This is a genomic window from Streptococcus sp. Marseille-Q0941 (assembly GCF_943736975.1).
Lineage (GTDB): Bacteria > Bacillota > Bacilli > Lactobacillales > Streptococcaceae > Streptococcus.
This window is the reverse complement of sequence record NZ_CALSFO010000004.1, coordinates 1-57,671: the sequence shown is the minus strand read 5'-3', so window position 1 is coordinate 57,671 and position 57,671 is coordinate 1. Positions and strand designations below refer to the sequence as shown.

General features: G+C 39.5%; 51 protein-coding genes and 1 pseudogene (1 of these 52 running past the window's edge). 29 read left to right on the top strand and 23 right to left on the bottom strand.

Going from position 1 to position 57,671, the window contains the following annotated elements; all coding sequences use genetic code 11:
- From rseP to gmuD, 3 genes are all read left to right on the top strand, one after another.
- Window positions 1-176, top strand: the 3' portion of a protein-coding gene (rseP, locus tag NGI26_RS05710; RefSeq protein WP_251937413.1) for an RIP metalloprotease RseP. The gene continues 1,081 nt to the left of window position 1, outside the view; only the last 176 of its 1,257 coding nucleotides appear in the window; its start codon lies beyond the left edge, outside the window; it ends in the stop codon at window positions 174-176.
- Between the two features lie 15 nt (window positions 177-191).
- Window positions 192-2,045, top strand: coding sequence for a proline--tRNA ligase (locus tag NGI26_RS05705; protein WP_251937412.1), 1,854 nt, complete (start codon window positions 192-194; stop codon window positions 2,043-2,045).
- Window positions 2,046-2,155: 110 nt separating this feature from the next.
- A complete protein-coding gene (gmuD, locus tag NGI26_RS05700; protein WP_251937411.1) occupies window positions 2,156-3,535 on the top strand; it encodes a 6-phospho-beta-glucosidase GmuD in 1,380 nt (459 codons plus the stop codon).
- 76 nt (window positions 3,536-3,611) lie between these two features.
- Here the strand turns inward: gmuD and NGI26_RS05695 are convergent, their stop codons facing one another.
- From NGI26_RS05695 to NGI26_RS05660, 8 genes are all read right to left on the bottom strand, one after another.
- Entirely contained in the window at window positions 3,612-4,286 is a 675-nt protein-coding gene (locus NGI26_RS05695) for a rhomboid family intramembrane serine protease (RefSeq protein ID WP_251937409.1), read from the bottom strand.
- Complete coding sequence (locus NGI26_RS05690) at window positions 4,270-4,809, bottom strand: 5-formyltetrahydrofolate cyclo-ligase (RefSeq protein WP_251937408.1); 540 nt, start codon at window positions 4,807-4,809, stop codon at window positions 4,270-4,272. The genes NGI26_RS05695 and NGI26_RS05690 overlap by 17 nt, the downstream gene beginning before the upstream one ends.
- 3 nt (window positions 4,810-4,812) lie before the next feature.
- Entirely contained in the window at window positions 4,813-5,943 is a 1,131-nt protein-coding gene (locus tag NGI26_RS05685; RefSeq protein WP_251937406.1) for an N-acetyldiaminopimelate deacetylase, read from the bottom strand.
- 61 nt (window positions 5,944-6,004) lie between these two features.
- Complete coding sequence (dapD, locus tag NGI26_RS05680) at window positions 6,005-6,703, bottom strand: 2,3,4,5-tetrahydropyridine-2,6-dicarboxylate N-acetyltransferase (RefSeq protein ID WP_251937403.1); 699 nt, start codon at window positions 6,701-6,703, stop codon at window positions 6,005-6,007.
- A gap of 63 nt (window positions 6,704-6,766) precedes the next feature.
- Window positions 6,767-7,699, bottom strand: coding sequence for a DMT family transporter (locus tag NGI26_RS05675; RefSeq protein ID WP_251937400.1), 933 nt, complete (start codon window positions 7,697-7,699; stop codon window positions 6,767-6,769).
- A 9-nt stretch (window positions 7,700-7,708) separates the two neighbouring features.
- Entirely contained in the window at window positions 7,709-10,258 is a 2,550-nt protein-coding gene (pbp1b, locus tag NGI26_RS05670; RefSeq protein ID WP_251937397.1) for a penicillin-binding protein PBP1B, read from the bottom strand.
- A gap of 123 nt (window positions 10,259-10,381) precedes the next feature.
- On the bottom strand, window positions 10,382-11,281 hold the full coding sequence (gene galU, locus NGI26_RS05665) for a UTP--glucose-1-phosphate uridylyltransferase GalU (protein ID WP_251937372.1): 900 nt from the start codon (window positions 11,279-11,281) through the stop codon (window positions 10,382-10,384).
- A gap of 21 nt (window positions 11,282-11,302) precedes the next feature.
- Window positions 11,303-12,319 (bottom strand): NAD(P)H-dependent glycerol-3-phosphate dehydrogenase, encoded by a 1,017-nt coding sequence (locus tag NGI26_RS05660; RefSeq protein WP_251937369.1) that lies wholly within the window; start codon window positions 12,317-12,319, stop codon window positions 11,303-11,305.
- A gap of 240 nt (window positions 12,320-12,559) precedes the next feature.
- Between NGI26_RS05660 and leuS the strand changes: the two genes are divergently transcribed.
- The 7 genes from leuS to pepC all read left to right on the top strand — a co-directional run bounded on the left by leuS (window position 12,560) and on the right by pepC (window position 20,645).
- Entirely contained in the window at window positions 12,560-15,061 is a 2,502-nt protein-coding gene (leuS, locus tag NGI26_RS05655; RefSeq protein ID WP_251937366.1) for a leucine--tRNA ligase, read from the top strand.
- Between the two features lie 194 nt (window positions 15,062-15,255).
- The gene (locus NGI26_RS05650; RefSeq protein WP_251937363.1) at window positions 15,256-15,951 is read left to right on the top strand and encodes a GNAT family N-acetyltransferase; all 696 of its coding nucleotides are present in this window, start codon (window positions 15,256-15,258) and stop codon (window positions 15,949-15,951) included.
- An 11-nt stretch (window positions 15,952-15,962) separates the two neighbouring features.
- A complete protein-coding gene (locus NGI26_RS05645) occupies window positions 15,963-16,379 on the top strand; it encodes a GNAT family N-acetyltransferase (RefSeq protein ID WP_251937358.1) in 417 nt (138 codons plus the stop codon).
- Window positions 16,380-16,762: 383 nt separating this feature from the next.
- Entirely contained in the window at window positions 16,763-17,761 is a 999-nt protein-coding gene (ruvB, locus tag NGI26_RS05640; RefSeq protein ID WP_006151318.1) for a Holliday junction branch migration DNA helicase RuvB, read from the top strand.
- Window positions 17,742-18,314 carry a nucleotidyltransferase family protein gene (locus NGI26_RS05635; protein ID WP_251937354.1) on the top strand — a complete coding sequence of 191 codons (573 nt, stop codon included), beginning with the start codon at window positions 17,742-17,744 and terminating at the stop codon, window positions 18,312-18,314. Before ruvB ends, NGI26_RS05635 begins: the two co-directional genes overlap by 20 nt.
- A 165-nt stretch (window positions 18,315-18,479) precedes the next feature.
- Window positions 18,480-19,202 (top strand): pseudouridine synthase, encoded by a 723-nt coding sequence (locus NGI26_RS05630; RefSeq protein ID WP_251937350.1) that lies wholly within the window; start codon window positions 18,480-18,482, stop codon window positions 19,200-19,202.
- Window positions 19,203-19,310: 108 nt separating this feature from the next.
- The gene (pepC, locus tag NGI26_RS05625; RefSeq protein ID WP_251937347.1) at window positions 19,311-20,645 is read left to right on the top strand and encodes an aminopeptidase C; all 1,335 of its coding nucleotides are present in this window, start codon (window positions 19,311-19,313) and stop codon (window positions 20,643-20,645) included.
- A gap of 186 nt (window positions 20,646-20,831) precedes the next feature.
- On the opposite strand, the gene NGI26_RS05620 is transcribed toward pepC, so the two are convergent.
- The 4 genes from NGI26_RS05620 to adhP all read right to left on the bottom strand — a co-directional run bounded on the left by NGI26_RS05620 (window position 20,832) and on the right by adhP (window position 25,045).
- Window positions 20,832-21,743 (bottom strand): PTS system mannose/fructose/sorbose family transporter subunit IID, encoded by a 912-nt coding sequence (locus tag NGI26_RS05620; protein ID WP_006149277.1) that lies wholly within the window; start codon window positions 21,741-21,743, stop codon window positions 20,832-20,834.
- A 14-nt stretch (window positions 21,744-21,757) separates the two neighbouring features.
- On the bottom strand, window positions 21,758-22,570 hold the full coding sequence (locus tag NGI26_RS05615) for a PTS mannose/fructose/sorbose transporter subunit IIC (protein ID WP_251937343.1): 813 nt from the start codon (window positions 22,568-22,570) through the stop codon (window positions 21,758-21,760).
- 29 nt (window positions 22,571-22,599) lie between these two features.
- Window positions 22,600-23,589 (bottom strand): PTS sugar transporter subunit IIB, encoded by a 990-nt coding sequence (locus NGI26_RS05610; protein WP_251937340.1) that lies wholly within the window; start codon window positions 23,587-23,589, stop codon window positions 22,600-22,602.
- Between the two features lie 436 nt (window positions 23,590-24,025).
- The gene (gene adhP / locus NGI26_RS05605) at window positions 24,026-25,045 is read right to left on the bottom strand and encodes an alcohol dehydrogenase AdhP (RefSeq protein WP_251937337.1); all 1,020 of its coding nucleotides are present in this window, start codon (window positions 25,043-25,045) and stop codon (window positions 24,026-24,028) included.
- Window positions 25,046-25,415: 370 nt separating this feature from the next.
- On the opposite strand from adhP, the gene NGI26_RS05600 reads away from it, so the two are divergent.
- The 7 genes from NGI26_RS05600 (at window position 25,416) to NGI26_RS05570 (ending at window position 32,546) form a co-directional block, all read left to right on the top strand.
- The gene (locus NGI26_RS05600) at window positions 25,416-26,693 is read left to right on the top strand and encodes a glutamate-cysteine ligase family protein (RefSeq protein ID WP_251937334.1); all 1,278 of its coding nucleotides are present in this window, start codon (window positions 25,416-25,418) and stop codon (window positions 26,691-26,693) included.
- A gap of 74 nt (window positions 26,694-26,767) precedes the next feature.
- Entirely contained in the window at window positions 26,768-28,252 is a 1,485-nt protein-coding gene (gene thrC, locus NGI26_RS05595) for a threonine synthase (protein ID WP_251937331.1), read from the top strand.
- 60 nt (window positions 28,253-28,312) lie between these two features.
- Window positions 28,313-29,593: an MATE family efflux transporter gene (locus tag NGI26_RS05590; RefSeq protein ID WP_251937328.1), complete on the top strand. Its 1,281-nt coding sequence runs from the start codon at window positions 28,313-28,315 to the stop codon at window positions 29,591-29,593.
- A gap of 3 nt (window positions 29,594-29,596) precedes the next feature.
- Window positions 29,597-30,244, top strand: a complete 648-nt coding sequence (locus NGI26_RS05585; RefSeq protein ID WP_251937325.1) for an HAD family hydrolase — start codon at window positions 29,597-29,599, stop codon at window positions 30,242-30,244.
- A 143-nt stretch (window positions 30,245-30,387) separates the two neighbouring features.
- Entirely contained in the window at window positions 30,388-31,521 is a 1,134-nt protein-coding gene (locus tag NGI26_RS05580) for a LysM peptidoglycan-binding domain-containing protein (protein WP_251937322.1), read from the top strand.
- Between the two features lie 226 nt (window positions 31,522-31,747).
- Window positions 31,748-32,173 (top strand): MarR family winged helix-turn-helix transcriptional regulator, encoded by a 426-nt coding sequence (locus NGI26_RS05575; protein ID WP_251937320.1) that lies wholly within the window; start codon window positions 31,748-31,750, stop codon window positions 32,171-32,173.
- Window positions 32,174-32,183: 10 nt separating this feature from the next.
- A complete protein-coding gene (locus NGI26_RS05570; RefSeq protein ID WP_251937316.1) occupies window positions 32,184-32,546 on the top strand; it encodes a DUF1304 domain-containing protein in 363 nt (120 codons plus the stop codon).
- Between the two features lie 47 nt (window positions 32,547-32,593).
- Here NGI26_RS05570 and NGI26_RS05565 read toward each other — a convergent pair whose 3' ends face one another.
- On the bottom strand, window positions 32,594-33,451 hold the full coding sequence (locus tag NGI26_RS05565; protein WP_251937313.1) for a DUF975 family protein: 858 nt from the start codon (window positions 33,449-33,451) through the stop codon (window positions 32,594-32,596).
- A 116-nt stretch (window positions 33,452-33,567) separates the two neighbouring features.
- On the opposite strand from NGI26_RS05565, the gene tgt reads away from it, so the two are divergent.
- From tgt to NGI26_RS05535, 6 genes are all read left to right on the top strand, one after another.
- A complete protein-coding gene (gene tgt / locus NGI26_RS05560) occupies window positions 33,568-34,710 on the top strand; it encodes a tRNA guanosine(34) transglycosylase Tgt (protein ID WP_251937308.1) in 1,143 nt (380 codons plus the stop codon).
- Between the two features lie 100 nt (window positions 34,711-34,810).
- Window positions 34,811-36,628 carry an acyltransferase family protein gene (locus NGI26_RS05555; RefSeq protein WP_251937305.1) on the top strand — a complete coding sequence of 606 codons (1,818 nt, stop codon included), beginning with the start codon at window positions 34,811-34,813 and terminating at the stop codon, window positions 36,626-36,628.
- Window positions 36,629-36,744: 116 nt separating this feature from the next.
- Window positions 36,745-37,086, top strand: coding sequence for a metal-sulfur cluster assembly factor (locus tag NGI26_RS05550; protein ID WP_251937303.1), 342 nt, complete (start codon window positions 36,745-36,747; stop codon window positions 37,084-37,086).
- Window positions 37,087-37,266: 180 nt separating this feature from the next.
- Complete coding sequence (pgfS, locus tag NGI26_RS05545; RefSeq protein ID WP_251937300.1) at window positions 37,267-38,217, top strand: glycosyltransferase PgfS; 951 nt, start codon at window positions 37,267-37,269, stop codon at window positions 38,215-38,217.
- Entirely contained in the window at window positions 38,207-40,834 is a 2,628-nt protein-coding gene (locus tag NGI26_RS05540; RefSeq protein ID WP_251937297.1) for a YfhO family protein, read from the top strand. Before pgfS ends, NGI26_RS05540 begins: the two co-directional genes overlap by 11 nt.
- 20 nt (window positions 40,835-40,854) lie before the next feature.
- Window positions 40,855-43,452, top strand: coding sequence for a YfhO family protein (locus NGI26_RS05535; RefSeq protein WP_251937293.1), 2,598 nt, complete (start codon window positions 40,855-40,857; stop codon window positions 43,450-43,452).
- Between the two features lie 121 nt (window positions 43,453-43,573).
- Here the strand turns inward: NGI26_RS05535 and ilvD are convergent, their stop codons facing one another.
- Window positions 43,574-45,277, bottom strand: coding sequence for a dihydroxy-acid dehydratase (gene ilvD, locus NGI26_RS05530; RefSeq protein WP_251937288.1), 1,704 nt, complete (start codon window positions 45,275-45,277; stop codon window positions 43,574-43,576).
- A gap of 220 nt (window positions 45,278-45,497) precedes the next feature.
- On the opposite strand from ilvD, the gene rpmF reads away from it, so the two are divergent.
- The 3 genes from rpmF (at window position 45,498) to NGI26_RS05515 (ending at window position 46,775) form a co-directional block, all read left to right on the top strand.
- Entirely contained in the window at window positions 45,498-45,680 is a 183-nt protein-coding gene (gene rpmF, locus NGI26_RS05525; protein WP_000290417.1) for a 50S ribosomal protein L32, read from the top strand.
- Window positions 45,681-45,695: 15 nt separating this feature from the next.
- Complete coding sequence (rpmG, locus tag NGI26_RS05520) at window positions 45,696-45,845, top strand: 50S ribosomal protein L33 (protein WP_001265622.1); 150 nt, start codon at window positions 45,696-45,698, stop codon at window positions 45,843-45,845.
- A gap of 318 nt (window positions 45,846-46,163) precedes the next feature.
- A complete protein-coding gene (locus NGI26_RS05515; RefSeq protein ID WP_251937285.1) occupies window positions 46,164-46,775 on the top strand; it encodes a hypothetical protein in 612 nt (203 codons plus the stop codon).
- A 659-nt stretch (window positions 46,776-47,434) separates the two neighbouring features.
- On the opposite strand, the gene NGI26_RS05510 is transcribed toward NGI26_RS05515, so the two are convergent.
- The 8 genes from NGI26_RS05510 to NGI26_RS05475 form a co-directional block, all read right to left on the bottom strand.
- Entirely contained in the window at window positions 47,435-48,523 is a 1,089-nt protein-coding gene (locus NGI26_RS05510) for a glycerol dehydrogenase (RefSeq protein WP_251937282.1), read from the bottom strand.
- An 18-nt stretch (window positions 48,524-48,541) separates the two neighbouring features.
- Entirely contained in the window at window positions 48,542-49,210 is a 669-nt protein-coding gene (locus NGI26_RS05505) for a fructose-6-phosphate aldolase (protein WP_251937279.1), read from the bottom strand.
- Between the two features lie 18 nt (window positions 49,211-49,228).
- Entirely contained in the window at window positions 49,229-51,667 is a 2,439-nt protein-coding gene (locus NGI26_RS05500) for a glycyl radical protein (RefSeq protein ID WP_251937276.1), read from the bottom strand.
- Window positions 51,668-51,825: 158 nt separating this feature from the next.
- Window positions 51,826-53,115 (bottom strand): PTS sugar transporter subunit IIC, encoded by a 1,290-nt coding sequence (locus tag NGI26_RS05495; RefSeq protein WP_251937272.1) that lies wholly within the window; start codon window positions 53,113-53,115, stop codon window positions 51,826-51,828.
- 16 nt (window positions 53,116-53,131) lie between these two features.
- Window positions 53,132-53,440 (bottom strand): PTS sugar transporter subunit IIB, encoded by a 309-nt coding sequence (locus tag NGI26_RS05490; RefSeq protein ID WP_251937269.1) that lies wholly within the window; start codon window positions 53,438-53,440, stop codon window positions 53,132-53,134.
- Between the two features lie 45 nt (window positions 53,441-53,485).
- A complete protein-coding gene (locus tag NGI26_RS05485; protein ID WP_251937266.1) occupies window positions 53,486-53,806 on the bottom strand; it encodes a PTS lactose/cellobiose transporter subunit IIA in 321 nt (106 codons plus the stop codon).
- A 205-nt stretch (window positions 53,807-54,011) separates the two neighbouring features.
- Entirely contained in the window at window positions 54,012-54,983 is a 972-nt protein-coding gene (locus tag NGI26_RS05480) for a sugar-binding transcriptional regulator (protein WP_251937263.1), read from the bottom strand.
- A 12-nt stretch (window positions 54,984-54,995) separates the two neighbouring features.
- Window positions 54,996-55,742, bottom strand: coding sequence for a DeoR/GlpR family DNA-binding transcription regulator (locus NGI26_RS05475; RefSeq protein WP_251937261.1), 747 nt, complete (start codon window positions 55,740-55,742; stop codon window positions 54,996-54,998).
- Between the two features lie 121 nt (window positions 55,743-55,863).
- Between NGI26_RS05475 and NGI26_RS05470 the strand changes: the two genes are divergently transcribed.
- On the top strand, window positions 55,864-56,640 hold the full coding sequence (locus NGI26_RS05470; RefSeq protein ID WP_251937258.1) for a glycyl-radical enzyme activating protein: 777 nt from the start codon (window positions 55,864-55,866) through the stop codon (window positions 56,638-56,640).
- A 157-nt stretch (window positions 56,641-56,797) separates the two neighbouring features.
- Window positions 56,798-57,037 (top strand): annotated as a pseudogene (locus tag NGI26_RS05465) (tyrosine-type recombinase/integrase); the annotation flags it as partial.
- A gap of 191 nt (window positions 57,038-57,228) precedes the next feature.
- On the opposite strand, the gene NGI26_RS05460 reads toward NGI26_RS05465, so the two are convergent.
- A complete protein-coding gene (locus tag NGI26_RS05460) occupies window positions 57,229-57,414 on the bottom strand; it encodes a FanG protein (RefSeq protein WP_251937255.1) in 186 nt (61 codons plus the stop codon).
- Window positions 57,415-57,442: 28 nt separating this feature from the next.
- Between NGI26_RS05460 and NGI26_RS05455 the strand changes: the two genes are divergently transcribed.
- Window positions 57,443-57,671, top strand: a 229-nt coding sequence (locus tag NGI26_RS05455) for a cadmium resistance transporter (RefSeq protein WP_353505222.1), incomplete at its 3' end; no start/stop codon positions are given.

Here is a 57,671-nt window from a genome sequence, read left to right as displayed (position 1 = left end):
TGATTCCGATTCCGGCGCTAGATGGTGGAAAAATCGTGCTTAACATCATTGAAGCCATTCGCCGTAAACCACTAAAACAAGAAATTGAAACCTATGTTACTCTAGTTGGAGTTGTCATTATGGTCGTTTTGATGCTCGCAGTAACATGGAACGACATCATGCGAACCTTCTTTTAGAATTTGAGGAAAAATATGAAACAAAGTAAAATGCTTATTCCAACGCTTCGCGAAATGCCAAGCGATGCTCAAGTTATCAGTCATGCCCTTATGTTGCGTGCTGGTTATGTTCGTCAAGTATCTGCAGGTGTCTATTCCTACCTGCCACTTGCTAACCGTGTGATTGAAAAAGCCAAGAACATCATGCGCCAGGAATTTGACAAGATTGGTGCGGTTGAGATGCTGGCTCCAGCCCTTCTCAGTGCTGATCTTTGGCGTGAGTCAGGTCGTTATGAAACCTATGGTGAAGACCTTTATAAACTGAAAAACCGTGAAAAGTCAGACTTTATCCTAGGTCCAACCCACGAAGAGACTTTTACAGCCATTGTCCGTGATTCTGTTAAGTCTTACAAGCAATTGCCACTCAACCTTTACCAAATCCAGCCTAAGTACCGTGATGAAAAACGTCCTCGTAATGGACTTCTTCGTACTCGTGAATTCATCATGAAAGACGGCTATAGCTTCCACGCTAACTATGATAGTTTGGATGTTACTTATGATGAGTACAAGGCAGCCTACGAACGTATCTTCACTCGTAGTGGCTTGGACTTTAAAGCCATCATCGGTGACGGTGGAGCCATGGGTGGTAAGGACAGCCAAGAATTTATGGCTATCACACCTGCTCGTACAGACCTTGACCGTTGGGTAGTGTTAGACAAGTCTGTCGCATCATTTGACGAAATCCCTGCAGAAGTGCAAGAAGAAATCAAGGCAGAATTGCTGAAATGGATGGTTTCTGGTGAAGATACAATCGCCTACTCAAGTGAGTCAAGCTATGCAGCTAACTTGGAAATGGCAACTAACGAGTACAAACCAAGCAACCGTGTCGTTGCTGAAGAAGAAGTCGCTCGTGTGGAAACACCAGGTGTCAAATCGATTGATGAAGTAGCTGCCTTCCTAAATGTTTCAGAAGACCAAACAATCAAAACCTTGGTTTATATCGCAGACCAAGAGCCGGTTGTAGCCTTACTGGTTGGCAATGACCAACTCAATGAAGTCAAATTGAAAAACTACCTTGGTGCAGACTTCTTAGAAGCTGCAACTGAGGCGGAAGTGAAAGAATTGTTGGGAGCTGATTTTGGTTCTCTTGGTCCAGTCAATCTTCCAGAAACTGTTAAAATCATCGCTGACCGCAAGGTGCAAGATAGTCGCAATGCTGTTGTTGGTGCTAACGAAGATGGTTACCACTTGACTGGTGTGAATCCAGGTCGTGATTTCACTGCCGAGTATGTCGATATCCGCGAAGTTCGTGAGGGTGAAATCTCTCCAGATGGACAAGGTGTGCTCAATTTTGCGCGTGGTATCGAAATTGGTCACATTTTCAAACTCGGTACTCGTTATTCAGCAAGTATGGGAGCAGATGTCTTGGACGAAAACGGTCGTGCAGTTCCAATTATCATGGGATGTTATGGTATCGGTGTTAGTCGTCTCCTTTCAGCAGTTATGGAGCAACACGCTCGCCTCTTTGTGAACAAAACTCCAAAAGGTGAATACCGTTACGCTTGGGGAATCAACTTCCCTAAAGAATTGGCGCCATTTGATGTACATTTGATTCCAGTTAATGTCAAGGATGAAGCAAGTCTTGCATTGACAAATCGTATCGAAGAAGCTTTGGTCAATAAAGGCTACGAAGTTTTGACAGATGACCGTAACGAACGTGTCGGTGTTAAATTCAGTGACAGCGATTTGATTGGTCTTCCGATCCGTATCACTGTAGGTAAAAAAGCAGCTGATGGTATCGTAGAAGTTAAGATCAAGGCGACAGGAGATACAATCGAAGTTCACGCTGATAACTTGCTTGAAACCCTTGAAATCCTAACAACTAAATAAAATCTATAATCAGAAGAAAAACAAGACAAAAATGTAACTAGTTTTTGCCTTGTTTTTTCTTTATAATGAGATAAAATAAAGATAAAATGAGTAAGTAAAGAGGTAGAGCTATGCTAAAATTTCCAAAGGATTTTGTCTGGGGTTCTTCAACTTCTGGACCACAGACAGAAGGACGAGTACCTAGTGACGGCAAAGGAGATAATCTCTGGGATTATTGGTACCAAGTAGAGCCAAATCGCTTCTATAATGGGATTGGACCAGACAAAACATCGACCTTTTATGAAAATTGGGAAAAAGATATCGAACTATTGTTAGAAACAGGTCACACAGCCTTTCGGACTTCTATACAGTGGTCTCGTATTTTCCCGCAGGGTCGTGGAGAAGTCAATCCTCAAGGTGTGGCTTTCTACCGTCAGGTCTTTGAAGCGATTAAGGCTAAGGGCATCCGTCTCTTAGTCAATCTCTACCATTTTGACCTGCCTTTTGCCCTTCAAGAGGATGGCGATGGTTGGGAAAATAAGGCGACCATCAAGGCCTACGAAGACTATGCCCGTTTCTGTTTTGAGACCTATGGTGATTTGGTAGATCAGTGGATTACCTTCAATGAGCCTATTGTTCCTGTTGAGTTTGGTTATTTCTATGATGCTCATTATCCACATAAGGTGGATGCCAAAGCTGCGGTTCAGGTAGCCTATAACACTCAACTGGCTAGCACTCTTGCAGTCAAAGCTTGTCACGAAATTCTGCCAGATTCTAAGATTGGGATTGTCCTCAATTTGACTCCCGCCTATCCACGTAGCCAACATCCTGCGGATGTCAAAGCTGCTCGTATAGCCGATCTCTTCCAGGCCCAATCTTTCCTAGATCCATCTGTCTTGGGTACTTATCCAGAAGAATTAGTGGAGATTTTAGCTGAGCATGATTTACTGCCAGATTCTACAGCAGAAGAATTGAACCTCATTCGTGAGCATACAGTAGATTTCCTTGGAGTCAACTACTACCAGCCCTTGCGTGTCATGGCGCCACGTTTTGCTAAGCATCCTGACAGTCCGCTCTTGCCAGAGCATTTCTATGAGCCTTACGTCATGCCCGGTCGTAAGATTAATCCCCACCGTGGTTGGGAAATCTATGAGCAAGGGATTTATGACATTGCCCAAAACATCAAGGAAAACTATGGGAATATTGAGTGGATGCTGACCGAGAATGGGATGGGTGTTGAAGGTGAGGATAAATTCCGTGAGAATGGAATGATTCAGGATGATTACCGTATTGACTTTGTTAAAGGTCACCTTCGTGAGCTTCATCGTGCCATCGAAGACGGTGCCAACTGTAAAGGTTACTTGATCTGGACCTTTATCGACTGCTGGTCATGGCTCAATAGCTATAAAAACCGCTATGGTTTAGTCGAGCTTGACTTAGAAACGCAAGAACGTCGCCTGAAAAAATCAGGCTACTGGTTCAAAGAACTCAGTGACAATAATGGCTTTTAAGCAACTTTTCAAATAGATTCAAAAAACCATTGGAAATAAAGCTCTCTGAGAGAGATTCCAATGGTTTTTCTTTGTATTAAAGCAATCCGATAAAAAGTAGTAGGGCTGATAAAGCAATGAAGGCTAGGGTTGCAAGACCACGTTGGACTGGGCTATAAATCTTTCGTTCTCCTCGGACTGGGAAGACGATAGCCAGTAATGCGCCACCAACAGCTCCCCCAACGTGTCCAGCAAGGCTGATTCCAGGGATTAAGACACTACCTATCAGGTTGATGACTAAGAGGGAGAGATAGGATTGACCAAGCTGTTGGAGGTAGGGATTGCGCGAAGCATACCGAAGGACGACAATAGAAGCGAACATGCCGTAAAGGGCAGTTGAGGCCCCAGCTGAGATGGCATTAGGACTAAAGACCAAAACAAAGAGATTCCCCATCATCCCTGATAAAAGATAGATAAAGAAAAATTGTTTGGAACCAAAGATATCCTCCATCTGACGCCCCAAAAAGTAAAGGGATAGCATGTTGACTAAAAAGTGCTGCAAGCCAATGTGGACAAAGATTGCTGAAAACAGGCGCCAGACTTGCTCAGGCATGGCCTTGATGGCAGGAGGATATACAGCTCCGAATTGATACAAGGTTGCTGCACTTGTGTAATTGAAACCACTGGTTAGAAACATGATGACAAAAACCAGGGTTGTCACGAGAAGAAAGAAGCTTGTGACGGGATAACGACGATCAAAAATCTCTTTCATAGATAATTACCTCCTTAACGGGAATATCGTGTGGTTCAGGATGGAAGTCCTGAATCTGACATGGATAAAGTGTGCTGATGGAGTTTCCAGAATAATGGCTCAAATATCTGTCATAGTAGCCGCCACCGTAGCCAACCCGATAGCCAGAAGGATTGAAAGCCAAACCAGGTACATGAATCAGGTCAATCTGAGAGGGTTTAAGGATTGTGAAGTCTCCTTGAGGTTCAAGAAGTCCAAAAGAATTTCTTTCGAGTTTCTCTGGTTCATATAGAACAAAGTCCATTTTCCCATGTGGATAGGTTTTGGGAATGAGGAGTGTCTTCCCATCTTTTTGAGCTTGTTCAATGAGTCTAGCTGTCTGAAATTCATGAGGAAAAGACAGGTAAGTGGCGATGGTTTTTGCTTCCTTGTAGAAGGGATGAAGAAGTAGTTGTTCAGTCAACCAAGCGTCCATGACTTCCTTTTCTTCGGCTGACAGAGATTTGAGTTCTTGCAAGACCTGCTTGCGTAGGACTTTTTTCATAGTTTACTCCGCAGCTTTCTTGGCTAAGAAGCTTGATACCGCATCGACACCGATAGTCAGAGCTTCTTCCTTAGGACTCATCTTTGGATGATGAAGGGCATAGGGACTATCAATACCTAGCCAGAACATGACGCCAGGAATCTTAGAGAGAAGATAACCAAAGTCCTCCCCTGTCATGGCGGGTTCGATATCGATGAGTTCAATTTCCTCTTTTTCATCAAAGAAGGTCATCAATTCACGAGCTAATTTAGGGTTGTTTTCGACTGGCAAATAACCTCCCTGCTTGAGTTCAATCTCCACATCCATATCAAAAGCAACAGCCACGCCCTCAGCGATGGCTTTGACACGTTTCTGAACCAAGAGACTCATACTATGTGTAAGAGCTCGGATGGTTCCATGCAAGAAGGCAGTATCAGCGATGACATTGTTGGTTGTTCCAGCTTGAAAGACACCGAAAGTGACGACAGCTCCCTCGATAGGATCGACATTACGGCTGACGACTGACTGAACTTGTGTCACAAAATAGCTAGCTGCAACCAGGGCATCCTTGGCTTGGTGTGGAAAGGCAGCATGGCCACCTTTCCCCTTAAAGCGAATCTTAACTTCACATGTCCCAGCAAAAAGTGTGTGGGTATTGGTCGCAATCTGTCCAACTTTTAAGTCCGGACGAACATGAAGTCCATAAAATTGGTCAGGCAACCAGTCGCCAAAAGCATCATCTTCATACATGAGCATGCCACCTGCTTCGTTTTCTTCTGCAGGTTGGAAGAGAAAGAGGAGATTGTTTTTGGGTTGTTTTTCTAGAGCACGTTCGAGACTTCCAAGTGCAATGGTCATATGAAAATCGTGCCCACAAGCATGCATGCGGTCTGGGTGTTGAGAGGCAAAGGAAAGGCCTGTTTGTTCAAGGATTGGGAGTCCATCGATATCTGTTCGCCAACCAATGGTACGGTCTGGTTGACTCCCCTGCAAGTAAACTAAAATACCTGTTCGCCAAGTACGAATCTGAACAAAATCCTTGCCAGCTGTTAATTTCTCAATGACATTGAGCAAATAAGCGTGAGTCTTGAATTCTTCTAAACCGATCTCAGGAATTTGGTGAAGATCGCGTCGAGTTTGAATCAAATTTAACATATCTAATTTCCTTCTATTGATACGATAAAGAGGCTGGAAAGGTTTCCGCCTCTGTTACTAATTACAAGGTGCGAAGCGCATCTTCGAGCGCTGTTTTTTGTTGAGTTTGGCTATCGATTTCTTTGATAACACGGGCTGGAACACCAGCTACCACAACATTTTCTGGGACATCTTGAGTGACGATGGCACCTGCCGCAACAACAGAACCGCTACCGATTTGAACACCCTCGATGACCACAGCATTAGCACCGATGAGTACATTGTCACCGACACGGACAGGCTCTGCACTAGCTGGTTCAATCACACCTGCAAGAACAGCACCGGCACCGACGTGACTATTTTTACCGACAATAGCGCGTCCTCCGAGAATAGCTCCCATATCAATCATAGTGCCAGCACCGATTTCAGCACCAATGTTGATAACAGCTCCCATCATGATAACAGCATTGTCACCAATTTCAACCTGATCACGGATGATAGCGCCTGGTTCGATACGAGCATTGATATTGCGCTTATCAAGGAGAGGTACAGCAGAGTTGCGAGCGTCTTGTTCAACAACATAGTCCTTGTTTTCTGTAAGTCCCTCAAGAAGTGGAGCGATATCTTTCCAGTCTCCAAAGAGAACATTTCCTAGCTTGGTAACAGAAGCAGGGATATCTCCAGCAAGTTGTCCTTCAAAGGTCACTTTTACGCTGGTCTTTTTTTCGGCATTTGCGATAAATTGGATAATTTCTTGTGCATTCATTTTTGTAGCAGTCATAGGTGTCTCCTCATTCTTTATAATGCTTACTATTCTACCAAAAAAGGCTCCAATTTTGAAGCCTTAAGTGTTAAAAGAAGTTTCTTTCAGTTTATCCTTTGATTCTTCGATGGATAAGAAGACCATTGGAATAATAATCAAAATCATATCTAATAGCAGATAGCCATCCAAGACTAAACCTAGAAACAGAACGCTTAGAATGGCTGATGATAAAGGTTCGCTTGCACTGACCACTGATACCACCAATGGGGAAACGAGTGAGACAGCCTTCATGGATAGGAAGAAGGCAAAGGCTGTTCCAAAAAAGGCAATGGTCAAACAAATCAAGATGCTTACCCAATCAAGCTGGAAGCTTATTCTATAAACAGGGTAGAGAAAATTACTAAAGAGACCAGCCAGCATCATTCCCCAACCAACAGTGGGAACAAAACCATATTTCCGAGCAAATGGCTGGGGTAAAATGACATTAAACATGACGCCCAGCGCACTGAGAAGCCCTGTCAACAAGGCCAGAGGAGTGATGGATAACTTAGACAAATCGCCTTTGGTCGCCATCAAAAAGACCCCAAGCATAGCCGTCAGAACATAGAAGATCGCTTTTTTAGAAGCCTTTTTCTTGTAGATGATGCGGTTGTAGATAAGAATGAAGACAGGACTGATAAATTGTAGGATGGTTGCCGTTGTCGCATTTGAGTATTCTACACAGAGATAAAAGAAATACTGAACGGAGAAGATTCCTAAGATAGCATATGCCAGAAAAGGCAGATAGTTGTTACGATTTCTCCAAAGGTCGAATAACTGTGAGCGGAACTTAAAGCTAGAAAGGATAAGTACGAAACCACCTGCAATAGTTAATCGCATGGAAGTAATCCAACCAGAGGAGACTTGATAATGGGTAAAGAAGAATTCTCCTAAAATACCACAAATACCCCATATTAATCCAGATAGGAGGGAGTAGATGGTCCCCTTAAAAATATTCTTTTGATAGTGATTCATATAGAAAGGTCAGCGTTGTAGTCTATTTGACGAAGAGTTGTTGCTATCAGTGGTAGTATTATTGTTATTATTACCACTATTATTGCTGTTATTATTGTTATTGTTGCTATTATTATTTCGATTATTGCTGTTATTATTGCTATTGTTGCTTGAATTATTATTGTTGGAATTAGATGATTTTGGTAAACTTCCTAAAATAGTATTCCAAGCATTTTGGTAATCAGCATCACTACCACCGATAGCAAATTTATAAGTAGTCGTTGGAGCGCCAGCTTGATTCGCCCAATAACTGGTTACAGTTTCTCCAGTTACTTCAATCTCTTTACCGTTGATAGTGACCCTACCAGGCTTCTGCCCAGTCGACTTAAGGACTTGAGAAGAAGTGACACTTGAATCAAGGCTAAAGCGTTCAGAACCCCAAGCAGAAGGAGAAGCTTGTTGAATAGCGTTTACGAGGTGAGCCATATACTTAGCATTACGATAGTATGCACCTTTGGCTAACGAACTGTTATCATCGTGACCAATCCAGCCACCAAGGGTCAACCGTGGAGTGGAAAGCATGAGCCACATATCACCTTCCTCGTTGGTTGTACCGGTTTTTCCAATCCAATCAGCACGTGTTAGACTGGGATTTATGCCATAAAGGTCGCTTTGGAAACTTGTAGTTACTCGGGATGAAAGTACATCTCTCAGTAGGCTCTGCATAATGGTTGCAGTCGCTTTAGAGTAGACCTGCACAGGTTCGTCTTTATGCTCATAGATTACTTCACCACTACTTTTTTCAATTTTTGAAATCATATATTTCTTGTTGTAAATACCATTATTGGCTAGTGTTTGGTATCCGTTTGTATGTTGAGCTACAGTAACCTCAATTCCTCCTCCCATAGGAAGACTTTCAATACCGTATTCTGGGATTTCATAACCCATTTTTTCCATGTAGGAGCGGACATCAACTCCTTTTTCACGAAGCATACGATAAGTCCAGTAGGCTGGGATATTCCAGGAGTAATTTAGAGCTTCCTTAAGATTTATCATAGCTGTCCCCGGACTGTTGACGTGCATGATTGGAGTTCCATTGGCAAAGTTGGCTGGATAGTTTGATAGGATGCTAGCACTGCCCATCAAACCTTGGTCAATGGCAATACTGTAGGCTAGGATAGGTTTTGTAGTAGAAGCAGGAGAACGTTTGGTATCAAAAGCGTGGTTATTTTGATTGCTTTGATAATCGCGACCACCTACAAATCCTAAGATAGCTCCCGTTTGGTTATCCATCAAGACATTCCCAACTTCAGGTTGACCACTACTATCATTTAAAAGGTAGCCATAATTTGCTACAGCATCTTGCATAGCAGTATAGATTGCTTTGTCGATTGTAGTTGTGATACGGTAACCACCATTTTGAATTTCTTTTTCAGCTAATTCACGATAAGATTTTTGGATAGATTCATTCTTGAGTTCTTGAGCGGAAACATTATCTTTTTTCACCAAGTAATCATACATGAGATTCGTTGCTTCATCAAGTGCAGTAAAGTAGAGATAACCTTTAGAAGTTACGTTTACACTTTCTGCTGGCAAGAAATCTTGCTTAATGTCGTATGCTTTATAGGTTTCGTAGTCTTCTTGGCTGAGGACTCCTGTTCTGTACATATTGTAAAGAACAGCTTTGGAACGCTTGATACCCAGTTCCATATCCTCTTCGCTCTTCATCTCCCCAGTAGATTCATAAGGTGAGTAGGAGATAGGACTTTGTGGCAATCCTGCTAAGAATGCTGCTTGTGGAATCGTTAGCTGATTGGCATCAACACCGAAAATACCCTTGGCTGCTTGTTGAGCTCCTGAGATATTTTGCCCTTTATTGTTACGGCCAAATGGAGCGACGTTGAGATAGGTGGTCAAGATTTCGTCCTTACTCATTGCTCTCTCTAAGGCTAGGGCGTCCACGATTTCAGTTGCTTTACGAGCTAGTGTAGGAGCATCACCAACCACTTGCTGCTTGATGAGCTGCTGGGTCAGTGTCGATCCACCACTAGAAGAACCAAGTCCGATAAAATTTCCTAGACTGGCACGAATAACTGCTTTAGGAACGACCCCATTATGTTCGGCGAAATGTTCATCCTCGGTCGCAACGATAGCTTGTTTGAGATTTTCTGAGATAGCATCTGATGCGACAGATGTCCGAAGGAGGTCGCTTTCGATAGCACCAATCATGGAACCGTCAGCATAGCGAATTTCAGAGATGGATGAAATATCGTTCACTTGTTTGACTAAATCTTCTGTTTGAGGAACGGTTACCTTGTCAAATAGAGATACAGCATAACCGAAAACGACCCCAGTACCTAAAAGTCCACCAAGGAAGGCGATGATAAATAGGGTATTAAAGGTTGCCTTGATGCCCAATAAGATATTAGCAAAGATAGTCCAAATATTCGTTTTGGTTTGCTTTTTCTTTTTAGTCTTTTTAGGGCCACCTTTACCTAAATGTATATTTTTTAGTTTTGATTTTAGGGACTGAAGGAAAGCCAGTCCTTTTTCTTTCATAGATAATAATGTATTTTTCATTTCTTTCCTCACTCCTTATTATTATACCATAAAAGCAATGATTGCAAGAAATTAGTCTCAGACTAGCTTTAGAGCTATTTAGGCAATAAAAAAACCAGGAATATTCAACCTGGTTTTAAGGGTTTATTTTTCTCCTGAAAGTTCTTTACCGAGATCAATCAAGTAGTCTTTCAAGTGGTCTTTAACTTGAGGATGTTTAAGAGCGTACTCGATGGAAGTCTTCATAAATCCAAACTTGTCTCCGACGTCGTAACGAGAGCCTTTAAACTCACGAGCAAATACTCGTTGAGTTTTGTTGAGTGTGTCGATAGCGTCTGTTAGTTGGATTTCATTTCCGGCACCAGGTTTTTGATTTTCAAGGATACCAAAAATCTCAGGTGTGAGTAAGTAACGACCGATGATGGCAAGATCACTTGGAGCATCCTCAGGCGCTGGTTTTTCAACGAAGGTTTCAACACTGTAAAGTCCGTCTTTTCCTTCTCCTTGAGGCGCGATGACACCATAGGCAGAAACTTCTTCGTGTGGTACAGGCATGACTGCAATGGTAGAAGCGTGAGTCTCTTCATAATCATTCATAAGCTGCTTGGTCAATGGAACAGCATTGTCATCAGTGATATCCATGAGATCATCTCCGAGCATTACCACAAAGGGTTCGTTCCCGACGAATGCTTTGGCTTGTAAAACGGCATCTCCGAGTCCACGTGGATGTGTTTGACGAATAAAGTGAAGGCGCATGCCAGTCGTTTCATCCACTAATCTTAAGAGATCCGTTTTCCCCTTTTCCCTGAGGTTGTATTCTAGTTCAAAGTTTGAGTCAAAGTGGTCTTCGATCGAACGTTTTGACTTCCCTGTTACGACAAGAATATCCTCAATTCCAGACTTAAGAGCTTCTTCAACGATGAATTGAATGGTTGGTTTATCCACAATTGGCAACATTTCTTTGGCCAAGGCTTTGGTTGCTGGAAGGAAACGAGTTCCAAGCCCCGCGGCAGGGATAACAGCTTTTCTAACTTTTTGCTTCATGAGCTTCCTTTCTAACGGTGATTATGACCACTCGTTTTCTGCCTTGAACTCGTTACTCATGAGTTCAGAAACAGCATCTTTAATATTAACATTTTCATAAATAACTTGGTAGATAGCCTGAGTAATAGGCATATAAACTCCAAGCTCTTGCGCCAATTCGTAAGCTGCTTTGGTTGTTGAAATTCCTTCGATGACCATTCCCATATTGGCTTCGATATCAGCTAAGGCTTCGCCACGTCCAAGAGCATCTCCAGCTCGCCAGTTACGTGAGTGGACAGAAGTCCCGGTAACGATTAAATCCCCAACCCCTGAAAGTCCGCTATAAGTCAGTGGATTTGCACCAAGCTTGACACCCAGACGAGTGATTTCTGCAAGCCCGCGCGTGATAATGGCAGCTTTTGCATTGTCTCCAAAGCCAAGTCCATGTAGGGCACCTGCACCAACAGCAATGATATTTTTAAGAGCACCAGCTGTTTCTACTCCAATCACATCTGTATTGGTATAAAGACGGAAGTAGTGGTTGCTAAAGAGTTTTTGGACATATTGAGCGGTTTGTAAATCTTTCGAAGCAGCAGTGATCAAGGTGATGTCGCGGACGATCGTTTCTTCCGCATGACTAGGACCAGATACAACCACAATTTCACTGCGTAACTCTTCAGGAATTTCTTCTTCGAGAATAGTTGAGAGACGTTTGTGACTATTTGGCTCAAGACCTTTTGAAGCATGCATGATGACGACTTTATGGTCAAGAACAGCAGCCACTTGTTGAGCTACCAGTCTGGTCACCTTAGTTGGGACTACGAACAAAACAGCGTCAACACCTTTCAAAACTTCTGCCAAATCATGATAGGCTACAATTTTTTCGTCTAATACAATATCCTTGAAATAGCGTTTATTGGTATGTTGTGTATTGATTTCGTCAATTTGGTCAGGAATATTTCCCCAGATACGAACTTCGTGTCCATTGTCATTTAAAACTTGTGACAGAGCAGTACCCCAAGAACCAGGCCCTAAAACAGCGATGGTTTGTTTGTTCATTTTCCCCTCCTTCTGAGAAAGCACTTTCCTATATTCTACCATAAAAAGACCTTTCTTGCATCTATATTATTTATGAAGGAATAATTGAATGGTAAATGATAGATATTGGAGAATTTTTAGAAATTATTTTGTAGAATAGCCTAGTGCTCAAAGTGCGAAACGATAAAAAACACGAAAAGGAGAACAATATTCCCCCTAAAAATGGTATAATAGGAGCATCACGAAAATTGGAGAGACGCTATGAGTTTTTACAATCATAAAGAAATCGAGCCTAAGTGGCAAAAATACTGGGCTGACCATCATACCTTTAAGACAGGAACAGATGCCTCAAAACCTAAGTTTTATGCACTTGACATGTTCCCTTACCCATCTGGAGCGGGTCTTCACGTAGGACACCCAGAAGGCTATACAGCTACAGATATCCTTAGCCGTTTCAAACGTGCCCAAGGCTACAATGTCCTTCACCCAATGGGTTGGGATGCCTTTGGATTGCCTGCAGAGCAATATGCCATGGATACGGGGAATGACCCAGCAGAATTTACAGCGGAAAATATTGCCAACTTCAAACGCCAAATCAATGCGCTTGGATTCTCTTACGACTGGGATCGTGAAGTCAATACAACAGATCCAAACTACTACAAGTGGACGCAGTGGATCTTCACTAAGCTTTACGAAAAAGGTTTGGCCTATGAAGCGGAAGTGCCCGTAAACTGGGTGGAGGAACTCGGAACAGCTATCGCCAACGAAGAAGTCCTTCCTGACGGAACTTCTGAGCGTGGAGGCTATCCAGTTGTCCGCAAACCAATGCGCCAATGGATGCTTAAAATTACTGCCTATGCAGAGCGCTTGCTCAACGACTTGGATGAGTTGGATTGGCCAGAGTCTATCAAAGATATGCAACGCAACTGGATCGGTAAATCAACTGGTGCCAATGTCACCTTCAAAGTGAGAGGGACTGACAAGGAATTCACTGTCTTTACTACACGTCCAGATACTCTTTTCGGTGCGACTTTCACTGTCTTGGCACCTGAGCATGATTTGGTAGATGCTATCGTCAGCCCAGAACAAGCTGAAGCAGTTGCAGACTACAAACACCAAGCCAGCCTCAAGTCTGACTTGGCTCGTACAGACCTTGCCAAAGAAAAAACAGGGGTTTGGACTGGTGCTTATGCCATCAACCCTGTCAATGGCAAGGAAATCCCAATCTGGATTGCCGACTACGTTTTGTCTAGCTATGGTACAGGTGCTGTTATGGCTGTCCCTGCCCACGACCAACGTGACTGGGAATTTGCCAAACAATTTGGCCTTCCAATCGTAGAAGTACTGGAAGGTGGAAATGTAGCTGAAGCTGCTTATACAGAAGATGGCCTTCACGTTAATTCAGACTTCCTAGATGGATTGAACAAAGAAGATGCTATTGCCAAGATTGTGGCATGGTTGGAAGAAAAAGGCTGTGGTCAAGAAAAAATCACTTACCGTCTCCGCGACTGGCTCTTTAGTCGTCAACGTTACTGGGGTGAACCAATTCCTATCATTCATTGGGAAGATGGGACGTCAACAGCAGTTCCAGAAAATGAGTTGCCACTTGTCTTGCCAGTAACCAAGGACATCCGCCCTTCAGGGACTGGGGAAAGCCCATTGGCTAACTTGACAGACTGGCTTGAAGTGACTCGTGAAGATGGCGTCAAAGGTCGTCGTGAAACCAACACTATGCCACAATGGGCCGGTTCAAGTTGGTACTACCTCCGCTATATCGATCCACACAACACAGAGAAATTGGCTGATGAGGACCTCCTCAAACAATGGTTGCCAGTCGATATCTACGTGGGTGGTGCAGAACACGCCGTTCTTCACTTGCTTTACGCTCGTTTCTGGCATAAATTCCTCTATGACCTCGGTGTCGTTCCAACTAAAGAACCATTCCAAAAACTCTTTAACCAAGGAATGATCTTGGGAACAAGCTACCGTGACCATCGTGGGGCTCTTGTGGCAACTGACAAGGTTGAAAAACGTGACGGTTCCTTCTTCCATGTGGAAACAGGAGAAGAGTTGGAGCAAGCACCAGCTAAGATGTCTAAATCCCTCAAGAACGTGGTTAACCCAGACGATGTGGTGGAACAATACGGTGCTGATACCCTTCGTGTCTATGAAATGTTCATGGGACCACTCGATGCTTCGATTGCTTGGTCAGAAGAAGGTTTGGAAGGAAGCCGGAAATTCCTTGACCGTGTTTACCGTTTAATCACAAGTAAGGAAATCGTTGCGGAAAACAATGGTGCTCTGGACAAGGTTTACAACGAAACCGTTAAGGCTGTCACTGAGCAAATCGAGTCCATGAAATTCAACACAGCCATTGCCCAACTCATGGTCTTTGTCAATGCGGCTAACAAGGAAGACAAGCTCTATGTGAACTACGCCAAAGGCTTTATCCAATTAATCGCCCCATTTGCGCCTCACTTGGCAGAAGAACTCTGGCAAAAAGTGGCAGCAACAGGTGAGTCTATCTCTTATGTAGCTTGGCCAACTTGGGATGAAAGCAAATTGGTTGAAGACGAAATCGAAATCGTTGTCCAAATCAAAGGTAAAGTCCGTGCCAAACTCATGGTCGCTAAAGATCTATCACGCGAAGAATTGCAAGAAATTGCTCTAGATAACGAAAAAGTCAAAGCAGAGATTGACGGCAAAGAAATTGTGAAAGTGATTAGTGTACCTAATAAACTCGTTAATATTGTTGTTAAATAACGAGTTTATTAGCCCTATTTACCACCTTCAATAGTCCACTGGACTATCGAAGCCAACTAAATTGGTTAATATTGTGGTGAAATAAGCTATGAATCCTTCAGAGTAGAACCTGGAGGATTTTTTGATTTTTTTCATGAAAGTATGATATACTATGTGCAATTATAAAGTCTGAAAAGCAAAACAAGGAGAAAGATATGCCAGTAAATGAATATGGTCAGATGATTGGCGAGTCAATGGAAGGTTATACACCAGGTGAAGCACCTGCTATTGATTGCTTAGAAGGGCGTTATGCTCGGATAGAGGCTCTTTCGGTAGAAAAACATGCGGAGGATTTACTAGTTGTTTATGGTCCAGATACGCCTCGAGAGATGTGGACCTATCTCTTTCAGGAGCCAGTGGCAGATATGGAGGAACTTGTCAGCCTTTTAAACCAGATGTTGGCTCGTAAGGACCGTTTTTTCTATGCTATCTTGGATAAGGAGACGGGTAAGGCCTTGGGAACCTTTTCTCTAATGCGAATTGATCAGAATAACCGAGTAATAGAAGTGGGTGCCGTGACCTTTTCACCAGCACTTAAGGGTACGAGGATAGGGACAGAAGCCCAGTATCTCCTAGCGCGCTATGTTTTTGAGGAGCTTAACTATCGTCGCTACGAGTGGAAATGCGATGCTCTAAATCTTCCATCTAGAAAAGCAGCAGAACGCTTGGGCTTTATCTATGAGGGAACCTTTCGCCAAGCTGTTATCTATAAAGGTCGTACTAGAGATACGGATTGGTTGTCTATGATTGATAAGGACTGGCCACAAGTCAAAGCTCGATTGGAAACATGGTTGCGTCCTGATAATTTTGATGAAAATGGGCAACAGTTGAAATCTCTTAGAGAATGTTAGGGATGCTTGCTATGATTAACATTACGAAAGAAACATCTGTTTCAATTGATGACGTTTTGCATCTCTATCAGGCAGTTGGCTGGACAAACTATACCAATCAACCACAGATGTTGGAGCAATCTTTAGATCACTCATTGGCTATTTATGTTGCTCGTGATGGTGAGGAAATCGTTGGTTTAGTGCGTCTGGTTGGAGATGGTTTTTCATCGGTCTTTGTCCAGGATTTGATTGTTTTGCCTAGCTATCAGCGCCAAGGGATTGGTAGCGACTTGATGAAGGAAGCTTTAGGGGATTTCAAAGATGCCTATCAAGTCCAACTAGCGACCGAACAGACAGAAAAAATCTTGGGATTTTACCGTTCCTTGGGTTTTGAAACCTTATCTACTTATGATTGCACAGGAATGATTTGGGTAGATCGAAAAAAATAAAATAATTTTTTTATCTTAAGTTAATTTTAAGTCTTCTCTTGTATTATATAGTTATTAAGTAAAGACCTCCTAACTTTATTTAATGAAATCCTAAACTTTTCTTTTTCATCATAATCTCCTAAAGAAGTCACCCAATCAGGTGGCTTTTTTGTTGCTTGAGAAAGGAAATTCCATTTGGAAAAAATTTTTTAAAAGATAATAAATCAGAGAAAAGTTAAGGTAATTTTAAGTCTCCTCGTGTATCATATAGTCATTAGATAAAGACCTCCTAACTTTATTTAATGAAATCCTAATCCTTTCTTTTTCATAATAATCTCCCTAATGAAGCCACCAAATCAGGTGGCTTTTTTGTTTGTAGGCTGGATTTTTGCTATAATGGAAGCATGAGTAGAATTTTAGATAATGAAATCATGGGTGATGAGGAGTTGGTAGAACGTACCCTCCGTCCCCAATATTTACGTGAATATATCGGTCAGGACAAGGTCAAAGATCAGCTTCAAATTTTTATCGAAGCAGCTAAAATGCGGGATGAGGCGTTGGACCATGTTCTTTTGTTTGGCCCTCCAGGACTCGGAAAAACAACCATGGCTTTTGTCATTGCCAATGAATTGGGAGTCAATCTCAAGCAAACGTCTGGCCCTGTTATTGAAAAAGCGGGTGATCTGGTAGCAATTTTGAATGACTTGGAGCCTGGAGATGTACTCTTTATTGACGAGATTCATCGCTTGCCTATGTCGGTAGAAGAGGTGCTTTACAGTGCCATGGAAGACTTCTACATTGACATCATGATTGGTGCGGGAGAAGCTAGCCGTAGTGTCCATCTTGATTTGCCTCCTTTTACCTTGATTGGGGCGACGACTCGAGCGGGGATGCTTTCGAATCCTCTTCGTGCCCGTTTTGGGATTACAGGCCACATGGAATATTATACCCATGATGACTTGACAGAAATTGTCGAGCGGACGGCAGATATCTTTGAGATGGAAATTACTCACGAGGCAGCTTCCGAGTTAGCTTTACGCAGTCGTGGAACTCCTCGTATTGCTAATCGTCTCCTCAAGCGCGTGCGTGACTTTGCGCAGATTATGGGCGATGGCTTGATTGATGATGTCATTACAGATAAGGCTCTTACCATGCTGGATGTAGACCACGAAGGCTTGGACTATGTGGACCAGAAAATCCTTCGTACCATGATTGAGATGTACGGTGGGGGTCCGGTCGGATTAGGAACTCTTTCTGTTAATATTGCCGAGGAGCGTGAGACGGTCGAAGATATGTACGAACCCTACCTCATCCAGAAAGGCTTTATCATGCGAACTCGTTCAGGACGAGTCGCGACAGCTAAGGCTTATGAGCATTTGGGGTATGAATATATTGAAAAATGAGACTGAAATTTTAGACTCTTTTAGGGAAAATTCTGAAATGATGGCTATTTTGACCATCATCCGTAACTTGGAGTTAAAAGACTCCTGGTTGGCAGCTGGTTCGGTTCGAAATTTTATCTGGAATCTCCTATCAGAAAAACCAGCCTTTGATCGTGAAACAGATGTGGATGTGATTTTCTTTGACCCAGGTGTGAGTTATGAAGAAACGCTGGCCCTAGAGAACCAGTTGAGAGAGGACTTTCCTCAATATCAATGGGAGCTGAAAAATCAAGTCTATATGCATCAGCATAGTCCCCATACGCCTCCCTATGTGAATTCCTGTGATGCTATGAGTAAATATCCTGAACGTTGTACGGCGATAGGACTTCGCTTGCATGCTGATGCAACTTTGGAGCTCTTTGCGCCTTATGACTTGGAGGATATTTTGAACTTTCAAGTTCGTCCAACTCCTCATTTTTTAGAAAATAAAGATCGGATGAAGCTCTACCAACAGCGTCTATCCAAGAAAAACTGGCGAGAAAAATGGAAAAATCTCACATTTAAAAATACTTAAGGAAACTTTAAGATAGGAGCTGTATACTTATCTCATAAGTTAAGAAGAACTTAACTTATACTCCTAAAACTTTTTCATAATAATCTCCCTATAAAAAAATTAAGTCGCCCAATCAGGCGGCTTTTTTTGTTCTAAGTCTATGCTTTTTCATGATATAATAGCCCTATGAGATTAGATAAATTTTTAGTAGCCTGCGCTGTCGGGAGTCGGACTGATGTCAAAAACCTTCTCAAGGCTGGGCGCGTGACGGTCAACGGTAAGAAAGAAAAATCTGCCAAGCTACAAATTAATGAAGAGACAGACGAGGTTTGTTTTGACGGGCAAAAGCTAGACTATGAGGAGTTTGTTTACTACATGATGAACAAGCCCCAAGGAGTTATTTCAGCGACTGAGGATTCTAAACACAGAACGGTGTTGGACTTGTTGGATGATCTTGCTCGGACCAAGGAAGTTTTTCCAGTAGGGCGCTTGGATATTGACACTCATGGTCTCCTGCTCTTGACTAATGATGGTCAGCTGGCCCATGCTCTTCTTTCACCTAAGCGTCATGTGGATAAGACTTATCTGGCACAAGTCAAGGGAATTATGACTCAAGAAGATGTGGAGACATTTGCTAAGGGTATTCCGCTCAAAGATTTTACCTGTCAGCCGGGCAAACTGGAGATTCTGTCAGTGGATTCAAATAAGGATGAAAGCCAGGTTCGGGTGACCATTGCAGAAGGGAAATTCCACCAGGTCAAACGCATGGTGGCCTACTGTGGCAAGGAAGTCGTGGATTTGCAACGTTTGACTATGGGGACTCTAGTTTTGGATGAGAATTTGAAACGGGGAGAATGGCGTCGCGTCAGTCAAGAAGAGCTCGAATTGCTTTTTGCTAGTGTGAAATAGTGCCCATGACATGAAAAAGGTGAGTCTATTTGGCTTGCTTTTTCATTTTTCAGTTGCTTCCTTTGTGAAAAGCGTTATAATAGACTGTATAGTAAAAAGGAGGAATCTATGAACGCGATTCAAGAATCATTTACGGATCAATTATTTGCCAACTATGAAGCAAATGTAAAATACCAAGCTATCGAAAACGCAGTTAGCCATAACGGAATTTTCGCAGCCCTAGAACGTCGCCAAAGTCATGTGGATAACACACCTGTTTTCTCGCTTGATTTGACCAAGGACAAGGTGACCAACCAGAAGGCTTCTGGTCGTTGCTGGATGTTCGCAGCTCTCAACACCTTCCGTCACAAACTCATCTCGCAATACAAATTGGAGAACTTTGAATTGTCTCAGGCCCACACCTTCTTCTGGGATAAGTATGAAAAATCTAACTGGTTCTTGGAGCAAGTGATTGCGACTGCAGACCAAGAATTGACGAGTCGCAAGGTTAGCTTCCTACTCCAAACTCCTCAACAAGATGGTGGTCAGTGGGATATGGTGGTTTCTCTCTTTGAAAAATATGGTGTCGTGCCCAAGTCTGTTTATCCTGAGTCTATCTCATCTAGCAATAGCCGTGAACTCAATGCCATTCTTAACAAATTGCTTCGCCAAGATGCTCAAATCTTGCGTGACTTGCTCGCATCTGGTGCAGACCAAGCGGCTGTTCAAGCTAAGAAAGAAGACCTCTTGCAAGAAATTTTTAACTTCCTTGCCATGTCACTAGGTCTCCCACCTCGTCAGTTTGACTTTGCTTATCGTGATAAAGATAATAACTACCAAAGCGAAAAAGGGATCACTTCACAAGAGTTTTACAAGAAATATGTTGATCTTCCACTAGAAGACTACGTTTCTGTGATCAATGCTCCAACTGCTGATAAACCATATGGTAGATCATATACAGTTGAGATGTTGGGAAATGTTGTCGGTAGTCGTGCAGTTCGTTACATTAACGTACCGATGGAACGCTTGAAAGAATTGGCGATTGCCCAAATGCAAACAGGAGAAACTGTTTGGTTTGGTTCAGATGTCGGCCAACTCAGCAACCGTAAAGCAGGAATCCTTGCGACAGATGTTTATGACTTTGAATCAAGCATGGACATTCAACTCACTCAAGACAAGGCTGGACGTTTAGACTATAGCGAAAGCTTGATGACTCATGCTATGGTCTTGACAGGTGTTGATTTGGATGAAAATGGTAAATCAATCAAGTGGAAAGTCGAAAACTCATGGGGAGACAAGGTCGGTGCAGATGGTTACTTTGTCGCCTCAGATGCTTGGATGGACGAATATACTTACCAAATTGTTGTTCGTAAGGAATTATTAACAGCAGAAGAACGAGCTGCTTACGAAGCAGAACCAATCGTCCTTGCACCATGGGATCCAATGGGTGCCTTAGCAGAATAACTGAGATATAAAAAAGAGGCTGGGACAAAAGTCCTAGCCTCTCAATTGTCTTTTGGATTGTCGAGCAAGACGCAGTAGTAGAGCCCTACTCAACTGTGTGTGCGGAGGTGGGACGACGAAATCGAATTCTAACGAATTACCGATTTCTGTTCCACTCTCTTTTTTGTTTATATATTCTCACCGAGATTACATGATACCGAAGAAACGAGCTGCGATACCAACTGCAAAGAGGGCAAGGATGATTGTGATTGGAGATACTTTTTTCTTAAGCAACCACATGCAAAGGAAAGTAAGGAGAAGTCCCATCAATCCTGGAATCAATGAGTTCAACTGACCTTGAAGGGTTTGTGGTTGAACGCTATCTAGACTCATACCACTAAGCGCTTGTCCAAGAATACCCTTCAATTCTCCACCAGTAACAGCACCTTCTGGGAAGTTGATGTAGGCACCTTCTGACAATTGTTTGCCTGGAAGGTTGATAGTGAAGTTGATTGATACCCAACGTTGTACAAGAACGGCAAGGATGAACATACCAAGGATAGATGCACCCTTAGTGATGTCTTTCAAGATACCACCTGACATGTCTTTAGTGATTTCAGATCCAGCCTTGTAACCAAACTCTTGTGTGTACCATAGGAAAGACATACGGATTGCATTCCATCCAAAGAAGAAGAGAAGTGGGCCAACGATATTACCAGTTGCTGCAAGTGATGCACCAAGGGCACCAAGGATCGGACGAACTGTAAACCAGAAGACTGGGTCACCGATACCAGCAAGAGGTCCCATCATACCGATCTTAACACCTTGGATAGCAGCGTCATCGATTTCAGTACCGTTTGCGCGTTCTTCTTCAAGTGCAAGAGTAACCCCCATGATTGGAGCAGCTACGTATGGGTGAGTGTTGAAGAACTCAAGGTGGCGCTCAAGAGCAGCAGCTTGGTCTTCTTTTTTAGTGTAAAGTTTCTTGATAGCTGGGATTAAAGAGTAAGCCCAACCCAAGTTTTGCATACGTTCGTAGTTCCATGAACCTTGAAGGAATTGTGAACGCCACCAAACTTTTTGGCGATCTGATTTTGATAATTGAATTTTTTCAGCCATGATTGTTCCCCTTTCTAGTAGTCTTCTAAGATATCACCAATTGGGTCGTTAGAAGTTGCAGCTCCTCCGCCACCGTTTCCACCTTGTTTAGAAAGGTTGAGGTAGATGAAGGCAAGGGCAACACCGATTACACCAAGGGCAATCAAAGTCAATTGAGAGATTGCTGCAAGAGCAAAACCGATAGCGAAGAATGGCCATACTTCACGAGTAGCCATCATGTTGATAACCAAGGCGTAACCAACGGCAACGACCATAGCACCACCGACAGCCATACCACCGTTCAACCAGTCTGGCATCAATTTAAGAGCATCTTGAACGGCAGAAGCAGGGATAGCGATAAGGAAGGCTGCAGGAATAGCGATACGAAGACCTTGAAGAATAAGGGCAAAGTAGTGGGCACGTTCAACAGCTGCAATATTACCTTCTTTAGCAGCAGCATCTGCAGTGTGAACCAAACCAACTGAGATTGTACGAACAATCATAGTCAAGAAAAGTCCAGCTACGGCAAGAGGAATAGCACTCGCAGTTGCGACTGCGATACCTTCAGTAGTAAAGTTACCACCTTTGATCAGGATGATTGCTGCAGCAACAGAGGCAAGGGCAGCGTCAGGAGCTACAGCAGCACCGATGTTTGCCCAACCAAGGGCGATCATTTGAAGAGATCCACCAAGCATAACCCCTGCTTCGAGGTTACCAGTTACAAGACCGATAAGGGTACATGCTACGATTGGTTGATGGAATTGGAATTGGTCGAGGATACCTTCAAGACCTGCGAAGAAGGCAACAACTACAACCAAGATAGCAGAAATGATTGAAATATCTGACATGGTTTTATTCCTTTTCTATTTAATGTTAATTATTGAATGTTAGCTTTGCTAATCAAGTCAAACAAATCTTTTTTAGTGTCGTTTGGTACTTTACGTACATCAAATTCAACACCAAGATCACGCATTTTTTCAAATGTAGCAACGTCGTCTTTGTCCATTGATAAAACGTTGTTGACCATTGTTTTACCAGTTGAGTGAGCCATTGATCCAACGTTAAGAGTCTTGATTGGCACACCACCTTCGATAGCACGAAGAGCATCTTGAGGTGTTTCAAACAAGATAAGGGCATGTGTATCACCAAAACGAGGGTCTTTTGCAACCTCAATCAATTTTTGGATTGGCACAACGTTAGCCTTCACTCCGTTTGGAGCCGCTTGTTTGATCAATTCTTTACGAAGGTCGTCCTTCGCTACGTTATCTGAAGCAACAATGATACGGTCTGCTTTTGAGTCTGGTGTCCAAGCAGTTGCGACTTGTCCGTGAAGAAGACGTGTATCAAGACGAGCAAGATTGATTTTCAATTTACCGTCTCCGATAACAGTCCCTTCTGGGATAGCAGCTTGGGCTACAGGAGCAGCTGCAGCAGTTGCAACTTCCTCAGCTGGGTTTAGCTCTTCTGGAAGAGCCTTGATGCCATCTTTGGCTTCTTTAATGATGTTCGCAGCGACTTTATCCACTCCTGCATTAGCGTCCATCAGGCGCTCTGTGTAGGCTTGGATCAACATCGGCAAGTTAAGTCCTGTGATGATGGCAAATTTACGCTCAGGATTTTCTCCCATTACGCGGCTAGCTTGGTTAAATGGAGAACCACTCCAAAGGTCAGCCAAGACTAGAACCTCATCTTCTGCGTCAAATGCAGCCACAGCATTGTTGAACTTGGCGTATAAATCATCTGGACCTTCGTTTGGCATAAAGGTTACAACTTGAACCTTTTCTTGTTCACCAAAGATCATAGATCCTGACTGATGAATACCCGCGGCAAATTCACCGTGGCTCGCAATAATGATTCCGATACTCATTATTGTCATTCCTCCTTATATAATGTTTGACTTTTAGTTTAAGAAAACTTTAAGACTAACTAAGTATAAACCGTTTTCATAAAAAAATCAACAAATTAAATTAAATTATACAAAAATTTTAGGAGTATTGATTTTTAGAAATATTGATATATCAATATTTTTCGGAATTACCTAGAGAATGGTAAAAAAATTTAATATAAAAAGTGGTGGTACAGAACGCAACCAACCAAATCTTGGTATATTAGTTCCAGCCCCTTATACTTCAACCATTGGATGCTTAAAGAATCTGGATAGAAAAATGACATCTTCGTCAGTAGTGTTCTTGAGCGTTTAAAAAAGAACTTTGAGTTCAATAAATTGTTATGTCAAAATTTTATTGCTAAAAAACGAGGTGGGTTCTTTTGTCCCTACCTCGTTTTGCTATTTATGATCTATCTTAATGAGTAAAGTCTAGAACCATGCGACCTTGGATGGTACCAGCAGCCATTTCATCAAAGACAGCAATGGCATCTTCGACAGGCCGTTTTTGAACGACTGGAACAACGAGACCTTCAGCACCAAATTGGAAAGCTTCTTCCAAATCTTTACGTGTACCAACAAGGGAACCGATGACCTGAATACCGTCAAGAACTGTTTTAACGATACTTAGATCCATCATTTCTGAAGGGAGTCCGACAGCTACTACACGACCACCTGCACGAACAGAGTCAACTGCTTGGTTGAAGGCAACTTTTGATACAGCTGTTACGACAGCTGAGTGAGCACCACCGTTTGTTTTTTCTTTGATAAGGCCTGGAACATCTTCGACTTCAAGACCATTAATCACGATATCAGCACCGACTTCTTTAGCTAGAGCAAGTTTATCGTTGTTAATATCTACTGCGATAACGTGAGCGTTGAATACTTTTTTAGCGTATTGAACAGCTAAGTTGCCAAGTCCTCCAGCACCATAGAGTACAACCCATTGGCCTGGCTCAACTTTTGCTTCTTTAATAGCCTTGTAGGTGGTAACACCGGCACAAGTGATTGAAGAGGCTTGGGCTGGATCGAGACCTTCTGGAACTTTAACAGCATAATCTGCAGTTACGATACATTGTTCAGCCATACCACCATCAACTGAGTAGCCAGCATTTTTTACTGTACGGCAAAGGGTTTCGCGTCCGGTTGTACAATATTCACACATGCCACAGCCTTCAAAGAACCAAGCTACGCTGACACGGTCGCCAACTTTTAGGCTCTTAACATCAGGAGCGATTTCTTTTACGATACCAATCCCTTCGTGACCGAGAACACGTCCTGGAACTTTTCCAAAGTCACCATGGGCAACGTGGAGGTCTGTATGGCAAACACCACAATACTCAACTTCAACAAGTGCTTCGCCAGTTTCGAGCGGACGGAGCACTTTTTCTTCAATAGCAACACCAGTGCTTTCTGGATTTACAACAACAGCTTTCATAGCTATCCTCCTTAATTAGTCGTTGAGATGCAGAGGAAAAGGGGCTTGGCTTGAGAAGTTATCAAGTGAAGTCGAATTTGAACTGCCCTCTTTTTTTGTTTACATGTGAATTATATCACAATGTTTAATATAATACAAGGAGATTTATGCAAAAATAGATGAAATCGCTTAACCGGTTGATGAGACTGTGAAATTTTAACAATGATATCTAACGCGTTCATATAAAATTTCATATAAAGAGGAGCTTGTTTGGTCTCAAATCTAGGGGGCGAGGTTGCAAACAGATTTTCTAAGATCCATCTCTAGGAGTTTTTGGTATAATAGAGAGTAATTTATTTTCTAGTATGAGAAGTTAGAGTGAGAGGTATCTATGTCCCCTTCAATTCAGTTATTAAAAGACCGCTATTTAAAAAATATCAAAGAAAACCCAGATCTCTACATCGGTATTGAGTTGGAGTTTCCTATCGTTCATACGAAAGGACAGCCTACAGATATTGAAGTCAGTAAGAATCTGATACGTTTTTTAATTGATGCTCTCAATCTGGAAGTTGAAAAGGAAGACCAGGATGGCAATCCGATTCAGCTTGTAGAACCGAGGAGTCAAGATCGGATTCTGTTTGAGGTTTCCTATACAACCTTGGAGTTTGCCTTTGGCAGAGCCCAGACTATCCAAGAGGTCGAAGACCGTTTTGAGGCCTATATGAAGGTAATCCAAGAAAAATTAGGAGAAAAGGCTCATGCGATCCAAGGTTGGGGGATTCACCCAAACTGGGATCAAAATGGCAATCGACCTGTGGCCTATCCCCGCTACCAGATGCTGATGGATTATCTGCATATGGGAAGTCGTCAAGAAAGAGCTGATTTGCATGATTTTCCGCAATATGGAGCTTTTATCTGTGGGAGTCAAGTTCAGCTGGATGTTTCAACATCTAACTACCTGCGTGTTATCAATGCTTTCACTCAGATTGAGGCAGCCAAGGCCTACTTGTTTGCCAATTCTGAGTTTTCTGGAGCAGACTGGGACACCAAGATTTCACGAGATATTTTTTGGGAAGAATCCATGCACGGGATTTATCCTGAAAATGTAGGCGTTAATGCCAAACTATTTCAAGACGAGGATGATTTCTTTGATTATCTAGACCGCTCTGCGATTTTTACAGCAGAACGTGATGGAGAAACCTACTATTTTTCTCCGATTCGGGCTAGAGATTATTTAGATACTGATGACATTCCTGCCTATACTCTGAATGGCAAAGAAATTCTTCTTGTTCCTCAAGAGAAGGATTTTCAAACGCACCGTAGCTATCAATTTCAGGACTTAACAACACGAGGGACTGTTGAATTTCGTAGTGTTTGTACGCAACCGCTGGACCGCACCTTTGCTTCAGCAGCCTTTCATCTAGGTTTGTTGGTAAATCTAGACAAGCTTGAAAGCTACCTAGGAACAGCTCCTTTCTTTGAAAAATATGGTCGTGACTACAAGTCTTTGAGAAGACAGTTTTCTAAGAAACAACTCACAGATGAGGAGACAGCTGGGATTGTCCAGTTTGCTAAAGACTTACTAGCTATAGCAGAGCAAGGACTTGAGATGAGAGGTCAGAGTGAAATGACTTATTTAGAGCCTTTGAAAGAAAAATTGGACGTATAATTTTCTTATAACGGAAGAATTTTCTGAAAAATCATGTTATAATGGATGAGACTATAGATAAAGGATAGAGGTTTATGACATTAGTTTATCAATCAACGCGTGATGCGAAAAATACAGTAACAGCCAGCCAAGCGATTTTGCAAGGTTTGGCAACTGATGGTGGCTTGTTCACTCCAGTGAGCTATCCAAAGGTAGATTTGGATTTTGACACATTAAAAGATGCTTCTTACCAAGAAGTGGCTAAACTTGTCTTGTCAGCCTTCTTGGATGACTTTACAGCTGAAGAGTTGGACTACTGTATCATCAATGCCTATGACAGCAAGTTTGATACACCAGCGATTGCCCCTCTTGTCAAACTTGATGGCCAATACAATTTGGAACTTTTCCATGGTTCAACGATTGCCTTTAAGGATATGGCCTTGTCTATCTTGCCATACTTTATGACGACGGCGGCTAAAAAGCATGGTTTGGAGAACAAGATTGTCATCTTGACAGCGACATCTGGTGATACTGGAAAAGCAGCTATGGCGGGCTTTGCAGATGTGCCTGGTACTGAGATTATCGTTTTTTATCCAAAAGATGGTGTCAGCAAGGTTCAAGAACTACAAATGACAACTCAAACAGGGGACAATACTCATGTTATCGCTATTGATGGAAACTTTGATGATGCTCAGACAAACGTGAAGCACATGTTTAACGATGTGGCACTTCGTGAAAAATTGGCTGCCAACAAGCTTCAGTTCTCATCTGCTAACTCTATGAATATCGGTCGTTTAGTGCCACAGATTGTCTACTATGTTTATGCCTACGCTCAACTTGTTAAAACTGGCGAAATTAATGCTGGTGATAAGGTTAACTTCACCGTACCGACAGGAAACTTTGGAAATATCTTGGCTGCCTTTTACGCTAAACAAATCGGCCTACCAGTCGGCAAGTTAATCTGTGCTTCAAATGACAACAATGTCTTGACAGACTTCTTTAAAACACGTGTCTATGACAAGAAACGTGAGTTTAAGGTAACAACTAGCCCATCTATGGATATCTTGGTATCTTCAAACTTGGAGCGCTTGATTTTCCATCTTTTAGGTAATAATTCTGAAAAGACAGCTGAACTTATGAATGCCTTGAATACGCAAGGTCAGTATGAGTTGACTGATTTTGATGCAGAGATTTTGGACCTTTTTGTAGCTGAGTACGCTACGGAAGCAGAGACAGCAGCAGAAATCAAGCGTGTCTATGAGTCAGATTCGTATATTGAGGACCCTCATACAGCAGTAGCTTCAGCCGTATATAAAAAATACCAAGCAGCAACAGGCGATGTGACTAAGACCGTGATTGCATCAACTGCTAGTCCATACAAGTTCCCAGTAGTTGCAGTAGAAGCTGTCACTGGAAAATCTGGACTTAGCGACTTTGAAGCCTTGGCTCAGTTGCATGAGATTTCAGGTGTTGCCTTGCCACCAGCAGTGGATGGCCTTGAAACAGCTCCAGTTCGTCACAAGACAACGGTTGCAGCAGCAGATATGCAGACTGCAGTAGAAATTTATCTAGGACTTTAAAAGAGAGGAAGTAAACTCGGTTGGGAAACTAACTGAGTTTCTTTTCATCAGGAGGAAGGATTGTTTAAGAAAAATAAAGACATTCTTAATATTGCATTGCCAGCTATGGGGGAAAACTTTTTGCAGATGCTCATGGGGATGGTAGATAGCTACTTGGTAGCTAATCTGGGGTTGATCGCCATTTCGGGTGTGTCTGTTGCTGGTAACATTATCACCATTTATCAGGCTATTTTTATTGCCTTGGGAGCAGCCATTTCTAGTGTCATTTCCAAAAGTTTGGGGCAGAAGGACCAGTCTAAGCTAGCCTACCACGTAACAGAAGCACTCAAGATCACCCTACTATTGAGTTTAATTTTAGGGGCCTTATCCATCTTTGCAGGCCAAGAGATGATCGGTCTTTTGGGGACAGAAGCGTCTGTAGCTGAGAGTGGTGGACTTTACCTATCATTGGTGGGTGGTTCAATTGTTCTCTTGGGCTTGATGACTAGTTTGGGGGCTTTGATTCGCACTACCCACAATCCTCGACTTCCGCTATATGTTAGTTTTTTATCCAATGCTTTAAATATCCTTTTCTCAAGTGTTGCCATTTTTATTTTTGATATGGGAATAGCTGGTGTAGCTTGGGGGACTATTTTGTCTCGTTTGGTTGGGGCTGTAATCTTGTGGTCACAATTAAAACTTCCATATGCAAGGCCAAGTTTGGGGCTGGATAAAGACTTGTTTACTCTAGCTTTACCTGCAGCGGGAGAACGTCTCATGATGAGGGCTGGAGATGTCGTCATTATTGCCTTGGTTGTTTCCTTTGGGACTGAAGCCGTCGCGGGAAATGCTATCGGTGAAGTTTTGACTCAGTTCAACTACATGCCTGCCTTTGGCGTTGCTACGGCAACAGTTATGCAGGTAGCTCGAGCAGTTGGAGAAAATGATTGGGCAAGAGTGGATGACTTAAGTAAGCAAACTTATTGGTTGTCTTTCTTTCTCATGTTACCCTTGACGCTTAGTATCTATGCTCTCGGGACACCACTAAGCTATCTCTACACCAGCGATCCTGTGGCTATCAAAGCTAGTGTTTTAGTGACACTTTTTTCACTTTTAGGAACTCCTATGTCAACGGGAACAGTCATTTATACAGCTATCTGGCAAGGTTTGGGAAATGCCCGACTACCCTTTTATGCAACAAGTATTGGGATGTGGTGTATCCGTATCGGAACAGGCTATTTGATGGGAATTGTTCTTGGTTGGGGCTTGCCTGGTATTTGGGCTGGAACTATTTTAGATAATGGTTTTCGTTGGATTTTCCTACGCTATCGTTACAAATCTTATATGACATTGAAAGGATAAGAAATGCAAGGAACAGCTTTTATTTGGGATTTAGATGGGACTTTACTGGACTCCTATGAAGCTATTTTGTCAGGAATTGAGGAAACCTATGCACAGTTTTCCATTCCCTATGATAAGGAAAAAGTTCGAGCTTTTATCTTGAAATATTCTGTTCAGGATTTATTGGAGCAAGTGGCAGAAGAGCGAGGGTTAGATTTAGGGATTCTCAATCAGGTTCGTGCTCAGAGCTTGGCTGAAAAGAATGCCCAGGTCGTCTTGATGCCGGGTGCGTGTGAGGTTTTAGACTGGGCGGACAAGCAAGGAATTCAGCAATTTGTCTACACCCACAAAGGTGACAATGCCTTCTTTATTTTACGGGATTTAGGACTGGATTCTTATTTCACAGAAATTCTGACAAGTCAGAGTGGTTTTGCTCGTAAACCAAATCCAGAAGCAGCTACCTACCTTATCAGTAAGTATCATTTAAAACCAGATCGCACCTGTTATATAGGGGATCGCACCTTGGATGTCGAATTCGCTCAAAATAGTGGTATCCAGAGTATCAATTTCCTTGAAACTCCGGTGGATTGCAATCATCAGATTGCTACTTTAGAGGATATTCCTTCTCTCTTTTTTGAAAATTTTATGAAAGAGAATATGTCAGATTTGTAACAAAATACAAACAAACTATTTCAATTAACGTGGTTTGTTACAGAGTTTAGACAGTTTTATTAAATAGCCCCCAAAGGGCTTTTTTTCTTTTTCCTTTATGTTATGATAGAAAGGTACTACATTTGAAAAGGAGTTTGAATAGTATGAAGAAACGAATTATTTTTGCATCAACAGTAGCTCTATCACTTGCCCCTACCTTGGCAACTCAAGCAGAGGAAATTGTATGGTCACCACGTAGTGTTGAGCAAATTCAAAACGATGTTGCTAAAAGCGAAAATAAAACAAGTTATACCATTAAGTACGGAGATACCCTAAGCACGATCGCAGAGGCTTTGGGAGTAGACTTAAATGTCCTTGCAAACTTGAACAAAATCACGAATATTGATTTGATTTTCCCAGACACTGTACTGACTACAATTGTTAACGAAAATGAAGAAGTAACAGAGGTTGAGGTTTATACACCTCAAGAAGTAGGTTCTGATGTAGCAAGTGCAACAGCAGATTTAACAACGAATCAAGTAACGGTAGATGATCAAACTGTTCAAGTCGAAGATTTGACACAACCAGTTGAAGAAACAGAAGCTGTAGCAGAAACTACAGTATCTTCAGAAGCAACAACAGAGGCAGTAACAGAAGCACCTGCCACTGAGGAAATAACTACAACAACAGCTGAGCCAACAACAGCTGAGCCAACAACAGAAGCGACAACAGAAGCTGTAACAGCAGCGCCTGTAGTAGAAGAAACAACGACTACTGTTGAGGAAACAACTACGGTCGCTGAACCAACTACAACAGTTGAAGCAACAACAGAGGCAGTAACAGAAGCTCAATCAGCTCCAGCAACTTACCAAGCTGAACCAAGTCAAGGTGCATCGGCAACTTATACAGCTCCAGCGGTTCCTGATTATGCAAGTATTGCAGCTTCAAAATCAGAAAATGCAGGTCTACAACCACAAACGGCTACCTTTAAAGAAGAAGTAGCTAACTTGTTCGGTATCACATCATTTAGTGGGTACCGCCCAGGAGATAGTGGGGATCACGGAAAAGGTCTAGCGATTGACTTCATGGTCCCAGTTAGCTCAGCTCTCGGTGATCAAATTGCAGATTACGCCATCCAAAATATGGCTAGCCGTGGCATCAACTACATTATCTGGAAACAACGTTTCTACGCACCGTACGATAGCAAATACGGACCAGCCTATACTTGGAATCCAATGCCAGATCGTGGTAGCGTTACAGAAAACCACTACGATCACGTTCACGTATCTATGAACTAAGAACAATGAGAAGTTGGGAACTGATTCAGTTTCCGCTTCTTTTTATATTTCAAACACTTAGATGGTAAAGATCAAATCCAGACATAAAATATAGAAACATAGCCTTCTGAGATTGTGACAGGAGGCTATTTTTAGGGAGTGAGCAACATAGTTGCATTTTTAACCGCGTTGAGTTATACTTGATAAGTCAACTATTGATAAATCAAACATTTTCAAGGGAATAGAAATGCCAGAAATAAATGAATTACTGTACCAGCTCCATTTAGTAGATCAGACGATTACTCAACTTTTTGAGAAACAATTGGGCATTAGTTTGACCCGCTATCAAATTCTGCAATTTTTATTGCAAAAGTCACCGTGTAACCAAACAGCTGTTCAAGAGATGTTACAGATTGATCAGGCAGCTTTGACCCGCCATTTCAAGATACTAGAGTCAGAAGGCTATGTCAAACGTAATCGTAATCCGATCAATCAGCGAGAAGTCCTAGTTGAATTAACTCAAGAAGCCAAGGAACAACTCTTGGTCAATCCGCCTAAACATCACTTGAAAGTGAAGGAGCAGATGGAGAACATCTTATCGACTGCTGAGCAGCAAGAGTTGACAACTTTACTGACAAACCTAGTCTCAGGTCTAGAAAAAATAGAATTTTAAGGGGAAAACCATGTCAATCATTACTACTATTTTGGCAACTCTTGTTGCCCTGGAACATTTTTATATCTTTTATTTGGAGAGTGTAGCAACCCAATCAGATGCAACCAGTCGAGTCTTTCATATGGACAAGGAAGAGTTGGTACGACCATCTGTTAGCTCACTGTTTAAAAACCAAGGAATTTATAATGCCTTGATTGGAGTATTTCTGATCTATGGGATTTATTTTTCGCATAGTTTAGAAATCGTAACAATCTTTGTTTTATTTGTCATAGGAGCAGCGGCGTATGGTTCCTTAACTGCGGATAAAAGAATTATTCTAAAGCAGGGTGGACCAGCTATTCTAACCTTGCTAAGTATCCTTTTCTTGAAATAAAAACAACCAGCACTTTCTATGAAGGTACTGGTTTTTAATAACTAATATTACACTTTTCTACGTTTGATCTCGAGTAGCCTCTGATAGAAGAAGATTTGACTACTATAGATATAAGGGAAAGTAGAGATACTTGCAATTCCAAAGCTAATCCAGATAAGGATATACCAAGGGAGTAGCTGCAAATCAAGGACAAAGCGTTGGAACTTATAGCCTTTCATAAGGAAACGGCTGGTCTGAAGTACGCGGCTTGGTTTGGCAATTCCGATTGCAAGGGTATCGCATAGGAGCAGTTCGACTTGGGAATAGGCGTAATATTGCGGAAGATAAATAATGGTTCCCAAAATCATGACTAGGACGCTACCAAAGAAATAGAGAGCGAAAGTAAGTAGGAAATGTTCGATATCTGGATTGGTGACGTCGACAGATGGAAATTCGGGATGAAGTTCCACAAATTTACGAGCCATTGCACTGCTATAAAAGAGCAAGTAGACTCCAAAAAGATTAGGGATGCTCCATAAAAAGAGATAGAAACGCTTGAGTAAGAGAGTTAGAAAAGTCTGGGTAAAGAAGCGATTATCAAGTAAGGACAAGCTATCTTTAAAGGAAAGCTCTATCTCAGAAATTCTGTAAAGATTAATCGTGGTAAAGAGAGCACCAGCTAGGATGATAGAACTTGTAAATCCAACAGCTATTGGAAAGAGAGCAGACTGAATCGTGGTTCCTAGAAAGTTCAAGAAGGACTGTTCAAGAATGCCTTCATCAAGTAGGGATAAAGGTCTGATAAAGCTAGATAGAATCAAGAGGATACTTGGCAATAAAAAGACAAGCAGCAAGCGAGGATGCTCGGCTTGAAATTGTCTAGCCTGCTGGCGAACTTCTTTTAAATTAATTTTTGGGTACTTCATTCTTTCATTATACCATAGTTCGTGACAGTTCCTGTTTTTTTTGATAGAATCATACAGTATGCCCCTGGGCACAAAGTAAGAACTGGGACTGTCTTTCCCAGCTTCGGAGGTAAAAAATGTCAGATTCGCCAATCAAATATCGATTAATAAAAAAAGAAAAACACACAGGAGCTCGTTTGGGTGAGATTATCACATCCCATGGAACCTTCCCAACACCTATGTTTATGCCGGTAGGGACTCAGGCAACGGTCAAGACTCAGTCGCCAGAAGAATTGAAGGTGATGGGTTCAGGAATTATCCTATCTAATACTTATCATCTCTGGCTTCGCCCTGGAGATGAACTCATCGCACGCGCAGGTGGTCTCCACAAGTTCATGAATTGGGACCAGCCAATCTTGACGGATAGTGGTGGTTTTCAAGTTTATTCCCTAGCAGATAGTCGAAATATCACAGAAGAAGGGGTAACCTTTAAAAACCATCTCAATGGTTCCAAGATGTTCCTATCGCCAGAAAAAGCTATCTCTATTCAGAATAATCTGGGCTCAGACATCATGATGTCCTTTGACGAATGTCCTCAGTTTTACCAACCCTATGATTACGTTAAGAAATCCATCGAGCGTACTAGTCGTTGGGCTGAGCGTGGTTTGAAGGCTCATCGTCGTCCGCATGACCAAGGCTTATTTGGGATTGTACAGGGTGCAGGATTTGAAGATCTTCGCCGTCAGTCAGCTCATGACCTTGTAAGTATGGACTTCCCAGGATATTCTATTGGGGGCTTGGCAGTAGGAGAAACCCACGAAGAGATGAATGCTGTTTTGGATTTCACCACTCAACTCCTTCCTGAAAACAAACCTCGTTACTTGATGGGAGTAGGAGCGCCAGATAGCTTGATTGATGGTGTCATCCGTGGTGTCGATATGTTTGACTGTGTCTTGCCGACTCGTATCGCTCGTAATGGCACCTGTATGACCAGCCAAGGGCGTTTGGTTGTCAAGAATGCCCAGTTTGCTGAGGACTTTACGCCACTGGATCCTGAGTGCGATTGCTACACATGTAAGAACTATACACGCGCTTATCTTCGTCACCTGCTCAAGGCTGATGAAACTTTCGGTATTCGCTTAACAAGTTACCATAATCTCTACTTCTTGCTCAATCTGATGAAGCAGGTTCGTCAGGCTATTATGGATGATAATCTCTTGGAATTTCGTGAACATTTTGTTGAAAAATATGGTTATAACAAGTCAGGGCGCAATTTCTAAAATGGAATTTATGGAAGCTAAAAATCCTACGTTTTCTCGTAGGATTTTTCTTCTTTTTTTGATAGAATAAAGTGTATAACGAAAGGGAGAATAAACTCGTATGCGTATTAAATGGTTTTCCTTGATTAGGATTACAGGTTTGCTTTTGGTACTCTTGTATCATTTCTTTCAAACGACTTTCCCAGGAGGTTTCTTCGGAGTTGACGTCTTCTTTACCTTCTCAGGTTTTCTGATTACGTCACTTTTATTAGAAGAATTTGGACAAAAAGGGAAGATTGATATCTTAGGATTTTTTAGAAGACGTTTCTATCGGATTTTTCCACCGGTCGTTTTAATGATTCTTGTCATCATGCCATTTACCTTCTTGGTTCGCCAAGATTATGTGGCAGGAATTGGTGGTCAGATTGCCGGTGTTCTAGGATTTATGACTAACTTCTATGAAATGTTGACAGGAGGAAGTTATGAATCTCAGTTTATCCCTCACCTCTTTGTTCACAACTGGAGCTTAGCTGTCGAAGTTCATTATTATATCTTGTGGGGTTTGGCAGTCTGGTTCCTATCTAAGCGAGCAAAATCAGGCGGACAACTACGAGGAACAATCTTTCTACTTTCATCAGCTGCCTTTATCATTAGTTTCCTTTCGATGTTTATCGGTAGCTTTATTGTAAGTTCTTATTCAACAGTATACTTCTCAAGTTTGACTCATGTTTATCCATTCTTCTTAGGTAGTGTGCTTGCTACCGTAATAGGAGTTCGTCATGCAACGCCACTTCTTAAACGTTTGAATAGAAGCTTGGATTTGAAGCAGACTTTGCTAGTCTTTGGAGCTGGGCTCGGAGTCTTGCTATTACTGACCTTCTTTGTGAAATTCACCTATCTCTTTGCCTATTTATTCGGCTTCTTGTTGGCAAGTTTAGCTGCGCTTCTGATGATTGTTGCAGCACGCGTCTTGCATGATAAAACACCGACAATCGAAGAACCAAAGGTGATTAGCTTCTTAGCAGATACTAGCTATGCTGTTTATCTATTCCACTGGCCGTTTTATATTATCTTTTCTCAATTGATGGGCAACCTGCTAGCAGTAATTTTCACGACCATCTTTTCTTATCTCTTTGCAACCCTTTCTTTCTATATCATCGAACCGTTGATCGCAGGAAAATCTACTGAACTCTTGCAAAAGGCAAAAGAAATTCCGCACATCAAACCAATCTTTGCTGGTAGTGCAGGAGTACTTGGTCTGATTACCCTTGTCGTGATACTGATAGCTCCTCAAGTAGGTGCATTCGAAACGGATTTGATGGTTAATGGTCTCAATCAGGCTCAAACCAATATCACTCGAACAAAAACGATGGCAGAACAAGCAGAAGCTAGTCGCTACAACATAGCTGATGGCGTGTCCATCATAGGAGATTCGGTAACCTTGCGTGCTTCAGATGGACTGAAGGAAGTCTTACCAGATGCACAGATTGATGGTCAGGTTAGTCGAAATACCAAGCAGGCAAATGAATTGATGCTGAATTACAGTCAGAATAAAGCCTTGCCTAAAATTGTAGTCATTGCGACAGGTGTTAATAATCCTGAGAATTATAAGGCTGATTTAGATTTGCTGGTAACAAATCTACCGAAGGGGCATCAGCTTGTCTTAGTAACTCCATATGAGGGGGATACAACGCAGGAAACGCAACCTTATGTAGAACAGTACGCAAACTATGCGCGTGAATTAGCACAAAAATATCCATATATTGCACTTGCAGATTGGAACCAGGTAGCCAAAGATCATCCAGATATTTGGAAGGGAACAGACCGGGTTCACTTCGGTAGTGATACTACCAAGCAGGATGAAGGAGCTAAACTTTACTCAGAAACCATTAATGCTGCCGTTAAAGCTCTTGCAGATAAACCTGTCAAATCAAAATAAACACTAAAAAGTAGAGATATAATCTCTACTTTTTGCTTTAAATAGAATTGGGAAAAACTTGCCAAATTGTCAGAATTATGAGAAAATAGGTGCAGTCTAAAAATGGAGGGAATGCAATGAGAGAAGACATCAAAATCAATAACCGTGCTCTAGAATTGGAAGATCAAATCATTGAAGTACTCGAAAAAGTTTATGATACAGATGTAGAGTTAGATGTATACAATCTTGGATTGATTTATGAGATTCATTTAGATGATACTGGCCTTTGTACAGTTGTCATGACCTTCACAGATACTGCCTGTGACTGTGCAGAAAGTCTGCCAATCGAGATTGTGGCAGGCTTGAAACAAATTGATGGAATTGAGGATGTCAAGGTTGAGGTTACCTGGTCTCCAGCATGGAAGATTACACGCATTAGTCGCTATGGCCGTATAGCCTTAGGGTTACCTCCGCGTTAAGGATTATAGAAAGATAAAGAAAGAACAATAAATTGTGTTGAAAATACTAATCAGTATTTTCCTTTTTGTTTATTTGTTTTATACAATAAACAAAAATTTTTGTTAAGAGTAGCCACTTTCTTCAAAAAAATGTTATTATAGTAGAAGTGATTATAATAAAAAGAATAAGGTAGGATAGATATGAAATTATCTGTAGTAATTCCGTTTTATAACGAAGAGAATATGATTCAGAAAATGTATGATGAATTGGTTAAAGAAATCAATCAAATTACAAAAGCGGAGTTTGAAATTATTTTTATTAATGACGGAAGTAAGGACCGTACTTTTGAACGTATGTTAGCTATCGCAGCTGGCGATTCACGTGTTAAATATATCAGCTTCAGTCGAAATTTCGGGAAAGAAGCTGGAACTATTGCAGGACTTGAATACGCAACAGGAGAAGCAGTTATTCTAATGGATGGAGATTTGCAGCATCCACCAGCTATGCTTCCACAAATGATTGAAGCTTATGAGCAAGGATACGATGTCGTAAGTGCTCGTCGTACACGTACAGGCGAAAAACCTCACCGTACGTTTTTAGCCAAACATTTTTATAAACTTGCTAATAAAATGATGGATATCGAGCTGATGGACGGGGTCTCTGAATTCCGATTGTTTAGCCGTAAAGTTGTAAACGCCATTATATCTATGCAAGAATACAATCGTTTTTCTAAGGGAATTTTTGCCTGGATCGGCTTTAATGAAAAAGTTATCGAATATGAAAACCAAGTACGTACAGTCGGTGAAACAAAATACTCATTGAAGTTCTCATTGAACTATGCGATTCAAGGGATTTTATCATTCAACGATAAACCTCTTCGTATGTGTATTAATTTTGGTTTATTCTGCTTACTAATTTCATTAGTTTATGTACTTTGGACCTTTATCCAATACCTTGTAGAACCGAATTCACTCGTGAGTGGATACTTTACTACAATCTTCTCAGTGGTTCTCTTCGGTGGAATTCAATTGATTTCCATCGGGGTATTAGGAGAATACATCGGTAAGATTTATTACGAAGTGAAGAAACGTCCACATTATCTTATCGATCAAACGAACATAACCGTGAAAGGAGAGCAAAATGACGACTAAGAAAAAAGTCTATCTAGCAAGTTTTATTGCACCTATGGCCATCATGATTGTGGCTTGGGCTATTGATGGCTTCTTTCCTTTCGGGACAAAGTCACTCATGGCAGTTGACTTTAATGCTCAGTATATTGGCTTATATGCCTATTTCAAACATTTATTTTTAAATGGAGATTGGAGTAGTTTCTTTTATTCTTTCTCTAAATCCATTGGAGGTGGGATGTTAGGGATTTGGGGCTTCAACCTGTTGAGTCCATTTAACTTCCTGTTCCTACTATTTCCTGAAGAAAATTTCCAATGGGTGGTTCCAATCGTTATTGCCTTACGTTATGGGGCGATGGGATTAACCATGGCACATTTCTTGGTTAAACGTTATGATGGATTAAAGAACAAAGCCTACTTGGTTCCAATTGTCGCTACTATCTACGCATTAAATGGGTTTAACGTTAGTTATCAAATGAACCCAATTTTCTATGATGGAATGATCATGCTTCCATTAGTTTTAATTGGGGTTGAACAAGTACTAGATAATAAGTCTCCAAGAGGCTATATTGGCATGCTTGCCTTATCTCTCTTTGTACAATTTTACATGGGTTATATGACCTGCATTTTTGTAGTTATTTATGCTTTGTTCTACATTATACGTTCAGAGAACTTCAGAGATAAAAAGGTCATTCTAACAAGAATAGGGAAATTAGCTGCTGCATCTATACTAGCCGTTGGAATAGTATCAGCTGTATTACTCCCAATTCTTATTAGTTTAGTATCAACAAAAGGGGGCTTACAAAGTTCCTTGAGATTTGACTTTAAGTTACAAATCAATCCGTTTGAGATATTAGCAAAACTCTTTTTAGGGGCTTTTGATAATACTTCTTGGCCAGCTGGACCTAACTTGCCGAATATATATGTGGCTAGCTTTGGTTTACTAGGAACACTTTATTACTTTATTTCGAGTAAGATTTCAAAATGGAGTAAAATTGCAGCGAGCTTTGTTCTCGTCGTATTTTTGATTTCTTGTGCTCATGAATTCACAAGTAAGTTGTGGCATATGGGACAAAATCCTGCTGGATTTTTCTATCGTTTCTCATGGATTATTGCTTTCTTCCTAGTTTATTTGGCTTATCTAAGTCTACGAGAAGTGGAAAAATTTACTAAGAGAGAAGCTAGCTTCCTACTGATTAGCGGCGCAGTTATTTTTTCTATTGTACAGTTACAACAACATTCTTTCTTAACAGTTTGGCAACGTCTCGCTACGATTTTGATTTTTGCAATTTTACTTGCAACATTATTCTATCCAAAAGTAAAAAGAACTTGGATGATTATAGCTGCTTTGACTGTGGTTGAGTTAACAGCTAATGCAGCACTTGTTCAATCAAGAGTTGGGTATACAGACGCCTATAAGTATCACGATGCTGTTTTACAATTAAAGGAAGCGATTAATCCAATTAGACCTGACCACAGTGATTTTTACAGAATTAATAAATCATTTAATTTAAGTAAGAATGATCCATTTATGGTGGACTATCCAGGGTTATCGGTCTTCAGTTCCAACTTGGAAAATAGTACGCGTGATTTATTTGACCGTTTAGGAAACAACGGAATTAACGCAACGACCTACTATCAAGGAACTCCGTTCCAAGATGCTCTCTTCTCGGTAAAATATCTAGTGACTCCAAAACCGGTGCTTAAAGAGGACTATCCTGATACATCCAAGCTGTATGTATTCGGAAACATGGTAACGCGTAAAGATATTACGACAAAAGCCCCTGTTTATGAAGCTGCTAGAACAAAGACATTTGAGACAGGTTTGATTTTGCCAATTGCTTACGGTGTTAATGATGAAACGGTGAATGTAAAATTAGAGAATCATCAACCGATTCAAAATCAAAATAAGATTGTACAAGCTATGGGTGCAACGAGCGAAAATTATTTAGCTGTACTCGGAGCAAATGATATGAAACTGGATAATATGGAAGTTGTAGATCCGTCTAAGCCGGAAACCTATAAGCGTATCGATTCTTCAAGGCCAGGCACAATAACCTATCATTTAGTACCTCAATCTGCTGAGGATTATTGGGTAGCAATTCCGCAAAAATTATCTCATACAGATAAAAATAAAGTTCGTGTCATGTTAAATGGCAAAAATTATGAATTCCAAGATAAATTCCAACAAACGCAATTTATTCAAATTGCACATAATTCAGTTGGTCAACCAACAGATTTAGTGATTGAAATTGATTCGGATAATGAATATAATTTATCTGGATTACGCTTAGCTCGTTCTAATAGCGCTCTAGCAAATCGTATCATTCAAGAACGTCAACTACAAGGAATAAAATTAACTTATTGGGATAATCGTAGTTTTAAAGGAACGGTTAATATAACTGATGATAGTACTTGGATGATGACAAGTATTCCATATGAAAAAGGTTGGACTGTTAAAGTAGATGGAAAAGTAGTTGAAACTGCTAAAGTTTGGGATAGCCTGTTGGCATATAAAATTACGCCAGGTGAACATACAATTGAAATGACTTATTTGCCAGATGGCTTTGTTGCAGGTTTTCTAATTTCAATCTTATCAACCTCTCTTTATGGATTTGCGATTTATAAAAAATGGATTTAATTTAGTAGGAGTAGACTATAATGAAAATTTCAAAAATGAAATTAAAATTTAGTTCGCTATTCTTTGTTCCATTTATGGGTATGTTAGGAGTCTTCCTTTGTTTAGGGTTGACTCCCTTTTCACAAAAATCGGTGCATAGTGGGGATTTTCTTTCACAATATTTTCCACTTTATATCGGATTACATAAACTATTTTGGAGCGGTGATTTTAGCGGTCTGTTTTGGTCCTTCTCTAAATCCTTGGGAGGAGCAATGCCAAGTGTATGGGGCTTTAATAGTTTAAGTCCTTTCACTTTTTTATACGTAATTTTTCCAATTTCGACCTTTCATATTTTGAGTTATGTGATTCCACTCATTCGTTTTGGAGTAATGGGAGTGGTGTTTGGATATTTTCTTGAGAAGAAATATCAGGGTATCAGCAAAAATTATTGGCTCTCATTAGGCTTATCTACATCGTATGCACTTAGTGGATTTATTGTTTCTCAGCATTTCAATCCTAACTTTTTGGATAATCTAATTTATGTCCCTTTCATTCTTCTTGGGATTGAAGAAACCGTAGAAGGAAAACGAACGTTTAAATTACCGATTTTCCTTGCAGTCAGCTTGATTACTAATTTCTACACAGGATATATGATGTGCCTTTTTGTAGCACTGTATACATTCTATGCTGTGTTTTCAAAGAAAGCTTCCTTGAAAGACTACCTATTGAAAATTGGTAGGGTTGCTTTGTTTGCAATGATTGGAGTGGGACTTGCAATGTTCTGGCTACTACCAGTATTTGGTGCGTTGGTAGAAAGTAAGGCAAGTGCAGGAAGTACATTTGAATGGTCTTCTAAAATCGTAAATGATCTTATAACTTTTCCTCAAAAATTCATTTTAGGCTCTTTTAGTGAAAAAGAGTGGGGGGATCCCAAAGCCTTACCTCACCTTTTTATTGGAAGTTTAGGCCTCTTTGGACTGTTCGTTTTCTATGTAAAAAAAGAAATTTCTCTTCGTAGTAAATTATCTGCAACATTTATTTTGTTAATCTTACTAGTTTCCTTCAATGTTCAAGGTTTCGATCAAATTTGGCATATGGGACAACGTCCAGTCGGTTTCTATTTTAGAAATTCTTGGATTGCAAATGCCTTTATGTTGGTTTTAGCTTCCGAAAGTCTGATGAAGTGGAAAAATAGCTTTCACTTTAATGAGTTCTTGGTAGCTCTTATAGGTTTTGGGTCAATTTTATTGTTCTCAATGTTTGCTACACTTTCTTATGTAGAAACATCACAGAAAATTCTTGCATTTATTATTTATAGTATCGTTTTATGTGCATTCTTTCTAACAAAGGTAGATTTCTCTCGAAGACTACAAATAGTAACAGGAGTTGTCATTGTAGAATTAATATTAGGCGCATTTATTGGACTGAAAAGAGTACCATTTTTCGTTGATAATTCTAGTTTGATGACTCAAATGGAGTATGCAATTGCTTTTGATGAAGAAGGTTACAGTAGATTAGATCAATTTACACGTATGGAGATGCATAAGGGATTGTCCCATGCCAACTTCCCAATTTCTTATTATTATAATGGAGCCTCTCACTTTACATCGAGTTTAGAGCATACATTGATTGAAGAATTTAGTCACTTAGGACTTCCTGCCTCTCAATCAGTTGTAAACTATACAGGACGAAATATCATTTTAGATTCTATGTTTGGTTTTTCTCGATTTATGATGGGTGGAGATGAGAATAAGGTTTTTGCAGATGTTCGTGGTTTATATACTAAAGAAGGGACACTCAAGAACTTTTATGTGTATCAAAATCCATATGCTCTTTCATTAGGCTATCTGACAAATAAGGATTTTGCAACAAATGTAAGTTTTGAAAAGAACAAACCTGTTAATAATTTAAATCAATTGTTACAAGTTGTGGGGATTTCTGAGAAAGCAGGTCTTAAAGAAGTAAGTGTATCAGAAGCCCATGTTGAAAATTTAACAAAAAATGGTGACAAATATACAATTACTCAAGAAGGTACACCGGTAAAAATTGAATGGCAATTATCTCTTGAACCAAATAAGTTGTACTTTGTTGAAATTCCAGAAAAACAAGCCGGTTCAGTCATTAAGTCAAAAGTGTTGATAGATGGCTTAGGCTATCCCTATGAAAATCGATTCCAAGAAAATCAATTATGGGTGATTGGAAATGGAAACATAAACAAAACACTCAAATTTACAATTGATGAAGGAAAAGCAAAAGAATGGGATCTTCGAGGTTTTAAATTCTATTCAATTGATATACCAATACTCACAAATGCATTGGAACAGTTTAAAAAAGCACATGACATCACCATTGATTCCTATTCAAATTCAACGGTGAAAGCACACGTTAATGTTACAAATAGTGAACAATCCTTTGCAACTTTCACTATTCCATACCATTCAGGTTGGAGTGTAACAGTAGATGGTCAAGCTCAAGAAGTTCAAAAATCTCTTGGTTTCTTTATGGGTGTATCACTAACGGAAGGAGAACACGAGATTGTATGGAGTTATAGCCCACCAGGGTTAAACACTGGAATAGTGCTTTCAATAACTTCTCTTATCGTACTCATTTACTTGTGGAAAAAGCAAAAAACGGAGTAGATGACATACTTTGCTGCTTATTCCAATATAAAAGGATGAAGTTCTTATGAACTTCATCCTTTTTGCGTGCCGAATATATTAGACCGTAATAAGTCAATCCTTTATAGAATAATATAAGAGTTTATTTTTTACCAGATTGTTCCATATTCCAGAAATCTGTAACGGCTCCGCGTGAAGCAGATGATACGATGTGGGCATATTTACCAAGGACACCACGGCTATAGAGTGGGGGCAAGGTTGTTTCTGCCTTACGTTTTTCAAGTTCTTCTTCAGATACAGCCATAGAAATTTCTTTGGTATCTTGGTCAACCGTAACGATATCTCCTGTACGAAGGTAGGCAATTGGTCCGCCATCCTGAGCTTCAGGAGCGATATGTCCAACAACCAGTCCATAAGTACCACCAGAGAATCGTCCGTCTGTCAGGAGGGCAACCTTGTCTCCTTGACCTTTACCAACGATTATTGATGAAAGTGATAGCATCTCAGGCATACCAGGACCACCCTTAGGTCCAACGAAACGAACAACGACTACATCGCCATCAACGATTTCATCTGACAAGACAGCTTGGATAGCATCTTCTTCTGAGTCAAAGACCTTAGCCGGTCCAACGTGACGACGAACCTTCACACCTGACACCTTGGCAACTGCACCGTCAGGAGCAAGATTACCGTTCAAGATGATCAATGGACCATCCGCACGTTTAGGATTTTCAAGTGGCATGATGACTTTTTGGCCTGGAGTAAGATCTGCAAAATCAGCCAAGTTTTCAGCGACAGTCTTACCAGTACATGTGATGCGGTCTCCATGAAGGAATCCATTTGCCAGCAAGTACTTCATAACCGCAGGCACACCACCAACTTCGTAAAGATCTTGGAAGACATACTGACCAGAAGGTTTCAAGTCAGCCAAGTGAGGCACACGTTCTTGGATCGTATTGAAGTCCTCAAGAGATAAGTCAACATTAGCTGCATGGGCAATGGCAAGCAAGTGAAGAGTGGCATTGGTAGAACCACCTAGAGCCATAGTCACTGTAATGGCATCTTCAAAGGCTTCACGAGTCAAGATATCTGAAGGTTTGATACCAAGTTCAAGCATTTTGACAACTGCACGTCCAGCTGCTTCGATGTCTTCTTTCTTATCAGCAGATTCAGCTGGGTGAGAAGAAGAACCTGGCAAACTCATACCTAAAACTTCGATAGCAGTAGCCATAGTGTTGGCAGTATACATACCACCACAACCACCAGGGCCAGGGCAGGCATTACACTCGAGACGTTTTACGTCCTCGGCAGTCATATCACCGTGGTTCCATTTTCCGATACCTTCAAATACAGAAACCAAATCGATGTCTTTGCCATCAAGGTTTCCGGGCGCAATGGTTCCCCCATAGGCGAAAATAGCTGGAATATCCATATTAGCAATGGCAATCATGGAACCAGGCATGTTTTTGTCACAGCCACCGATAGCGACAAAGGCATCCACGTTGTGACCACCCATAGCAGCTTCGATTGAGTCTGCGATGATGTCACGAGATGTCAAAGAGAAGCGCATACCAGGCGTTCCCATGGCAATCCCGTCTGCTACAGTAATGGTTCCAAATTGTACAGGCCAAGCACCAGCAGATTTGACACCTTCTTTAGCCAATTTCCCAAAGTCATGCAAGTGGATATTACATGGTGTGTTTTCAGCCCAAGTGGAAATCACTCCGACAATCGGTGCTTCAAAGTCTTTATCTGTCATTCCAGTCGCACGAAGCATAGCGCGGTTCGGTGATTTGACCATGCTGTCATAAATGCTACTGCGGTGACGTTTATCTAATTCTGTCATTTAAGTCCCTCCCATTTCAGTTTTTACCATTATAGCACAAATTTGACCTGAATAACAGAAGAAAATTTTTAAATTTTCAGACAATTCATCGGTGAACTATAAAAAAATTCATCTTTTTTTGTCAAGTAACTTTACTTTACAAAAAAAATGTGTTATTCTAATATGGTTGATGAAAATCACAAGATTGAATCGAATATACATACTAAAAGGAGAAATCAAAATGGCAGTACCTGCACGTCGCACTTCAAAAGCGAAGAAAAACAAACGTCGTACACACTACAAAGTAACAGCTCCATCTGTAAACTTTGACGAAACTACTGGAGATTACTCACGTTCTCACCGCGTATCACTTAAAGGATACTACAAAGGACGTAAGATCGCTAAAGCTGCATCAGCTGAATAATAGAAGGGAGATACCATGCGCGTAAATATTACACTTGAACACAAAGAATCTGGTGAACGCTTGTACCTTACTTCTAAAAACAAACGTAACACTCCAGACCGTCTTCAATTGAAGAAATACTCACCAAAACTTCGCAAGCACGTTGTGTTTACAGAAGTTAAATAATAGGTCATTACGTTTCAGTAGAGACGAAAAAACCTTGATTTTAGGCGATTCTTGAATTTTTAAATTTCAATGTATTGCAATAAAAATCAACCGAATGACTACATTTTTGACTACATTTTTTGTGAAATAAATTAGATGTTCGGATATATAGAAAACGCTCTAGTCATATTGGCTAGAGCTTTTTTAATTTTAGTTTTTAACTTTCACTAACTAGTCCCCTTCTAGTTCTTTGGATTTCCTGTAACATTAACAACATTAACAACAATAACAATAATAAATATAAGTATACTACTGATATACAGATAGAAAGGAATTACTATGTCTGAAACAAATAAATACCAATGTTGTCTTTACAACAAACATTACCTAGAGCTCCATGAACTAGAAACAGAGTTTTATCAAGACAAGTTTCACACAAGAGAAAAATACAAAGGCAAGTTGCTTTGCCCTGATTGTCACAAGGTACAACTAGCTATAAAAGAAAATAGCAATGGGATTTTCTTGTCAGCATATCCAAAATCAACTCATGACAAGACCTGCGAGTATTTACTATCAGTAGCAAGCAAAAAAGAACTACAAATTTTCTACGAATCAATTAATCCTACCTCAGCTGAACGTATGTTAGAACGTGTCCTGAAAGATGCTCCTTCAAGTCCTATCAAACTTTTAAATCAAAATTCAATTCAAAACGTTAACGAACATTGTCCTTGTGAAAATCCAGATTCAAAGAAAACTATCATTAGAAAATATTTACCTAGAAGATTATTACAATTAAGGGAAATGGAAGAAAAAGACTACCTAGTAATGTACTATGGAAAATGTAAATTATTTCTTGTACAAAACAAATTTAATGACTTTTATTTAAGAATTTTTCGTGATGATGAAAGCAATAAATACCTCTGTAGCCTAAAAATACCGAAAAAAATTTAATTTTTCTTAGAAGAAAAATTAAGATTCATTCCCAACGAAAAAGAATTACAATTAGAAAATTCTAGGAATAAAGTTGTTTCTGCTAAGTTAGCATTTGTTGCTAAAATTGATAAAAATGGTTACTATTACAACGGAGTATTATCCCATTCAAAATTATTAAATTTATTTCCACAGTAAGATAAAATGAATTTATCTATAACAAGGATTCAAATCTCTATGTCTTAAGCGACATATGCCTCGTAAGAAATATAAAACAAGAGGTAATGTTATCTTCAGTAGGCGAGTTAATTTTGTATTAAGTATTGTAAAACATACCTTACAAAAGGAAATTAATAAAAAAACTAGATATAAAATCTATTTATAACATTTAAAACTGATGGACACCTCTTCCAGAAGAGTTTGCATGTGACAGAACATTTTAAAGTTATAAGATAGTAGTCAAAAATGAAGAACTTAATCATGAACATGAACTTGAGTATAGGGTATCCTAACTTTAAAATATGAAATTACAATCAGTAAAGACCAAAGATGGTTGAGATAAAGATGATTAAGGAGCTACAAAACAAAAAAGCCTTGAGTTATACATAACATCAACTCAAGGCATAGTTTTAAATATAAAATCTAACTTTCTATATTTATTAAACTAGTTTATGACCATATTATCTTGAATTTACATATGCATCTACAGCGATAATTGCTTGTGCAACATCTGAAGGCGAAATCTTAAACGGCATCTGATGGATTGTCTCACCCTCCATAGTTGCTTGTTTACCAACTTTTATTAAATCATCATATCCAACTTGATCTAAATGCATTTCTTTTAGAGTTGTTGGCATACCAATTTTTTTGTAAAACTCAATATACTTATCAAGTTCTTCTTTTGGTCTATTTTCCAATAAAAGTTGTACCAAGGTTCCATAAGCTACTTTTTCACCATGTGTTAAATGATGAATGTCACCCGTCAATGCAGTAAAGCCATTATGAATTGCATGCGCCGCAGCCAATCCTCCACTTTCAAAACCTAGACCACTCAATAGAGTATTAGCTTCAACAATGTTTTCTAATGCTTGTGTCACAACTTTAGCTTCACAAGCCGCCATGGCCTGTAAACCATCTGCGAACAGCGTTTCTTCACATTTCTTCGCAATTGCAACTCCAGCCAGCGTTTGTTGTTGTCCTAACATAGTTTTTCCATTTGCCTGCATAACTGCACGCGCCTCAACCCAAGTTGCTAAACCATCTGCAATACCAGACGCTAATAAACGCTTAGGAGCTTGTGAAATAACTTTTGTATCTACCAAAACTAAATCTGGATTTTTAGAATAAAATAGATAATGATCAAATGCACCTTCATCTGTATAAATAACAGATAAAGCAGATACAGGTGCGTCTGTTGATGCAATTGTTGGAGCAATAATAACAGGTTTTTCAATCAAATCTGCAATAGCTTTTGCACTATCAATCGTCTTTCCACCACCAAGCCCGATAATACTATCACAATTTTCTTTCTCAGCTAAGGCAACAACTCGATTGATTTCATTGTCAGAAGCTTCACCATTAAACTGGGCTAGAACAATATGGAAACCATACCTATGTAAGTAATCTTCAAATCGTTTTCCAACAATATCATAAACCAACTTATCGCATAATAGAACAGGACGATTTCCCAAATCCAATATTGATTTGGCATTTTCAAATAAGGCATTTTCCCCTTGAATATATCTAGAAGGGCTAGCGAAAATTCTCATATGTATTTCCTCTCTATACTAAATGGAACGACTATTTTGAATAACAAACCAATCGTCAGAAAAATCATCAACCGCCTTTTTGATAGATGGCATGGCGAAAGCTGATTCAAAAACATCTGCTCCTGCTGTAACAGCATGCGCACCTGCAGCTAAAGCATTATTTACTTGTGCTACATTTTTAAAGGATGCGGCTAAAATCTTACTAGGAGAGTTCTGTCTACCAATAGCAATAGCTAATTGATGAATGACAGAATTTGAATCAATGTTCAGATTTTCCATCCTGTTATAATATGGAGCTAGGTAATCCGCTCCTGCTTCGATAGCTAATAATCCCTGAATAACTGTATAAATAGCTGTTGCAGTGATATGATAGCCCTCTTTTTTTAGTACCTTTATTGCACGTAATCCAGCTGAAGTAACAGGTACTTTGATAAATATTTCATCTCCTGCTTGTCTCCGAATTTCATGAGCATCTTTTAAGATACCTTCAAAATCTTGAGAAATCACCTGAACATGAATAGAGGGTGCAGAGCCAATCAATTCTCTTACATCTTTGATTCGTTCAAAAAAATTAATCGAACCCTCTCTTTTAGCAATAGTGGGATTTGAAGTTACCCCAGCTAGCGGTAAAATTTCAGACCATTTTTTAATCTCATCTAAATTTAATGTGTCAAGCATAAATTCCATAAAAAGAACCTCTTTATTTTACAAAGTATGCTCAGTACGTCCTATAATATCATCTTGGGTTGCCTTAGAAAGAACATTGAAGAATGCAGAGTATCCTGCAACACGAACAATTAAATCTCTGTGTTTTTCAGGATGTTTCTGAGCGTCAATCAACGTCTCTCTAGAAACAACATTGTATTGAATATGGTACCCATGTAAACGATTAAAGAATGTTCGTAACAAAGCAATTAGTTTTAATTTATCTTCTTCTTTGGCTAACGTTTGAGGATTTACTTTCTGATTTAAGAGAACCCCACCTACAATTTCATCTGTTGGTAATTTTGAAACAGATTTTAAAACAGATGTAGGACCGTGTTGATCCATATTATGTGATGGTGAACACCCCTCTGCTAGCGGTGTGCCTGCATTGCGACCATCTGGTGTTGCTAATGTTCCGCGTCCCTGTCCTACGTTGGCTGAGATAGAAGAGGTTCCTGAATAACGAATTCCTCCAATAGGTCCTCTTCCATAACGTGTATTAGGATATTTAGCAATTTCATCAACATAAATGTCATAAGCAGCAGTAACTAATTTATCAGCATAATCATCATCGTTACCGTACTTAGGTGCATCATGAATCAACATTTCTTGAATGGCCTTGCCTTCTTCTCCAGCATAATCTGTTTCTAGTGCATGCCAAAGTTGACTTGGGCTTATACGTTCTTCCTCAAATACCAACTTTTTAATTGCAGCTAATGAATCCGACAAATTTGCAATTCCAACTTGCAAACCTGATATATAATCATATACTGCTCCACCTTCTTTAAGGTGTTTTCCACGACCAATACAATCATCAGTCAATGCTGAACATAGAATATCAGGAACTTCTCGTTCCAATGATAAATCAATAGAATTTTCAACAATAACACTCATTCGTGTCAAATATCTTAGTGTTTTATCCCAAGCATTTTCTAATTCAGAAAAGTTCTTCATATCCTTAAAATGACCAAAGCTTGGTGCAAACCGTTTACCCGAAGCCGGATCAATTCCATCATTCATCGTGATAAGTAGAACCTTAGGGAAGTTCATATAACTCATACCTGTACAACGATATCCCCATTTTCCTGGAACTGCCGTTTCAACACATCCAATGGCACTGTAGTCATAAGCATCATCTTCCATTACTCCCTTTGCAATAAAAGAAGGAATAATAATCTCATCATTATTAAATGCAGGCATACCAAAACCAAGTTTCATCACCTCAATACACTCATTCATGAAACGAGCATCTAAACCTGAATGGTAACGTACAGTTAGATTAGGTTGCGGTAGATGAGTTTGTGCAACTGATTTTAATACCAAATAAGATAATGGGTTAACAGCATCCTTCTTATCTCGAGTCTGTCCACCAATTGTAACATTTTGATATAAAGGACTTCCTGCTGAAGAAAATGTATGTGCTTGACTGCGAACCTTATTAATTGTAATTGTCTTAATCCAAAGATTTGTCAGACGTTCAACAATGCTATCTTCTGTTTCTTTACCACTTTCTAAATCAGCCTTCATATATGGATACATATATTGATCAAAACGGCCGTATGAAAGAGAGTGACCATTAGATTCAATTTGTAAAATACATTGAATAAACCAGACTGATTGAATAGCTTCTGCAAAAGTAGTTGCCGGTTCATATGGGACTCGAGAGCAAATATCTGCAATCTCAAGTAATTCTTTCTTACGTTTAGGATTTGCATTTTCGGCTAAACTTTTAGCAAGATCAACAAAGCGATTTGCATATACTTTAATAGCATCGATTACGATAAATATAGAGTCATAAAAATGATATTTATCAATACTTGCTGGATCTGTTAAATCTAGAGCTGCTTTCGCTTTACGAGCCCGCTCTTCAAACCCTCTTAAACCAAATTGCAAAAGTTTCTGATAATTAACTGCTAAGTGAGCATCTCCAGAATTCATCTTACCTTCCATACCAAAGAATCCTGTTTCCATATAAACAGACACTTCTTCAGGTAGCAATGCACCAGCTCTAGCACGTAAATTATTATTTTCCCAAAACGGAGCAATACTTCTAAGTTGTTCTTTTGTTTCTTCTGTAATATAGAAAACATCTCCATCACGCTTTTCAAAAAGATCCAACTCATTGAGAACAAATTCTAGCGTATATTCTGGAAAAATAGGAGCATCTTTATTGGAAGAAGCTTGATTTCCCGCAATCATAGATTCTTCTTCAATATAGATAGTCATATTTTCCAAGATTTCTTTCAGCATATATGCACGTTTTAGGACATTAGGTTGTTCCTTATATCGATCATAAGCGCGTGTTGCTAGAACCGCTCTCTCAGCATCAATATAAGGTTTTTTATTTAAAACATCTTCTCGATATTTGTTCATCCTTTCAGTAAGGCTGCCAAAATATTCTGTCTTGATTGTTGTTCTTGCTACTTCTGTATTTACCATCGTAAGCACCTTTCTTTCGAAAATATTTTTGTTTCTTTCGAAAATATAATACCTAATTTTTTAGAGAATTTCAAGCTTTTAACTAGAAAAACTTTAACTCCCTAATTTTTAGCACAAATGTGTGTTTAATGATAATACACAAATGTTTTTTACATTTATCAAACTTCATTCTGATACGCTAAACGATCCTGTACTTTAAAGAATGGGAAATAAACCAATGTAGACATCGCTAATATCACCAGCTGAGTAATAACTCCTTGCCATCCACCAACCATAAATCCAGATATAATAGCTGGGGTACTCCAAGGTAATGTGACCCCTGAAAATGGTTGCATAAAACCTGTTGCAATAGCTCCATATACTATAACAGCTGCAAGTACAGGAACAAGAATGAAAGGTATAAACATAACTGGATTCATAACAATTGGAAATCCAAATACAACTGGCTCATTTACGTTAAATATTGCTGGAAAAGCTGCTACTTTCCCTAACGCTTGGTACTGTTTCGATTTTGCTGCAAAAAGCATCGCAACTACAAGACCAAACGTAATCCCTGAGCCAGATAGAATTAAAAATGAATCTAAAAACTGTTGAGTAACAATATGTGCTCCATTTTCTAATGATAGATTACCAGAGGCTAGCATAGCTTTATTAGCATCAAGATTAGATAAAAGCAGAGCTGTCACTACTCCATTTACTACCGATTGTCCATGAACACCAAACCACCACAAAAATGATATGAAGAATGCAATTCCAATCGCACCATACAACGATCCAGTTAAACCTTGCAATGGAACTTGAATAGCAGAATAAATCATTTCTATGAATGTTCCGCCATTAGTCAGTGACTTCGCTAAAATATATACAATCATAGAAAATAAGAAAATTACAAATGCTGGAATCATTGCTTCAAACTGTTTCGCAATAGCTTGTGGAACTTGTTCTGGCATCTTAATAACAATTTTTCTCTTTATAAAGAAGGTATAAATACTTCCTACTACCAAACCTATAATGATAGCACCAATAATCCCTTGACCTCCAAACCAAACTTTACTAATAGCGTCCCCAATCGCCTCACCTTGTTTAGGGATATAAGATGATCTTAGCAAAATAAAGAATGCAGATACAGATAGAACCCCCGCTGGTAAAGCCTCTACTCCGCTATTCTTAGCATAAGAATAGGCAATTGAAAAACAAGAAATTAGACCCATAATAGCAAAAGTTCCTGAATATACTTGCATAAACGGCTCTGTCCAATTAGCTCCAAAAACACTAGCAATACTCTTATTTAATCCTTCAAACGGCAATTGTCCCATAATCAAGAATAAACTACCAACTACTGTCAATGGCAAAATTGCTAACATACCATCTTTTAGAGCAATAATGCCACGCATATTAACAAACTTCATCATCGGTGCAATAATCTTTTGAACATCTATCTTTGCCATAACAAATCTCCTTTTCTTACCCACTAATTAAAGATAGGGCTAAATCTAATACTTTTTTCCCATCTAACATACCATAGTCCATCATCGGAATAACTGCTATCGGAATATTAAACTTATCACAAATTTCTTTTGATTTATCTAATGTATAAGCAACTTGTGGACCCAATAGTGCAACATCTATATTTGACGCATAATCAGCTAATTTGGACTGAGAAAACGCCTCTATTTCTGCTTCAACTCCACTAGATTGCGCTGCAATTTTCATATTATTCACAAGCATACCGGTAGAAAATCCTGCCGCACAAAACAAACCAATCTTCACCATTCTATTTTCCTCCTCTATGTTAATAACGATGATAATACTCTAGTATTATTTTTCATGAAGTTCTTTTCTTAAACTAATAATTTCTTTGATTAAATTAATCTCCGTCATACTAGTCATAAGATGATCTTGTGAATGGACAAAGAGAGCAGAAATTTCTGTCTTTGTACCAGATGCTTCCTGTGCTAAAAATTTTGTTTGTAGATTATGGGCTTCTAATAAGGCTGCATCAGCTAACTGGATTTCTTCTTCACACCGTTCACATGTCCCGTTTTTGATATATTCTAATGCTTTATATATATGTTGTTTCGCATCACCAGCATATAAAATTAAACCCATGATAATTTGATCTGGAACGATAATTTCCATAAACTCCTCCTCATTTCACTATGTAAAAAGCTTTTTTCATTTGAAATTTTAAAATTTTCTTTTGCAACTCTAGAATACAACTACATGAAAAACTTGTCAATCAAAAAACAACATATAGACTACTTTTATTTATTCAAGCACAAATGTGCATGTGTCAAAAAATAAAAAATGATAAACTGATATCAGTCTATCATTTTCACTCACATCAAATATTTCGAAAAGTAAAATCACCATCTTCTTCCAAAACTTTTAAAATTGTATTTTTATCTGTAATCAAATGATTTACTAAAGTAGCACGTAAAACAGAAAGAATCGCAGATACCTTGGTATCACCGTAAGCAACAGCTAAACTTTTAGGAATATTTTTTATAGCTTCCAAAGAGATTGCTATCGTTCTTTCCTGTAAGTTTTCATAGACTTCTTTACCTTTTGAATCAAAAAATCGACAACAAATTTCTCCTACAGTTTTAACTTCTGTCAATTCTTTAAAGTCATCCTCTGTAAGCATGTCTAACCATTGATGTTTTCCTCTATTACTAAAATCACCAATCCCGACCACAGCTATATCTAAATCTTTCCAACTATTTTTCAAATCTTCAAAATATCTTGATTGCAAAATACCATCTGCTAACAATTTACTTTCTTGCACAATCGTTGCATTCATAAATGTACACTCTCCATGAAATTTTCGAGACATTTCATAAATCAGTGTATTCACATGGTATTTAGCGTGTATGTGACTAGGACCACCTGCTAGAGGATAGAAGTGAACATTTCGGACACTTTTGCTGTGAATTAAATCTACTAAATTACTTAAACTTTTCCCCCAAGAAAAGCCAATTTTCATGTTATCATCAATTAGATTCCTAAGAACACCTGCTGCAACTTGAGAAACTCTTTTAGATAAAATTGTTGGAGTATCATCAAATTCATTTGGAATAATTTCTAAACTTTCCAGACTATATTTTTCTTTTACATAATTTTCCAACTTAAACATATTTGTATCAAAATTCTCTATTTCAATTTTAACAATACCTGCATTCCTTGCTTCTGTTAACATTCTACTAATAGAGGTTCTATAAATTCCTAATTTTGCTGCTATTTGTGACTGATTTAAGTTTTCAATATAATACAGATAAGCAATTTTAGAAAGCAGTTTATTCCTATCTTGATTCATATACTTAACCTCTTACGAAACCACCTTAACCATTATCCCAGCATTTTCTAATGTAGCTATATTTTGTTTAGAAAGTTTTTCGTCTGTTATTACTTCATAGACTTGACTTAAAGCAAATCTTCTTACTGTACCCCTTTTATCAAATTTACTTGAGTCAGTTAGAACAATGACTTTATCCGACGTTGCTGAAATATATTGAACTACCTCACTGCGCATTAAATCTTTTCCTGTAAAGCCTATCTCTTTATCGTAACCATCTGTCCCAACAAAAGCTTGACGCACATGAAAAGTCTGTATCATTTCTTTTAATAAAGGTCCTACAGTCACCTGTGAATCTTTCTGAAACTCGCCACCAAGAACAATAACACGACATGAATCATAACCTCTCACAAAATTTGCTATAAAAAATGAATTTGTTACAATAGTGACATTTCTTTTTTGCTTGCAAATTTCCTCAGCAAGTAAAGCACAGGTTGAGCCAGATTCTATCATTATTGTTTCATTATCTGACACCAATTTAACTGCTTCTTGAACAATTTTTCTCTTAATTTCATAATTAATTGACAAACGTACGTTTAGATCATCTCCACTATTTAATACAGCATATCCATGCTCTCTGTGTAATAAGCCTTTTGACTCTAATTTATCTAAATCTTTTCTAATCGTTACTTTCGATACATTTAATTTTTCCGATAATGTATTAACATCAATCTTTTCATATTCTGATACTAATTTAATAATTTGTTCCAATCTTTTCATTTTACACCTCCGTTTTATTCTACCAAAAAAAATAGCAAAAAACAACAAATTAAACTTTCGTTCGTAATTGTTTTTCTTTCGTTTTTGTGATACGATAGAATTATGAAGAGGAGGAACTATTATGGAAGTATCTAAAGGAATTATTTTTAATATTCAACACTTTTCAATTCATGACGGTCCAGGCATTCGTACAACTGTTTTTTTAAAAGGATGTCCTCTGTGCTGCCCATGGTGTTCTAATCCTGAATCTCAAAGAATGAAACCTGAAAAAATGAAAGATGCTCAACGTGAGAAGTTCACTTTAGTCGGTGAAGAAAAAACTGTAGAAGAAATTATTACAGAGGTATTAAAAGACAAAGAATTTTACGAAGAATCCGGTGGAGGTTTAACTTTATCTGGAGGTGAAATATTTGCTCAGTTTGAATTTGCTAAAGCTATCTTAAAATCAGCTAAAGAGCATCACATACATACAGCAATTGAAACTACTGCCTTTGTTGATCATGAAAAATTTATTGATTTAATCCAATATGTAGATTTTATCTACACCGACTTAAAACATTATAATTCTATAAAACATAAAAAAGTGACCGGGGTCTTTAATCAAATGATTATTAAAAACATTCATTATGCTTTTTCTCACAATAAAACTATCGTTTTAAGAATCCCTGTTATTCCTGATTTTAATAATAGTTTAGAGGATGCAGAAGAATTCGCTACTCTATTTAACTCATTAAATATCGACCAAGTTCAACTACTACCTTTTCATCAATTTGGTGAAAACAAATATCGTTTATTAAATCGGAAATATGAAATGGATGGAGTTGGCGCACTTCATCCTGAAGATCTCATTGATTATCAAAAGGTATTTCTGAACCATCATATTAATTGCTATTTCTAGTCTATCTCCTTGAACTGCTCTAGCTATTTGCATATAGCAAGCATAGCATTACACTTTAGTTTCCCCATCAAAAACAGCCGAAAGGATTACCCTCGGCTGTTTTAATTTCCTGAATTTATATTATATCTGTTAACTCTCTCATTAGTTGCGTTAATTCAAAACAACGCTTAAAAAGCGTTTGACTGAGCTTGAACTACCAAACTATGGTTTTCACCTTTTCCGTCATACACATGCTTCTTTAATGCTGAATGCTGGTGCGAACTGGAAAGAACTCCAGACAAGAATGGGCCATAAATCGATTAAAACGACAATGGACACTTACGCTGAATTGGCACCGAAAAAGAAAGCAGAAGCAGTTGAAATCTACCTCAAAGAAATTGCGAAATTGACGGCATAGCAAAATGACTACATTTATGACTACATTTTCTATAGAACAATCTAAAAATGTTGACATAACGGCGTTTAAAGGGTGCTAAAATAACATTCACAACCTTTACTGAGGTTAAGTAAGCATTCAATACGAATCAATATAGAAGAAAAACGCTGATTTTAAGCGTTTTTTCTTTTTTTCGATTTCAATACATTCCACTATATTTCAGTCCAAACTCTACCTTTTTCTCTACCTTTTTTAGATAAATATATCATCTGGATATTGAAGTTAAGCCCTGCTATCATTTCGATGACAGGGCTTTTTAATGTTTGGTACACTACCTTCTTATCTATATTTTGATGGAGCTGAAGTTGACATCTACAAAGTTTAATGTTAAAATTCATTCAAAAATATATTTGAATGAGGTGTTTTATGATTCAAAATGTTGTTACTTCAATAATCCTGTATTCTGGGACAGCCGTAGACTTACTTATTATCCTAATGTTATTTTTTGCCAAAAGAAAAAGCAGAAAAGACATCATTAACATCTATTTAGGACAATTTCTAGGCTCTGTTAGTCTAATATTGCTAAGTTTACTTTTTGCATTTGTCTTAAATTATATTCCTAGTAAAGAGATTTTAGGTTTGCTCGGTTTGATTC

What these genes read in the sequence shown, in the direction of transcription:
- NGI26_RS05600 (WP_251937334.1), top strand. Translation starts at nt 25,416, where the DNA reads ATGTCCCCTTCAATTCAGTTATTAAAAGACCGCTATTTAAAAAATATC.
- ilvD (WP_251937288.1), bottom strand. Translation starts at nt 45,277, where the DNA reads ATGACAGAATTAGATAAACGTCACCGCAGTAGCATTTATGACAGCATG.
- pgfS (WP_251937300.1), top strand. Translation starts at nt 37,267, where the DNA reads ATGAAATTATCTGTAGTAATTCCGTTTTATAACGAAGAGAATATGATT.
- NGI26_RS05580 (WP_251937322.1), top strand. Translation starts at nt 30,388, where the DNA reads ATGAAGAAACGAATTATTTTTGCATCAACAGTAGCTCTATCACTTGCC.
- rpmG (WP_001265622.1), top strand. Translation starts at nt 45,696, where the DNA reads ATGCGCGTAAATATTACACTTGAACACAAAGAATCTGGTGAACGCTTG.
- NGI26_RS05505 (WP_251937279.1), bottom strand. Translation starts at nt 49,210, where the DNA reads ATGGAATTTATGCTTGACACATTAAATTTAGATGAGATTAAAAAATGG.
- adhP (WP_251937337.1), bottom strand. Translation starts at nt 25,045, where the DNA reads ATGAAAGCTGTTGTTGTAAATCCAGAAAGCACTGGTGTTGCTATTGAA.
- NGI26_RS05620 (WP_006149277.1), bottom strand. Translation starts at nt 21,743, where the DNA reads ATGGCTGAAAAAATTCAATTATCAAAATCAGATCGCCAAAAAGTTTGG.
- NGI26_RS05485 (WP_251937266.1), bottom strand. Translation starts at nt 53,806, where the DNA reads ATGGAAATTATCGTTCCAGATCAAATTATCATGGGTTTAATTTTATAT.
- thrC (WP_251937331.1), top strand. Translation starts at nt 26,768, where the DNA reads ATGACATTAGTTTATCAATCAACGCGTGATGCGAAAAATACAGTAACA.
- NGI26_RS05480 (WP_251937263.1), bottom strand. Translation starts at nt 54,983, where the DNA reads ATGAATCAAGATAGGAATAAACTGCTTTCTAAAATTGCTTATCTGTAT.
- pbp1b (WP_251937397.1), bottom strand. Translation starts at nt 10,258, where the DNA reads ATGAAAAATACATTATTATCTATGAAAGAAAAAGGACTGGCTTTCCTT.
- tgt (WP_251937308.1), top strand. Translation starts at nt 33,568, where the DNA reads ATGTCAGATTCGCCAATCAAATATCGATTAATAAAAAAAGAAAAACAC.
- NGI26_RS05650 (WP_251937363.1), top strand. Translation starts at nt 15,256, where the DNA reads ATGCCAGTAAATGAATATGGTCAGATGATTGGCGAGTCAATGGAAGGT.
- NGI26_RS05635 (WP_251937354.1), top strand. Translation starts at nt 17,742, where the DNA reads ATGAATATATTGAAAAATGAGACTGAAATTTTAGACTCTTTTAGGGAA.
- NGI26_RS05675 (WP_251937400.1), bottom strand. Translation starts at nt 7,699, where the DNA reads ATGAATCACTATCAAAAGAATATTTTTAAGGGGACCATCTACTCCCTC.
- NGI26_RS05585 (WP_251937325.1), top strand. Translation starts at nt 29,597, where the DNA reads ATGCAAGGAACAGCTTTTATTTGGGATTTAGATGGGACTTTACTGGAC.
- NGI26_RS05550 (WP_251937303.1), top strand. Translation starts at nt 36,745, where the DNA reads ATGAGAGAAGACATCAAAATCAATAACCGTGCTCTAGAATTGGAAGAT.
- NGI26_RS05695 (WP_251937409.1), bottom strand. Translation starts at nt 4,286, where the DNA reads ATGAAAGAGATTTTTGATCGTCGTTATCCCGTCACAAGCTTCTTTCTT.
- NGI26_RS05460 (WP_251937255.1), bottom strand. Translation starts at nt 57,414, where the DNA reads ATGAATTTTAACATTAAACTTTGTAGATGTCAACTTCAGCTCCATCAA.
- NGI26_RS05490 (WP_251937269.1), bottom strand. Translation starts at nt 53,440, where the DNA reads ATGGTGAAGATTGGTTTGTTTTGTGCGGCAGGATTTTCTACCGGTATG.
- NGI26_RS05540 (WP_251937297.1), top strand. Translation starts at nt 38,207, where the DNA reads ATGACGACTAAGAAAAAAGTCTATCTAGCAAGTTTTATTGCACCTATG.
- NGI26_RS05705 (WP_251937412.1), top strand. Translation starts at nt 192, where the DNA reads ATGAAACAAAGTAAAATGCTTATTCCAACGCTTCGCGAAATGCCAAGC.
- gmuD (WP_251937411.1), top strand. Translation starts at nt 2,156, where the DNA reads ATGCTAAAATTTCCAAAGGATTTTGTCTGGGGTTCTTCAACTTCTGGA.
- dapD (WP_251937403.1), bottom strand. Translation starts at nt 6,703, where the DNA reads ATGACTGCTACAAAAATGAATGCACAAGAAATTATCCAATTTATCGCA.
- NGI26_RS05500 (WP_251937276.1), bottom strand. Translation starts at nt 51,667, where the DNA reads ATGGTAAATACAGAAGTAGCAAGAACAACAATCAAGACAGAATATTTT.
- NGI26_RS05565 (WP_251937313.1), bottom strand. Translation starts at nt 33,451, where the DNA reads ATGAAGTACCCAAAAATTAATTTAAAAGAAGTTCGCCAGCAGGCTAGA.
- NGI26_RS05510 (WP_251937282.1), bottom strand. Translation starts at nt 48,523, where the DNA reads ATGAGAATTTTCGCTAGCCCTTCTAGATATATTCAAGGGGAAAATGCC.
- NGI26_RS05495 (WP_251937272.1), bottom strand. Translation starts at nt 53,115, where the DNA reads ATGGCAAAGATAGATGTTCAAAAGATTATTGCACCGATGATGAAGTTT.
- NGI26_RS05690 (WP_251937408.1), bottom strand. Translation starts at nt 4,809, where the DNA reads ATGAAAAAAGTCCTACGCAAGCAGGTCTTGCAAGAACTCAAATCTCTG.
- galU (WP_251937372.1), bottom strand. Translation starts at nt 11,281, where the DNA reads ATGAAGCAAAAAGTTAGAAAAGCTGTTATCCCTGCCGCGGGGCTTGGA.
- NGI26_RS05685 (WP_251937406.1), bottom strand. Translation starts at nt 5,943, where the DNA reads ATGTTAAATTTGATTCAAACTCGACGCGATCTTCACCAAATTCCTGAG.
- leuS (WP_251937366.1), top strand. Translation starts at nt 12,560, where the DNA reads ATGAGTTTTTACAATCATAAAGAAATCGAGCCTAAGTGGCAAAAATAC.
- NGI26_RS05645 (WP_251937358.1), top strand. Translation starts at nt 15,963, where the DNA reads ATGATTAACATTACGAAAGAAACATCTGTTTCAATTGATGACGTTTTG.
- NGI26_RS05570 (WP_251937316.1), top strand. Translation starts at nt 32,184, where the DNA reads ATGTCAATCATTACTACTATTTTGGCAACTCTTGTTGCCCTGGAACAT.
- ruvB (WP_006151318.1), top strand. Translation starts at nt 16,763, where the DNA reads ATGAGTAGAATTTTAGATAATGAAATCATGGGTGATGAGGAGTTGGTA.
- NGI26_RS05515 (WP_251937285.1), top strand. Translation starts at nt 46,164, where the DNA reads ATGTCTGAAACAAATAAATACCAATGTTGTCTTTACAACAAACATTAC.
- pepC (WP_251937347.1), top strand. Translation starts at nt 19,311, where the DNA reads ATGAACGCGATTCAAGAATCATTTACGGATCAATTATTTGCCAACTAT.
- NGI26_RS05660 (WP_251937369.1), bottom strand. Translation starts at nt 12,319, where the DNA reads ATGAACAAACAAACCATCGCTGTTTTAGGGCCTGGTTCTTGGGGTACT.
- NGI26_RS05610 (WP_251937340.1), bottom strand. Translation starts at nt 23,589, where the DNA reads ATGAGTATCGGAATCATTATTGCGAGCCACGGTGAATTTGCCGCGGGT.
- NGI26_RS05470 (WP_251937258.1), top strand. Translation starts at nt 55,864, where the DNA reads ATGGAAGTATCTAAAGGAATTATTTTTAATATTCAACACTTTTCAATT.
- NGI26_RS05535 (WP_251937293.1), top strand. Translation starts at nt 40,855, where the DNA reads ATGAAAATTTCAAAAATGAAATTAAAATTTAGTTCGCTATTCTTTGTT.
- NGI26_RS05575 (WP_251937320.1), top strand. Translation starts at nt 31,748, where the DNA reads ATGCCAGAAATAAATGAATTACTGTACCAGCTCCATTTAGTAGATCAG.
- rpmF (WP_000290417.1), top strand. Translation starts at nt 45,498, where the DNA reads ATGGCAGTACCTGCACGTCGCACTTCAAAAGCGAAGAAAAACAAACGT.
- NGI26_RS05630 (WP_251937350.1), top strand. Translation starts at nt 18,480, where the DNA reads ATGAGATTAGATAAATTTTTAGTAGCCTGCGCTGTCGGGAGTCGGACT.
- NGI26_RS05475 (WP_251937261.1), bottom strand. Translation starts at nt 55,742, where the DNA reads ATGAAAAGATTGGAACAAATTATTAAATTAGTATCAGAATATGAAAAG.
- NGI26_RS05555 (WP_251937305.1), top strand. Translation starts at nt 34,811, where the DNA reads ATGCGTATTAAATGGTTTTCCTTGATTAGGATTACAGGTTTGCTTTTG.
- NGI26_RS05615 (WP_251937343.1), bottom strand. Translation starts at nt 22,570, where the DNA reads ATGTCAGATATTTCAATCATTTCTGCTATCTTGGTTGTAGTTGTTGCC.